Raw genomic sequence first — 56,613 nt, 5'->3', positions numbered from 1 at the left:
CGTTTTGTTTTTTTAACATAGACTGTATTTGATATTCGTCGTCGCAAGACGCCTTTGCGACGGAACGGGTAAGCTGATGGGAGAAACCAGAAATGGCAGATAACGGCGTAAACAAAGGTCGGCGCCGTTTCCTCGTGGGCGCCACCTCCGTTGTGGGGGCGGTGGGCGCTGTCGGGGTTGCGGTCCCCTTTGTGGCATCTTGGCAGCCTAGTGCCAAGGCAAGAGCGGCAGGCGCGCCGGTTCAAGCGGATATTTCCAAGCTTGAGCCAGGTCAGCGTATGACCGTCGAGTGGCGTGGTCGCCCGATTTGGATCATTAATCGTACGCCTGAGATGATCGAACGGACCGAAGCGCTAGGGGCTGACAGCTTGGCGGACCCAGAGTCCGAAGTGCCACAGCAGCCTGCCTATATCCAGGGTGGTCTGCGCTCGATCAAGCCTGAGATTGGTGTCTTGATCGGCATCTGTACCCATTTGGGCTGTTCTCCCTTGTATCGGCCCGAGCCGGATGCGGAAGGGGTGGGCGTCGATAACTGGCCGGGTGGTTTCTTCTGCCCATGCCACGGCTCTCGTTTTGACTTGGCCGGTCGCGTCTTTAGCAACGTTCCTGCGCCGACGAACCTTGAAGTGCCGCCCTACCGCTTTGAAAGCGATGACATCATCGTGGTCGGCGAAGATGAGGAGAGTGCCTAATGGCTAATCCAAATAAGGCGAAGGCCGAGAGTGGCATCATGCGCTGGGTGGACGACCGATTCCCCGCCACGCAAATGATGCAAGACCATCTGACGAAGTACTACGCGCCGAAGAACTTCAACTTCTTCTATATATTTGGTGTGCTGGCGCTGCTGGTGCTGGTCAACCAAATCCTGACTGGCGTTTGGTTGACCATGAGTTTCAATCCCTCTGCCGAAGGCGCGTTTGCCTCCGTCGAGTACATCATGCGTGATGTCGAATGGGGCTGGTTGATTCGCTACATGCATACGACGGGGGCATCCGCCTTCTTCGTGGTCATCTATCTGCATATGTTCCGCGGCTTGCTTTATGGTTCCTACAAAGCGCCACGTGAGCTGGTGTGGATTTTTGGTATGGCCATCTATCTTCTGCTGATGGCCGAAGCCTTTATGGGCTATCTGCTCCCATGGGGTCAAATGTCTTACTGGGGGGCGCAGGTCATTATCTCGCTGTTCTCGGCCATCCCGGGTATTGGCCCTGATCTAGCGCAGTGGGTGCGCGGTGACTTCCTGATTTCAGGCATCACGTTGAACCGTTTCTTTGCGCTTCACGTCGTTGCGTTGCCCATCGTGATTTTGGCATTGGTCGTGCTTCACATCATTGCTCTGCATGAAGTGGGTTCTAACAACCCTGATGGTATCGACATCAAGCAGAAGAAAGACGAGACCGGCAAGCCGCTCGACGGCATCGCTTTCCACCCGTACTACACCGTGAAGGACTTGGTGGGTATTGCGGTGTTCTTGTTTGTCTTCAGTGTCGTGGTGTTCTACTTCCCGGAAGGGGGGGGCTACTTCATCGAGCGGCCTAACTTCGAGCCGGCTAACCCGCTGAAAACGCCTGACCACATTGCACCGGTCTGGTACTTCACGCCGTTCTACGCCATTCTGCGTGCGATTACCTTCTCGCTGTTTGGTCTTGACGCTAAGTTCTTGGGTGTCGTCTGCATGGGTGCGGCCATCGCGGTGTTGTTCGTGCTGCCGTGGCTCGACCGTAGCCCGGTGCGCTCGATGCGCTACAAAGGCTGGATGTCCAAAGTCATGCTACTGCTGTTCTGCATTAGCTTTGTGATTTTGGGCGTTCTAGGTGTGTTGCCGTCAACGACAGGTCGCACCATCTTGGCGCAAGTGTGTACAGCCATTTACTTCGCCTTCTTCCTGCTGATGCCGTTCTACACCAAGCTGGAGAAGACCAAACCCGTTCCGGAAAGGGTGACTGGCTAATGAAAAAGCAACTATTAGCACTGCTCTTCGCAATCGTGCCAGTCACCGCGATGGCGGCTGGTGGCGCAAGCGTGCCCCACAGCATGGAGCCTGACCTGCACGACCAGGCGTCGTTGCAAAACGGTATGAAGCTCTACGTCAACTACTGCATGGGCTGTCACTCACTAGAGCATCAACGCTTTGCACGTGCTGCGGATGATTTGGGTATTCCGCAAGATCTAGTGGAAGAGAACCTGATCTTCTCCTCGGACCTGGCATTCAATGACCAAATGCACATTGCCATGGACCGTGGGGATGCAGAGTCTTGGTTTGGCGCTCCGCCGCCTGACTTGACGCTGGAGGCGCGTTTACGTGGCACCGACTGGATCTACTCCTATCTGTTAGGGTTTTACAAAGACCCTAGCCGCCCAACCGGTGTCAACAATACGGTCTTTGATTTGGTGGCGATGCCTAACGTGTTGGAGCCTCTCCAAGGCGTTCAGGAATTGGTGTGTGCCGAAACCGATCAGCCGGTGGCGGGACAGTCTCCCGACCCGCTATCAGGTAAGTATCAGTCTTGTGATGTGCTGCAAGTGACTCAACCAGGGGCGATGGAGCCAGCCGAGTTCGAGGAAGCGGTATATGACTTGACCAACTTCCTGGCCTACGTTGGTGAGCCCTCCAAGCTGCAGGCGCAAGCCCTGGCACCTAAAGTGCTCATCTTCATCTTTATTTTTGGTGTGATTGCTTACCTGCTCAAGCGTGAGTACTGGCGAGACGTCCACTGATCGATAAAGTCTGATAGGTCGTTCGGGCGCACGGCGAGAGCCGTGCGCCTTTTGCTTGTCTGTAGTATCGCTTTGTATCGCTGGCTACCTTCCCATAAGAGGGTGCTGGCATGTTATTATCGAAAATTGTTTTGATGCGAGGATGCTTTCATGGGTGTTGTGGCCAAGCGGTCGTCAATGATCTTTTACTCAGGTAGTGATGATCATTTCAGTCATCGAGTGCGCATTGTTTTGGCTGAAAAAGGAGTGGCGGTCGACATCGTTGATGTCACCGAAGAGCAGCCGCCTGAAGAGTTAGCAGACCTCAACCCGTACAACAGCGTCCCGACGCTGCTGGACCGTGATCTGGTGCTTTACGAGTCCAAGGTCATGATGGAGTACTTGGATGAGCGCTTTCCTCATCCGCCGCTGCTGCCGGTCTATCCGGTAGCGCGTGCACAAAGCCGACTATGGATGCATCGCATCGAGCGGGAGTGGTGTCCGATGCTCGAGCAGATTCGCACTGGCGGTAAAAAAGAGGCCGAGAAAGCGCGTAAAGAGCTGCGCGAGAGTCTGATCGGTATTTCACCGATCTTCGAAGACATGCCTTACTTCATGAGCGAAGAATTCACGCTGGTGGATTGCTGTTTGGCGCCGATTTTATGGCGTTTACCGGAGCTGAACATCGAACTGCCCGAAAAACAGGTCAAACCGCTGCTGGGTTACATGTCTCGGGTATTCGAGCGTGAAGCGTTTAAAGCATCTCTGAACGAGCGTGAAAAAGAGATGCGCGCTTGAATTCATTCGGCCTCTTCCTGTTAGAGGCCATTCACGTTAGGAGGAGGGAGCCTTATGAAGTCGAGTCGTCCCTATCTCGCCCGAGCCCTTTACGAGTGGCTGTTGGATAATGAGCTGACACCGTACCTCGTGGTGGACGCTACTCAGCCTGGTGTCGAAGTGCCGAGGCAGTTCGTACAAAACGGACAAATCGTACTCAACGTGGCGCCGACGGCTGTTCGCGATCTATTCATGGAAAATCAGGCGATTGGTTTCAATGCGCGTTTCGGCGGTCAGCCCATGCAGGTGATGATCCCAACGCCTGCGCTGATTGCTATTTATGCCCGTGAGAATGGTGCGGGTATGGTGTTTGGTCATGAGCCTGAGCTAGATGCAGAAGGCTTCGATGAGCATGATGATTCGTCTGACGAGTCGGAAAGCGCGGGTTCGGAGGCTTCGAAACCTGAGCTGACCCTAACGGAGACCACGCCGGACACGCCGTCCAGCGACTCTTCCGAGGCTGACACTAGCGCTGCAAAGCCCAAGAAGAAGCCCACGTTGCGTGTCGTTAAGTAACTTCTTGGGGGCGTCATACATAAAAAAACCTCGCCAGGCATCTGGCGAGGTTTTTCCGTTTATGGGGACTAGTCGAGGTAATCGAACACCTTCACGATGCGCTGAACGCCCCCTACCGATGAGGCAGCATTGACGATGCGGTCAGCCTCTTCACGCGTCACCATGCCCATCAAATAGACGCTGGCATTTTCCGTGGTGACCTTCAGCTTTGAAGAGTCAATGCGGTCATTGGTGGCGAGCTGGCTGATGACATTGGTGGTGAGCCAAGTGTCCGTCAGTCGCTGAGTCGCGGGTAGATTGGCCGCCACGGTCAGTTCGTTGTGGACTTTTTGCACGCCACGCAGGTTGGAGGCCACGCTACCGGCCATGTTTTTTAGTTCTTCGCTGGGTACTTGTCCGACGAGTAGTAGGGCACCATTGTAGCTGTGAGCGCGGATGCGGGCATCGCCAAGGCGGGCATCTGCGCGGGCTAGGGCGCGCTCTACTTCTCGCTCGATGGTGGCATCGACGGCTTCTACGTCATTGCTGCGTTGGCCGTAGTTGGACGGGTTGGAGGCGCTATTGTTGGCGCAACCACTGAGTGCGATCGCACCACAAAGCGTTGCAGCCAGTAAGGTTTTGGAGGAGAAGCGCAGGGCCATGAGAATGACTCCTTGATCAGTAGGGATTCGCAAAACGCGCGTGATTAGTCAGCGCCGCCAAACAGTTGTTCGTCAATTAAATCACAAAGACAGTGAATGACGAGCAAATGCACCTCTTGAATGCGCGCGGTGGAGGTGGCGGGTACGCGAATTTCGCAGTCATCTTGGCCTAGCAGCGAGGCCATGTTGCCACCGTCACGTCCGGTGAGCGCCACCACGGTCATGTCACGGTCGTGAGCAGCCTGGATGGCTTGAACGACGTTAGCCGAGTTGCCGCTAGTGGAGATTGCCAGCAAGACGTCGCCAGGCTGGCCCAGTGCGCGGATCTGTTTGGAAAAGACTTCGTTGTAGCTGTAGTCGTTGGCAATGGAGGTAAGTGTCGATGTATCGGTCGTTAGAGCCAAGGCAGGTAGGCTGGGGCGCTCGCGCTCGAAACGATTCAGTAACTCAGACGAAAAGTGCTGGCTATCGCCAGCGCTACCACCGTTGCCACAAGCGAGAATTTTCCCTTCGTTGACCAAGCACTGCACCATCATTTGACTGGCGACCTCGATGAACGGAGGCAAGACTTCGCTGGCGTAGGTTTTGGTATCGATGCTGGCATTGAAATGGCTGAGTATACGAGATTGAAAGTCCATCAGGGCTTCCTAGTTAAGAGTATTAATACGCGTCGAAAGCCGCTTGCTCCCATTGGAACTCGAGAGCGGGCGGTCTGCCTGTGATGGCTAGGATATCAAAGCGACAGGGGCATGCGAGATCATGTCGTGCAAGATAGAGCGTTGCCGCACGAATCAACCGGCGGCGCTTTTGCGCGTTGACCATTTCGAGTGGATGCCCATGACGTGTCGTGGAGCGATGTTTTACTTCGACAAAGACCAGCGTGTCGCGGTCGTACATCACCAAGTCCAATTCGCCGCCCTTTACATGGTGATTGCTGGTCACTAGCTTGAGGCCACGCTGCTGCAGCCATTGAGCCGCTATTTGCTCAATGGCTGCGCCGCGTGAACGAGCGGTCTGTGGGTTACTGCTCATTATCCCGCAAACCGGGGATCAAAATGGGGGAAGGCGTACCGTTCTGGAACTTAGCCCAGGGGAGTTCGCGGTGAATGCGCCCATCATTGGAGAGCGATAGCGTGCCGGTGCTGCCGTTCAAACCGTTCAGGTCAGACAGATCCGACATGCGTTTAGCCAGTTCGTAGGCATCCACGCCCATGGCCATCAAGCGGAACATGGAGGCGTCCGCCTCATCGCGTAGCGCTTGGTAAGTGGGGTAGAACGGCAGTACTTCTTCACCTCCTACCGCGGCATCTGGAATTTGCCACGGGATATCCATGAACATGACGTCATTGAGATCTTGGTCCAGGCGCGTTTGTAAGCGGCCTTCATGGAGATGTGACGTAGCGTAGATGGGCAGGTCCGGCGCGTAGTAGTAATCCAGCGTGGGCGGCACTTGGCGTGCATAGTCCGGGAGCGCCAGTAGGAAAAGGGCATCAATGTTGCCAAGGCGAGCGCGTTCTCCGCTGACATTGAGTGCCGTTTGCACCGCATTCGATACCGGGCTGCTGGGGTTATAGCGCACGGCATTCGTGACTTCGCCACCTAAGCGCTGATACTCGTTCCAGAAGGCTTCACCGACTCGGCGGCCCCAGTCGTTATCGGGCACCATGAGCGACATTTGGCGTTGTCCATCCTGGTAGGCGCGGCGTGCCGCTTGGCGCGCCTCGTCTTCCGCCGACAAGCCATATTGCAGCAGACGCTGGGCTTGGTTGTTTGCGCTGCTACCGTAGTTAAGTGCCAACGTAGGTAGTGGCACGCTGTCACGCTGTTCGAGCTGAGTGACTTGGTCTTTATCGAGCGGCCCGATCATGAGTTGCGCGTTGATCTGTTGCGCCCGGCTATAGAGCTCGTCGAGGGAGAATTGCGCAGCGTCGATGAAGCTTAGCTGAACGCCGTCAGCGCTAATCTCGTGATGGCGGCGCATGGCGCTGGCTATAGTGTTGGCAACGCTGCTCAGTGGGCCGGACTCTGGCAGTGCAACAATGATACGTCGAACCTCGGTGCCGTCCAGTTCAGGAAGCGCGACTTGAACAGAGCCCGGCTGCTGGTCTAGAGCCTGTTGTGCCCACTGACGACGCTCGGCCAGCGTCTGCTGCTGGTTCGCCTGCATGGGCAGCTCGTCATCCAATACCTGTGTGGCGCGAAGGACGGCACGCGGATCGTTCAGGCCGCGGGCAAGTTCCGAGAACAGCATGGCCCAGCGAACACGGTCGGTATCGTTGAGCTGCGCCTCGTCGATGCTATTGGCGGCATCGAAGGCGTTTTCACGCTGGCCTTGGCGGGCCAGAATGTTGGCCGCTTCCAAGCGGGTGCGGGCAGCTTGCTCCGGCGCTTGCTGCTCGGCCTGACTGAGCAAGCGTCCTGCATCCTGATCAGGCACTCGATCAACCACGCTGGGGGGCTGCATGGCGCACCCGGTGATGAGAAGTGCCATGAAGGCAGTGGCCAATAGGCCACGAAGTGACTGTTTCATGTATCCTTCCTTAGTTTCCATTTGCGCTGTCGCGGTCTATCAGCTGGTTAGCGTGGCTTTTTCACAAGCATAGCGCACCGTCAGGGCAAGCCATCAACAAATCGGGAGTCATGATGACACACCAACATCCGGGCACATTGTACGTGGTTGCCACGCCAATTGGGAATTTGGACGATTTGACCCCGCGCGCCGCTCGCGTCTTGGCCGACGTATCACGTATTGCGGCTGAGGATACTCGGCATAGTGCGCGCCTGCTCGGCCATCTTGGTGTGAATACGCCGATGATGTCGTTGCACGAACATAACGAAGCCCAGCGAGTAGATACCCTGGATGGCTATTTGTTGGCGGGCGAAAACATTGCGTTGATTAGTGATGCGGGCACGCCGCTGATTTGCGACCCAGGATTCGTGTTGGTGCGTGAGCTACGCGCTAGAGGCCGAAGCGTCGTGCCATTGCCCGGTCCCTGTGCGCTGATTACGGCGCTATCCGCTGCGGGCCTGCCTACTGATCGTTTTACGTTTGGCGGTTTTTTACCTGCCAAGCCAAGCGCTCGCCGCCAAACGCTCGAGCAGTGGCAGTGTCGTGAGGAAACGCTTGTGTTCTATGAATCGCCCCACCGCATTGTTCACACGCTGGAAGCGTTGTGCGACCAGATGCCCGATCGATCCGTGGTGTTGGCCCGTGAGCTGACCAAAACGTACGAGACGTTTCTGCAGGGCTCTCCGGCATCGCTGCGCGATCGGCTCGCGGATGATCCTAACCAGAGTCGTGGCGAATTCGTGATCATGATTTCGGGTGCACCCAAGATGGAGCCAAGCGATGAGCAGACGATGTCGGCCGACGAACTGCTCGCTGCTTTGCTGGCCGAAGGTATTGGCGTCAAGCAGGGGGCGTCGGTTGCGGCACGAATGCTAGGCGGGCGCAAGCAGGAGTGGTATGCCCGGTTGCAGGCAATGAAAGGTCAGCATTGAGGCGAACGCGGGGCACTGGTATGCTTGCCGCCGGAGTTGGCCAGACAGTCGCCGCTGGTGTGCCCGTTAGGGCCGCCGGGGGAGGAAAGTCCGGGCTCCATAGGGCAGAGTGCCAGGTAACGCCTGGGCGGCGTAAGCCGACGGAAAGTGCAGCAGAGAGCAGACCGCCTAAGTCTCTGACATCAACCTCAGGGGCCGGTAAGGGTGAAAGGGTGCGGTAAGAGCGCACCGCGCGCCTGGCAACAGTGCGTGGCATGGTAAACCCCACTCGGAGCAAGACCAAATAGGGACCCAACGGCGTGGCCCGCGCTGGGTCCGGGTAGGTTGCTTGAGCGCTGCGGTGACGCAGCGCCTAGAGGAATGACTGTCCACGACAGAACCCGGCTTATCGGCCGACTCCCCATTTCCATGAAAGGCGTGCCCAGCGCGCCTTCCCAAATTTTGTGTGAGAGTACCATGCCTTCTGCTGACGCTGATCAGGTCACCCGTTTTCGTCATACCAGCGTTTTATTGGAAGGAGCGGTAGATGCCCTGGTGCATGATCCAGAAGGCGTTTACCTAGATGGCACCTTTGGTCGTGGTGGTCACTCCCGGTTGATTCTTTCCCGTTTGAGTCATCAAGGTCGCTTGCTGGCCATGGATCGCGACCCACAGGCCATCGCAGCGGCCGCTGACATAGATGATTCTCGGTTTCTTATCACTCAGCGCGAGTTCGCCCAGCTGGCGGAGTTTGCCAAAGAGCAAGGGCTCTATGGCAAGCTTTCCGGCATTCTGCTGGATGTGGGCGTCTCATCCCCCCAGCTCGATGACCCCGAACGCGGGTTTAGCTTCATGCGTAACGGTCCGCTGGATATGCGCATGGACCCTACCCAAGGGGAGAGCGCCGCCGAGTTTTTGGCCCGCGCCAATGAAGCCGATATTGCCCATGTCTTCAAAGCCTACGGGGAAGAGCGCTACGCCAAACGTCTAGCGAATGCCGTGATAAAGCGTCGAGTAGAGAAGCCCTTTACGCATACGGTGGACTTGGCTGAGGTGCTGAAAGCCGCGCACCCTGCGTGGGAAAAAGGACGCCATCCGGCCACCAAGGCATTCCAAGGGCTGCGCATTTATCTCAATGGGGAACTCGACCAGCTCGATGCCGCCTTAGAAGCAGCGCTCGAAGCGCTTGCCCCCGGTGGTCATTTGGTGGTGATCAGCTTCCATTCGTTGGAAGACCGTCGTGTGAAGCGTTTTATTCGACATCACGTGCGTGGAGATACCCATCTACCCCGAGGGGTTCCCATCCGTGACGATCAGTTGAACCGCCGTCTGGAAGCGCTGGGTAAAGGCAGCCGTCCAAGTGACGAGGAAGTCGATGCCAACCCCCGCGCGCGAAGTGCCGTCATGCGGGCGGCGCGTAAGCGAGGCTAATCATGAGTATGGAGCGGTTAGGGCTCTGGGCTTCCACGCTAAGGGCAGAGTGGCCATTCAAACTACGTCTTCGTTGGTGGCCCATGACGATGATCGGGCTGTTTATGGCCTGTTTGCTGACCGGTTTGGCCGTGGTCACGACGACTCACATGACGCGCACGCAGTTTGCCGAGTTGCAGCGGTTGGAGCAGGAAAAGAATCAGTTGCAAACCGAGTGGGGGCAGTTATTGCTGGAGGAGGGGGCCTGGTCAACGCCGGCCCGCATTGAACAAATTGCCACGGAACGGCTAGAGATGCGCATTCCTGACGTAAACGATGTCGAGGTGATTCGGCCATGAGGCGTGAAGGTCGGGGAGGGACGTCCCGCCAATATCCCATCGCGCCGCCGCTTGCCGGTGGGCGCTTTTTCTTCATCTTATTGGCCATTGGCTTGGCATCGGCGATTCTGATTGGACGGATTACGCTGCTTCAGGTCATCGACCGCCCCTTCTTGCAGAGCCAGGGAGATGCCCGCACGCTGCGCCACGAAACCATTCCCGCCCACCGCGGGATGATCACTGATCGTAACGGGGAGCCGCTGGCGATTTCGACGCCGGTCGTGACGCTTTGGGCGAACCCTCAAGAGTTGCCTACAGACGCCATCCAGCGTGTCATGCTGGCGCAGGCGCTGGGGATATCACTGGATGACTTCGAGTCCCGAGTGGCGCGCTACAGTAGCCGCGAATTCATGTATTTGCGCCGACAGATGACCCCAGACGCTGCGCAGCGCATCCTCGATCTGCGCACGCCGGGTGTCTATCCCCAGCGTGAATACAAGCGCTACTACCCGGCTGGAGAGGTGGCGGCCCAAATACTCGGCGTCACCAACGTAGACGACGTCGGTCAGGAGGGCTTAGAGCTCGCTTATCAGCCCTACCTAGCGGGTCACCCGGGGCAGCGTCGCGTCATCAAAGACCGGCGCGGCCGCTTGGTGCGAGAGTTGGGCGTGATTCGTGAAGCGCAGCCGGGTGGAGAATTGACCCTGGCGATCGATCAACGTATTCAGTACATGGCCTATCGGGAGTTGCGTGCCGCCGTTGCCGAGCACCAGGCAGACGGCGGCGTGCTTGTGATGATGGATGCCCGTACCGGTGAAGTACTGGCGATGGCCAATTTTCCCTCTTATAACCCCAACAATCGCGCCGGATTAGACCCTCGCGGCTTACGCAATCAAGCGCTGGTCGATGTGTTTGAACCGGGATCGGTGATGAAGCCGCTTGCTATGGCCGCTGTGCTGGAAAGCGGCATCGTTGGGCGCGATGCGGCCGTAGATACTTCGCCGGGGTGGATGCGTCTCGACCAGTTCACGATTCGCGATTTCCGTAACTATGGCGAATTGGATCTGGCGGGTATTCTCGAAAAGTCCTCGAATATTGGTATGTCACGTTTGGCGCTTCAGCTCAGCGATACGGCCATCTGGGAAAAATACAACCAACTGGGCCTAGGTCAAAGCCCAGGTACAGGGTTTCCTGGAGAGTCTACGGGAACGTTACCGGCGCGGATTCAGTGGTCACGCAGCGAGCGAGCCGCGCTCTCTTATGGGTATGGGCTCTCGGTGACGGCGGTCCAATTGGCCAGTGCCTACACGGCGTTAGCCAATGACGGTCAGCGTCTACCTCCTTCGTTGTTGAGGTTGTCAGAGCCCCCGCCAGGTATTCCTGCCATTGAGCCTAGCGTTGCCAACGACCTACTCGATATCTTGGAGACGTCGGTGGGCGCTTACACCGGCGGTCGACGAGCTCGGGTAGAGGGGTATCGCGTGGGCGGTAAAACCGGCACCGTGCGTAAAACGGGACAGCAAGGATATGCCACCGATGCGTATCGCAGCGTGTTTGCTGGCATTGCTCCGATTTCGGACCCGCGTATCGTGACGGTGGTCATGATCGATCACCCTAAAGCGGGCGAGTTCTATGGTGGCGCCGTAGCCGCTCCGGTGTTTTCGAGTGTCACCGGCAACGCTCTGCGGCTGTTGGATGTGCCGCCGGATTACGAGGTCGATTAGTGTTTAAGGAGATGGCATGACTCTATGCCCAGACCAGTTACGGAAAGCGTTACGCTTAGTATGGCCGAGCGCCGAACTGCCAGCGCTGCCTGACCTACCTCAGCAGCTTCATCTGATCACCGATTCTCGCAAGCTCCAGGCAGGCGATGTGTTCGTTGCCGTGCCCGGCAGCCAGAGTGATGGCCGAGCGTATATCGAGCAAGCGTTGGCAAGTGGAGCCGCCCTCGTGCTGGCGCATACCAAAGAGAGTGACGTGAACCTGGACGAACGCGTGCTGTTTTTGCCGCATTTGTCGCTGCGTCTGGGTGAGCTGGGTCGGGCGTTGTTTGACGTGCCGAGCGGGCTTGAGATCATTGCAGTCACGGGAACCAACGGCAAGAGCTCGGTGACCCACTACGTTGCCGAGCTCAGCGAACGCTTGGGGACACCTGCCGGTGTGATTGGGACCTTGGGCGTAGGACGACCGGGTCAGCTGTTAGAAAGCGGGTTGACGACGCCTGGTCCCCTTGCCCTGCAATCGACGCTGGGTGAATTGGCGCGCCAGGGCGTCAAGCGGGTTGCGCTGGAGGCCTCTTCCCACGCGCTGGATCAGCAGCGCTTGGACGCGGTGGATGTGAACGTCGGGGTATTTACCAATCTGACCCGGGATCATTTGGATTATCACGGCAGTATGGCCGCTTACGCAGCGGCAAAGGCAAAACTCTTCCGTCGAGCCGAGTTGACATTGGCCGTTGTGAACGGTGACGACCCCTTGGCTCGCTTGATGCTGGCCGGGTGTGACCAGCGCGTGCGCGTGTTGGCGACTGGCAGCGATGACGCCGTCACGCTACGGGTGTTGGATTGGCAGCCGCATGCCCTTGGACAGCAGGCGCTGATTGCGACCCCGGAAGGTGAGAAAGCGCTGCAGCTAGGTCTCATGGGGCGGTTCAATCTGGACAACGTGCTGCTGGCCATCGCCGTGCTGTATGGATTGGGCGAGTCATTGGAGTCGCTGTTCGCGGCAGCGGCTAGCCTTTCCCCAGTGCCAGGTCGTATGGCGTGCTTCGGTGGTGATCGTGCACCCAGCGTGGTAGTAGATTACGCCCACACGCCAGATGCGCTACAGAGTGCGCTAGGCGCGCTGCGCGCCCATCTGGGTAGCCGGGGCAAGTTGTGGTGTGTGTTTGGCTGTGGGGGAGAGCGCGATACGGGAAAGCGCGCCGAAATGGCCAGCGTCGCTGAGCAGCTAGCCGACCACATCGTGGTGACCGATGATAACCCTCGCGGGGAGTCGGCGGCGCGTATTCGTGAGCAAATTCTCACTGGCTTTACCGAACGTGCGACGGTCGACGAGGTCGGTGATCGTGGCCAAGCTATTCTCCACGCGGTACATCAGGCCTCGCCGGAAGATGTGGTTCTCGTGGCAGGTAAAGGTCACGAAGCCTATCAAGAGATCGATGGCGTGCGTCATGCGTTTCAAGATGACGAGCAGGTTCGAGATGCATTAGCGACTCGAGGTGTCGTCTGATGTGGACGTTAACAGAAGTGGCCGCTGCACTGGGTGTCGGCGTGTCGCCCAACAATGGCGCTCAATGGGTGTCGTCTGTCGTGACCGACACGCGGAAAATCATTCCTGGATGCCTGTTTGTCGCGTTAAAAGGACCGCGTTTCGATGGCCACGCGTTCGTCGAGCAAGCAAGGGAGCAGGGGGCTGTCGCCGCGTTGGTGGAGCGTCAGGTGGAAAGCGCTCTGCCGCAGTTGGTGTGTTCGGATACGCGGCTTGGGCTGGGGCTGTTGGCCAAGGCTTGGCGTCGTCGGTTCGACCTCCCGCTCATCGCCGTCACCGGTAATAGCGGCAAGACCACGGTAAAAGAGATCACCGCTGCCTTGCTGTCACCGCTCGGTGACGTACTAGCGACCTCGGGCAATTTGAATAACGATATCGGTGCGCCGCTGACGCTGTTGCGTTTATCTCACGAGCATCAAGCGGGCGTGATCGAGCTGGGGGCTAATCATCTGGGCGAGATCGCTTGGACGAGCCAGCTCACCGCACCGCAAGTAGCAATCATTACCAACGTGACCGGGGCGCATGTTGGCGAATTTGGCGGCATGGGGCAGATTGCTCAGGCAAAAAGTGAGATCTTATCTGGGCTTGGGTCCGATGGCACGGCCGTCATCAACCGAGACGATCGCTACCACGATTTTTGGTCAGCTTGTGCCGCCCCTAGGCGTTGTGTCAGCTACGGCTTACATGAGGATGCCGACGTTCACGCCCAGGCACTTTCCTGCGACCCTCAGGGGCGGTATGCTTTCACGCTTGTTGCGCACGGCCAGCGCCTCGGTGACGTTAATCTGCCACTGATTGGGAAGCATAACGTCAGCAACGCACTCGCTGCATCGGCAGCGGCACTGGCGCTCGGCGTGTCATCGCAAGACGTGGTGGCCGGGTTGGGCGGATTGACGTCACTGTCAGGTCGCCTAAGCCTAGTGGCTGGTCTACGTCATTCTACGCTGCTCGATGACACCTACAATGCCAACCCCGGCGCAGTGAAAGCCGCGCTAGACGCGCTAGCCAGCTTTCCAGCGCCACGCTGGTGCGCGTTGGGGGCGATGGGGGAGTTAGGCGGCGAGTCGCAAGCCCTTCACGCCGAGGTGGGTCGCTACGCTGCGTCGCTGGGCATCGATATGCTGGTGACCTACGGCGAAGCAGCCCGTGCGGCCTCGGATGCCTTTGGTCGTGGGCAGCATTTTGACGATCACGAGACGCTTGTGCGTCATATTATTCATTCTCTTCCACCCCACGCCACATTGCTGGTGAAAGGGTCGCGTAGTGCTGGCATGGAAACGGTCATTACGGCATTGCGCGCGGATGAAACAAGGTAAGCGCCGTTCATGTTACTTCATTTGGCGAATTTCTTAGCCCAATATCAGTCTACGTTTCAAGTTTTTAACTATTTGACGTTACGCGTGATTTTGGCAGCGCTAACGGCATTGATGCTGTGTCTTTGGTTAGGACCGTGGGTCATTCGCCGACTGGTAGAAGGCCAAATTGGCCAAGCTGTGAGAGATGATGGCCCCCAGTCGCATCTCTCGAAAGCGGGCACCCCGACCATGGGGGGCGCGATGATTCTATTGGCAATTGCCATTAGTACGCTGGTCTGGGGCGATTTGACCAACCACTATGTGTGGGTCGTGCTACTGGTGACACTGGGGTTTGGGGCGATTGGTTGGGTCGATGATTACCGTAAAGTGGTCGAGAAGAATCCCCGAGGCCTGCCAGCGCGTTGGAAATACTTCTGGCAGTCGGTCGTGGGTATTGGAGCGGCCGTGGTGCTCTACGCAACGGCCACCACGCCTGCAGAAACCAGCCTGCTCATTCCCATGTTCAAGGACGTCGCGCTTCCGCTGGGCGTCTTTTACATCGTGCTGAGTTACTTTGTGATCGTGGGTAGCTCGAATGCCGTCAATCTCACTGATGGCTTGGATGGTTTGGCGATCATGCCGACTGTGCTTGTGGCCATGGGGCTCTCGGTCTTTGCCTACGCCAGCGGCAACGCGGTATTCGCGAACTATCTCCATATTCCTTTCATTCACGGTACCGGTGAGCTGGCGGTCTTCTGCGCCACCATCGCGGGCGCCGGTCTTGGCTTTCTGTGGTTCAACACGTACCCCGCCCAAGTGTTCATGGGGGATGTCGGTGCCCTGGCGCTGGGCGCGGCGCTCGGCGTGGTGGCGGTCATCGTTCGTCAAGAGATCGTGCTGTTCATCATGGGCGGTATTTTCGTGTTGGAAACCGTCTCCGTGATCTTACAGGTGGGCTCCTACAAACTCACCGGTCGCCGTATCTTCCGCATGGCCCCGTTACACCACCATTATGAGTTGAAAGGGTGGCCGGAACCGCGGGTCATCGTGCGCTTTTGGATTATTACGGTGGTGCTGGTGCTACTCGGCCTCGCCACGCTGAAACTGCGATAAGTTGAGACCCGTCAGGCGGCGTTAGGGCCGCCTTTAGCGCAAGGCAGAAGGAGCCACATGGTGCAGGTACCCAACGGATTTACGGTGGTCGTCGGGCTAGGGCTTTCTGGTCAGGCCATTTGCCGTCATCTTACCCAGTTGGGTAGGCCGTTCATGGTGGCAGATACCCGCGAGACACCGCCAGGGATCGACGCTTTTCGTCAGATGTATCCTGCTGTTCACGTACACTGCGGTGCCTTGACACTGTTGGAAATGCGCGATGCGTACGAGGTCGTCATCAGTCCCGGTGTCGATCCCCATACGGCAGGTTTGGAGGGGTTGTTAGAGCGTCATAACCCGACCACCGGAGAGCCTATGCTCGTGGGGGAAATTGCGCTGTTCAAGCGTGCCGTCAAGGCACCCATCGCCGCGATTACCGGGTCAAATGCCAAATCCACCGTTACCACACTGCTCGGCGAGATGGCCGCTGCCTCGGGAATCAAGGCCGCGGTGGGGGGCAATTTAGGGACACCCGCGCTCGATCTGTTGGCGGAGCAGCCGGACGCTGAGCTCTTCATTTTGGAGCTATCCAGCTTTCAGCTAGAAACGACCCCGTGGCTAGGCGCTGCGTCGGTAGCGTTCTTGAATCTTTGCGACGACCATCTGGATCGGCACGGCGACTTGGCGGGTTACCGTCAGGCCAAGCAGCGCATCTTCCTGGGGGCCGATCACGCCGTGGTGAACGCAGACGACGACCAGACGTGGCCAGAGTCGATGCTAAACCATGTCGAGTATTTCAGCAGTGAGCCACCCATCGGCCAGTCCTGGGGGCTCAACGAGCGCCAGGGGCGCTGGTGGTTGATGCATGGGCAGACGCCTTGGTTGGCGGCTGACGAGCTTCAGTTGGCGGGTCGGCATCATTATGCCAATGCGCTGGCTGCACTGGCGATGGGAAACGCGCTAGGCTTTGGCCGCGCGGACATGTGCCGTGCTCTGCGAGCATTCGCGGGTTTGCCCCATCGAAGCGAATGGATCGCCGATATTAACGGGGTCCGCTGGGTCAATGATTCCAAAGGAACCAACGTTGGGGCCACGCTGGCGGCCATCAACGGTATTGGTCCCACTCTCGATGGAAAGCTCATCCTGCTGGCGGGGGGCGTGGGCAAGGGCGCTGACTTTACGCCCCTAACGGCTCCACTTGCTGAGTGTGCCCGTGCGGCGATCGTGTTTGGCACCGATGCGCCTCGTTTGATGGAAACGCTGGCAGGGGCACTGCCCGTGGAGCGGGTCGAGCACTTGACGCAGGCCATGGAAGTCGCCTTTGCCATGGCCGAGCCCGGTGATTGTGTGCTGCTGTCTCCCGCCTGTGCCAGCTTGGATCAATTTGCTAACTATCAAGCCCGTGGTGATGCCTTTCGTCAGTGGGTGATACATAAACGCAATGAGTTGACGATATGAGCGACGAGTCACTTAGCCGGCTACAGCGCCTGCGCGCTGCTCTGACGACCCAGCATCTTCCCTGTGATATCTGGTTGATTCTTGCCGTCGTAGCGTTGGCTGGGCTGGGCTGGATCATGGTCAGCTCTGCATCCATAGGACTGCTAGAAAATAGCTACCACTATTCCCGGCAGCACGGCATTTTTCTCGTGCTGGCCATTACGGCTTGCCTATTCATGCTGTGCGTGCCGCTGGAGCTATGGCGTCAGAACGCGGCGCTCATCCTGCTCGTCAGTATTTTCATGCTCGTGGTGGTACTGATCGTCGGTCAAGAAGTGAACGGCAGTAAGCGCTGGATTTCTCTGCCGGGGCCGCTACCGAGCCTGCAGGTCTCGGAGCTGGCAAAAGTGGGGCTGATTTTCTACATGGCGGCGTTCATGTCCCGCTTCACTTACGAATTGCGTCAACGGGCATTTACCATGTGGCGGCCGTTGGCCGTACTGGCCGTGCCCGCTAGCCTATTGTTTCTCGCCCCAGATTTCGGCGGTATGGTGGTCTATACCGTGTGTGTCATCGGCATGCTGATGATGAGTGGTGCCTCGTTGACGCTACTACTGGGCAGCGGCGGGGTGTTGGGGTTTGGCGCGGTCATGATGGTCGTCATGGAGCCTTATCGCTTGGCGCGCTGGACCAGCTTTCTCGATCCTTGGGCCGATCAGTTCGCCACCGGTTATCAGTTGACCCAGGCATTGATTGCCTTTGGTCGTGGCCATGTCACCGGCACTGGCCTTGGCAATAGCGTGCAAAAACTTCACTACCTGCCGGAAGCGCATACGGACTTCATTTTTGCCGTGGTGGCCGAAGAGTTGGGCATGTTAGGCGCTATTGCCGTGGTCCTGCTGTTTACCCTATTCATTGTACGCGCGATGTGGGTAGGCCGCCGGGCAGAGCTGGCAGGTCATCTATTCGGTGCCTACGTCAGCTATGGCATTGGATTCATCGTGGCCGCTCAGGCGTTCATCAATATGGCGGTGAGCTCAGGATTGCTCCCTACCAAAGGGCTAACGTTGCCGCTGATTAGTTATGGCGGTTCGAGCCTACTGGTGACCGGTATGATGATTGGGCTGCTGCTTCGGGTCGATGCCGAGACCCGTCATCGCCCGCGTCGTACGCCGACGCCCTACCGCGCTCGCCGAGAGCCGCGTTTATCGTAATTATTCAAGGAGCCGTTTGTAGTGACCAACTCACGTCGACGGATATTGATCATGGCCGGGGGAACCGGCGGGCACGTCATTCCTGCGCTCTCGTTGGCGCATGCGTTACAGGCCAAGGGTGTCGACGTGGAATGGCTAGGAAGCCCGCGCGGCATCGAAAATCAGTTGGTGCCCAAGGCAGGTATTCTACTGCACACCATTGCCATTGGAGGGCTGCGCGGTAAAGGGCTCGCTGGCTGGTGCAAAGCCCCTCTCAATCTTTCCAAGGCGGTGTTGCAGGCCCGACGTGTTATTCAGCGTTTCAAGCCCGATGTCGTCGTGGGTCTGGGGGGCTTTGCCAGTGGTCCTGGCGGGTTAGCGGCGTGGTTGTCACGGGTGCCGCTGGTCATTCATGAACAGAATGCTGTCGCGGGTCTCACCAATAAGGTGCTGTCTCGGCTGGCGACTCGAACCTATGCGGCTTTCGACGATGCGTTCGGCCGCCGCGCCGAGGTCATCGGTAACCCGGTGCGCGAAGAAATCGCGGCATTGGGAGAGTGCCCCAGACAGACGACCGAGCTGAAGGGCCGTCCGCTGAGGCTATTGGTAGTCGGTGGCTCTCTGGGTGCCGTTGCGCTCAATGAGCGGCTTCCCGCAGCGCTGGCTGCGCTACCGCCAGAGCGGCGTCCCGATGTTCGTCATCAAGCCGGTAAAGAGCGTGATGTCGCCACGGCTCAAGCCTATGCGGAACGGGGCATTGTCGCGGACGTTAGCCCTTTTATTGATGATATGGCAGCAGCCTACGCATGGGCTGATCTAGTGGTCTGCCGTGCGGGGGCGTTGACGGTGGCCGAGCTGGCGGCTGCCGCCAAGCCTGCCCTGTTGGTGCCTTTTCCCTTTGCTGTCGATGACCATCAGCGTGTCAATGCCGATGTGTTGGTCAAGGCGGGAGCGGCGCAGTGCGTGGTGCAATCGGCCCTCACGCCGGAGCGTTTGACTCGATTACTCGATGAATTATTAGACCCTGACAGGCTGGCAGACATGGCGTCGAAGGCGCGACAGGCCGCGCACCTCGACGCTACAGAGCGTCTTGCAGCAGGCTGTTTGGGCTTGGCGAAGCAAGGAGAAACTGCGTGACCGATTCAGTGACTAACATGCCGCCGCAAGGGGGCCGTCCGTCGGGCCCCGGTATGCGTCGTATTCAGCGGCTGCATTTCGTGGGTATCGGTGGGGCAGGCATGTGCGGAATCGCCGAGGTATTGGCGAACCAAGGCTACCAAGTCAGCGGTAGCGATATGAAAGCATCCCCCGTAGTAGAGCGGCTGCGCCAGTGTGGTGTCACGGTGGCGATCGGCCATGCAGAAGCAAATGTTCGAGGGGCTGACGTGGTCGTCGTCTCCAGCGCCATCGATGAAACCAACCCTGAGATACGCTGGGCCCATGAGCACCGGGTGCCGGTGGTGCGTCGTGCCGAGATGCTGGCAGAGTTGATGCGTTTTCGCCACGGCATTGCCGTGGCGGGTACCCATGGTAAAACCACCACGACTAGCTTGACGGCCACGCTACTCGCAGAAGGAGGGTTGGACCCAACGTTCGTCATCGGTGGCAAGCTGACGAGTGCAGGCGCCAATGCCCGTTTGGGCGAGGGCGATTATCTGGTGGCCGAGGCCGACGAGTCCGACGCGTCGTTTTTGCACCTGCAGCCCATGGTATCGATCGTGACCAACATCGATGCCGACCATATGGCGACGTATGGCGGTGACTTCGAGCGGCTCAAAAGCACCTTCATCGAATTTCTACATAATCTGCCTTTTTATGGATTGGCCGTGCTGTGCATAGATGACCCGCATGTGCGCGGTTTATGTGAGCAAGTAAAACGGCAGTTCGTGACGTATGGCTTCGATGACGATGCCGACTACCGTATCGTCGATTTTGCACAGCAAGGTGGCGAAGTGTCGTTCACTGCGCTGCGTCCAGGCGGCGCTGCACCGTTGGCCATTCGGCTAGCCATGCCGGGTCGGCATAACGCGCTCAATGCTATGGCGGCGATCGTAGTGGCGACGGACGCAGGCGTTAGCGATGAGGCGATTCAACGGGGCCTTACCGGGTTTGCAGGCGTTGGACGTCGTTTTCAAGTGCATGGACACTTCCCTGCCCCCACGGGGGGAGGTGAGGTCATGCTGGTGGACGACTACGGGCACCACCCCCGCGAGGTCGACATGGTGATTCAAGCCGTGCGAGCGGGTTGGCCCGACCGCCGGTTGGTGATGCTCTACCAGCCCCATCGCTACAGCCGAACGCGGGATCTCTACGAAGACTTCGTGCGTGTTCTTTCCCAAGTAGATACGCTGGTGCTCTTGGACGTGTACAGTGCGGGCGAAGCCGTGCTGCCGGGAGCCGAAGGGCGCACACTAGCCGGTTCTATTCGCCAGCGAGGCGAGGTCGATCCGCTATTTGTCGAGCACAAGCATGAACTGCCCGCTTTGCTGAACAACGTGTTACGTCCCGGTGATATCCTAATTACTCAGGGGGCAGGGGACGTGGGCGGTATTTCGCTACGTTTGGCGCAGGCCAGATTGGAGTTGGATGAGGTGGCGTTATGAACGGCAGTCAAGTCGGCTCCTTGGAGCGCGTCGTCGTGGTATATGGCGGCATTTCCGCCGAGCGAGAGGTGTCTCTCAAAAGTGGCGCGGCGATTTTAGCTGCCCTGAGGCGACAGGGTGTCGACGCGATCGGTTATGACCCTAAAGAGGGCGGCCTCGCTGGGCTCGAGCGCTTGGATCCCAGCGCGGTGTTCGTTGCGCTGCATGGTCGCGGTGGAGAGGATGGTACCTTTCAAGGGGCGCTAGAGCTGCTGGGCGTACCCTACACTGGAAGCGGCGTCTTGGCCTCTGCGCTGGGAATGGATAAACAGCGCACCAAACAGGTATGGCAGGCCGTAGGCCTGCCCACGCCTGAGTGCATCATGCTCGACGAGCACGCCGACTGGGTCGCTGTGGTCGAGCGGCTCGGGCTCCCGATGATGGTCAAACCGGTGCATGAGGGCTCCACCCTGGGCATCAGTATCGTCAAGAGCCAAGAAGAGCTTCGAGCGGCGTATACGGCGGCGGCCAAATTCGATGCGCGTGTAATGGCCGAACGATTTGTCGTCGGCGATGAGTACACCGTAGCGCTGCTGGGAGATGATGTCTTGCCTGCCATTCGCGTCGAGGTGCCAGGCGGTTTCTACGACTACGAAGCCAAGTACATCGCCAACACTACGCAGTATCACTTACCCTGTGGTCTATCCTGGGAGGATGAGCAGTCCCTGGCAGCGTTGTGCAAAGAGGCGTTTGCCGCTGTAGGAGGCGAGGGGTGGGGACGTATTGACGTCATGCGTGACACGTCAGGTCAGTTCTGGCTCATCGAGGTCAATACGGTGCCGGGAATGACCGATCATAGTCTCGTTCCGCAGGCGGCTGCCCACGCAGGTATTGGCTTCGACGAGTTGGTCTTGCGGATCCTACAGACTGCCCTCTCAGCGGCCAGCGCATCATGATGGGCTCGGTAAAAGGGACGTTATGAAAAAACGCAACGCATGGTTGGGCGTTGTGCTATTGGCGCTGCTGCTGGGTGCCGGTGGTCGAGCGCTATGGCTATGGTTGGATCGCCCCATCGAGCGCGTGTCGATACGAGGCGAATGGGAGTACGTCAGCGCCGACTATCTGCGCACTCAGTTAGCACCCTTGGTACAAGAGGCAACGTGGCTATCGGCTGACTTGGGGGAGCTTCGGCGCCGTGCGCTCACCATCGGCTGGCTCAATGAAGTGCGAATCTCGCGTGAGTGGCCGAATGCGTTGGTGTTCGAACTGGTAGAGCAGACGCCAGTGGCGCGCTGGAACGATGACTTTCTTTTGAATCCCGAAGGCGAGCCGTTTGCTTTTGCGCCGCTAACCGTACCGGCAGGGCTTCCCGACTTGGCAGGACCAAGTGGCAGCAGTGAAGAGGTGTTGGCTTACTATCAGCGCTTGTTACCCCATTTTGCCGGGTTATCGCTATCCCTCTCTCAGCTGCGGTTAGAACCGCGCGGAGCTTGGCGTTTGCAGCTATCCAGTGGTGCCTGGGTCATGCTGGGTCGCCGCCAGCACGGCGAGCGTTTAGCGAGATTGTCAGCCTCATGGCAGCGCGAGCTGGCGAATGTCAGTGATCATATTCGTTACATCGATTTGCGTTACCCTAACGGAGTAGCGGTCGCTTGGCATGGAGAAACAGAGTTTCAGGAAAATGAGTCCACTCCCAGTGCAGAGTAACGTTCGATGGCAATGTGCAAAAAGCGGGTAAAGGTGAGTGATCGCCAACGCTGAAAAAGCCGCAAATGGGGTTTAAATTGCGGCTAAAGCCAATTATCGTGGGTACGGACTAGTCGTATAGCGTCTATTGTTTCTATACTATGTGTCGAGCGGAGCTGTGGGTCTGTTTTTATTATCCAGTCAGCGGTTAACCCGCATCAGCGAGTTTCAAGTTTAACGTTACTAATTTTAATTTGTCGGAAGCTCTTTTTTGCTCAGGCAAATAATGTACCCGCCGTATTCATTAAAACAATGGCAAGGAGATTTACCGACTCATGGCAGGCTCACCCAACGCATCCAATATGGTTGTCGGGCTGGACATTGGAACGTCCAAGGTCGTCGCGATAGTCGGTCAACCCACCGATGACGGTGGAATTGAAATTGCCGGTATCGGTTCTCATCCGTCGCGCGGCATGAAGCGTGGTGTCGTCATCAACATCGAATCAACGGTTCAGTCGATTCAACGTGCTGTCGAAGAGGCGGAGTTGATGGCAGGTTGCGATATCCACTCGGTGTATGTGGGTGTGGCGGGCAGTCATATTAGCTCGATGAACTCCGATGGCGTAGTGGCCATTAAAGAGCGTGAAGTGACGCCGTCCGATATCGACCGGGTGATCGATTCTGCTCGCGCGCGGGCGATCTCCGAAGGCCAACGCGTACTGCACGTATTGCCTCAGGAGTTCTCGATCGACGCCCAAGGGGGCATCCGAGAGCCGCTGGGCATGTCGGGCGTTCGTCTGGAAGCGCAAGTGCATTTGGTCACGGCAGCCCTCAACGCCGTCCAGAATATCGAGAAGTGCGTACGACGCTGTGGTTTGGATGTCGACGCGATCATTCTCGAACAGCTGGCGTCGAGTATGGCCGTGCTGACCGAAGACGAGCGAGAGCTCGGGGTGTGCATGGTCGATATTGGTGGCGGCACGACCGATATGGCGATTTTCAGCGAAGGTGCCATTCGTCATACGGCGGTGATTCCCATTGCCGGTGATCAAGTCACTAACGATATTGCTATGGCGTTACGTACCCCGACGCAGCACGCTGAAGAGATCAAAGTGAAGTATGCTTGCGCGCTAACCCAGTTGGCGGCAAGTGATGAGATGATCAAGGTTCCCAGTGTCGGTGATCGTCCGGCCAGAGATCTGTCACGCCAAGCGCTGGCAGAGGTGGTCGAGCCGCGTTACGAAGAGCTGTTTACCTTGGTAAGAGACGAATTACGCCGCAGCGGCTATGAAGATATGGTGGCTGCGGGTGTGGTGCTCACCGGCGGCACTTCGCGCATGGAGGGTGTAAGCGAGCTGGCAGAAGAGATATTTCACATGCCGGTTCGTATTGCCTGCCCGCAAAATGTCAGAGGCTTGGCAGATGTGGTTCGCAATCCTATCTATGCGACGGGCGTTGGTTTGCTGCATTATGCACTGCAGGAAACGCGTCATGGGCAAGGCCTAGAAAGCCACGGGGGAGGCGTTGCGGCCCATAAAGGGCGTAACGAATTAGCCCGGCGTGATATCAAGGATGGCCATTCGGCGCTGGCAAGAATCAAAGGCTGGTTCAAAGGAAATTTCTGATAGGGCCGCAAGCGCGGTTCAGGAGACGGGGCTTATGTTCGAATTGGTAGATAACGCACCCTCGAGCAGTGCGGTCATCAAAGTAGTGGGCGTTGGCGGCGGTGGCGGTAACGCTGTCAACCATATGGTCGAAAGCAACATCGAAGGCGTCGAGTTCATTTGCGCCAACACCGATGCTCAGGCCCTCAAGCGCGTATCGGCAAAGACGGTGCTGCAGTTGGGTGGTGAAATCACCAAAGGGCTCGGGGCAGGTGCTAACCCTGAAGTAGGGCGGCAGGCGGCCATGGAAGACCGTGAGCGCATTGCCGAACTGCTGAGCGGCGCCGACATGGTCTTCATTACGGCAGGTATGGGCGGCGGCACCGGCACTGGCGGGGCGCCCGTCGTAGCGCAAGTCGCCAAAGAGCTTGGCATTTTGACGGTGGCCGTGGTGACACGCCCCTTCCCCTTCGAAGGGCCCAAGCGAATGCGTGCGGCAGAAGAGGGAATGAAAGAGCTCTCCGAGCATGTCGACTCGTTGATCACTATACCCAACGAAAAGCTGCTGTCGGTCCTAGGCAAGAACGCCACGCTGCTGACGGCGTTCAGCGCAGCCAACGATGTGCTGCTGGGCGCGGTGCAGGGTATTGCAGAGCTGATCACCAGCCCAGGGATCATCAACGTGGACTTTGCCGATGTGCGCACCGTCATGTCAGAAATGGGCATGGCCATGATGGGGACCGGCGGCGCTACGGGGGAAAACCGCGCCCGTGAAGCCGCTGAAAAAGCCATTCGCAGCCCGCTACTCGAGGATATCGATCTTCATGGCGCGCGCGGTATTCTGGTCAACATTACCGCAGGCCCGGATCTTTCCATCGGCGAATTCAACGATGTGGGTGCAACGGTCCAAGAATTTGCATCTCAAGAGGCGACCATCGTGGTGGGTACCTCCATCGATATGGAAATGTCCGATGAGCTGCGCGTTACGGTGGTGGCGGCCGGACTGGATGGTAGCAAAGCCAAGGCGACGGCGGCGCGAGAACCGGCTCGTCGCTCTGCGGCGGAAGCCGGTGGTTCCGATTATCGTAAATTGCAGCAACCCACTGTCATGCGCCAGCAAGCCACGGCACGCGCCGAAGCTCCCGATGCAGCGCCAAAGCCGCGTGCTGAAAAGCGTCGTGCAGCGGATGCCGACGACTACTTGGATATCCCCGCGTTCCTGCGTCGTCAAGCGGATTAACCCCCGCCATCGGGTTCATTGCAGCAGCAAACGAGAGTTTTATTGGTTAAAACGCTCGTTTGCTGTTAAAGTGAACACTGTTTGATAACTTTCTTCCTTTGCGGATCCTGTAGCAGCTTGCTGCAAGCCGCCGTCATTAGAGCTTGACCACTACCCATGATCAGACAACGCACACTACAAAACGTCATTCGCGCCACTGGAGTGGGTCTGCACTCCGGCAAAAAAGTCCATATGGCTTTGCGTCCGGCACCGGCCAACACCGGCATTGTGTTTGTCAGAACCGATCTGGATCCCGTGGTACATGTGCCTGCCCGTGCCGAACTGGTTGAAGACACCACGCTGTGCACGGCGCTCTCTTATGAAGGTGTCAAAGTCGCGACCGTCGAGCACCTTATGTCCGCCTTTGCGGGCTTGGGCATCGATAATGCCTACGTCGATATCAGTGCCCCGGAAGTGCCCATCATGGATGGTAGCGCCAGCCCATTTGTCTTTTTGATTCAGTCTGCGGGCATTTTGGAGCAAGAGGCGGCCAAGAAATTCATTCGCATCAAGCGCCGCATTGGTGTGACCGATGGTGATAAAGAAGCCACTTTTTTGCCTCACCAAGGTTTTAAAGTGTCGTTTGCCATCGATTTCGACCATCCGGTTTTCGAGCAGCAGAAGCAAACTGCGCTGATCGACTTTTCGACCACGTCGTTCGTCAAAGAAGTCTCCCGTGCGCGAACTTTTGGCTTCATGCGCGATCTCGAGTACCTTCGCTCCAACAATTTGGCTCTTGGGGGCAGCCTCGAGAATGCGATCGTTGTTGATGATTACCGTATCGTCAATGAAGGTGGCCTGCGCTATGAAGATGAGTTCGTCAAACACAAGGTGCTAGATGCCATCGGTGACCTGTATCAGTTGGGCTATAGTTTGATTGGCGAATTCCGCGGCGTGAAATCAGGCCATGCGCTCAATAACCAGCTGTGCCGTGAGCTAATGGCTCAGCCTGATGCCTATGAAATTGTCACGTTCGAAGAAGAGAAAGCCGTGGCACCCATCTCTTATGCGGCTCCAGCGATGGCGTAATTCGTCAAAATAAAAATGTCTGGGGCGTTGAGTTGAAAACGTGACATGGCTCCCCATCTACAAAGCACTGCTTCGGCGGTGCTTTTTGCGTGTAAGGGGAGGCGCTTTTAAATTACGTTTTGGTGTCTTTCGGGCGAGCGTGAGAGGCCAGGCGCTCTAGGGCATGTTTGAGGCTGAGGCTGTCAGTGTCTTTGGCGCATTCGGCCAGGGTTTTGCCCGCACTGTCGGAAAGCGTTCGCGTGAAGCGTCTGGGTGACTCGATGGGGCGTACGGGGCGCACTTTAAGGGTGAACCCTGTTACTCCCTCAAAGCCAGGGAGCTGGTGAAGCAGCGATAACAGGCGAGATTGTTCGTAGCGTAGCCACGTCAGCCAGCTCGCTTGCCGGCTGATGAGGGTCAAGCGCCCATTGCTAAAACCGCCTACGAAAATATGTTCACGCATCTCTTCGGGTAAATGAGCACGGAGATGCCGCTGTGCTTGATCGATCAAGCGTGATTGTCGCATGAGCTGGCCGACGCCGCCTGACTTGGTTAGCAGTTGGGCAATGGGCTGTGCGCGAGAACGCTTAACCTTTATACTCATCAACTTGATTCCTAGGGTGTTGCGAGTGGCGTCGTACTGGTTACTACGTGCATCACCTGTGATTGACCGCCAATAGACAGAGCCTAACACGCTCAGGAGCCAGTCCACAGCATGTCATCAACGTCAGAGATCGAATCCGCTTCGCTAAAGCGTCCTCGACGCTATGGCCTGGCGCGTTGGTGGTTGGCTGGTTTGCTGGTGAGTTGTTTACTACCCGCTAGTTTACACCCATCCGACGCGTTGAGAAGCAGCGACCGAGGTGTTTGCATCTGCTTTTGGATGCCTGCCATGCTTCGCGCGAAGTCTCATTGGATCGCGAAGAAACGGCGCGCGCTTCGCCGCTGGTTTCATCGCCAAACGCGACGAGAGCCCCAATCCTTCCGTCGCCCGTTACCTTTTCTTCGGTTTGCGCTCCCGCTCGTCGCCGCAAGCGATGTCGTGACGCCCCGTGGCCCGCCTACTCGATAATGCCTCGCTTGATTACCACCCTTTTTGCCTGATACCTGAGCGTACCTGGATGGGGCGCTCACGATGATTTGGAAATTTCATGATTAATAATTTGTTACGTAAAGTGGTCGGCTCCAAGAACGACCGTGAAGTCAAGCGCATGCAAAAAAGTGTGCAGAGCATCAATGCATTGGAAGAGACCCTGGCGGGCCTAAGCGATGCAGAGCTTCAAGCAAAAACTCCAGAACTACGTCAGCGCCTAGACGAAGGGGCAACGCTGGACAGCCTCTTGCCCGATGCGTTTGCTGTGGTGCGCGAGGCCAGTAAGCGGGTGATGGGGATGCGTCATTTCGACGTGCAGATGGTGGGGGGTATGACCCTACACCGCGGCCGTATCGCCGAAATGAAGACTGGTGAAGGTAAAACCCTGGTCGCCACGCTCGCGGTCTATTTGAACGCGCTGACTCGCAAAGGCGTTCATGTCGTGACCGTGAACGACTACCTCGCTCGTCGCGATGCCGAATGGATGCGCCCCCTGTATGAATTTCTAGGGCTCACGGTGGGTGTTATTTTCGCCGGACAGACGGGGGAAGAGAAGCGTCACGCGTATCAATGCGATATTACCTACGGCACCAACAACGAGTTTGGCTTCGACTACCTACGCGACAACATGGCGTTCTCGCTGGAAGACAAAGTCCAGCGCGGTTTGCACTACGCCATTGTGGACGAAGTCGACTCCATCTTGATCGATGAAGCGCGCACACCGCTGATCATCTCCGGTGCGGTGGACGAAAATACGGACCTCTACGGCATCGTGAATCGTTTGGCTCAGCAGCTCGAGCAGGGGGAAGTCTCCGAAGATGACGAAGCGCCAGTGAGCGGCGATTTCGTGCTTGACGAAAAGCAGAAACAGGTAGAGCTGACCGAGCAAGGACACAATAAGGTCGAAGAACTCATGCGGGCCGAGGGGCTGCTGGGGGAGGGCGAATCGCTTTATGCTGCGCAAAACCTCAACTTGCTGCAGCACATGCACTCGGCGCTACGTGCGCGTCACCTCTACCACCTCGACGTGGACTACATCGTCGCGGAAGGTCAGGTCGTGATCGTTGACGAACATACCGGTCGTACCATGCCTGGGCGTCGTTGGTCCGAGGGGTTGCACCAGGCCGTCGAAGCCAAAGAAGGGGTGACGGTTCAGCGTGAAAGTCAGACGCTGGCATCCACTACCTTCCAGAACTACTTTCGTCTGTATGAAAAGCTGTCGGGCATGACGGGCACGGCGGACACCGAAGCGTTCGAATTCCGTCAAATTTACGGTCTGGACGTCATCGTCATCCCTACCAACCGTCCGTTGGCGCGCAAGGATCTCAATGATCTTGTCTACCTGAGCGCCGAAGAGAAGTACGAAGCCATCATCAAAGACGTCAAGGCAGAAACAGAGGCGGGTCGTCCTGTGCTGGTCGGTACGGCGTCGATCGAAACGTCCGAGTACCTCGCACGTCTGATGCGCAATGCAGGCTTGAAATTTAACGTGCTCAACGCAAAACAGCACCAAAGCGAAGCGGAAATCATCGCCCAGGCGGGCCGACCAGGTGCCATTACCATCGCCACCAACATGGCGGGGCGTGGAACGGACATCATGTTGGGTGGCAACTGGGAGGCCGAGGCAGCCAAGCTGCAAAACCCCAGTCAAGCCCAAATCGATACGCTCAAGGCCGAATGGCAAAAGCGCCATGATGCGGTTTTGGAAGCGGGTGGCCTGCACGTCGTGGGTTCCGAGCGGCACGAATCACGGCGTATCGATAACCAGCTTCGCGGTCGCGCCGGGCGTCAGGGGGATCCTGGCTCAACACGCTTCTTCCTCTCCTTGGAAGATAGCCTGATGCGTCTGTTTGGCTCGGATCGCGTGAAGCGTTTGATGCAGGCGTTGGGGCTCGAGCGTGGCGAAGCCATCGAGCACAAAATGGTCTCTAACGCGGTCGAGCGCGCGCAGAAGAAAGTCGAAGGCCGTAACTTCGATATCCGTAAGCAGCTGCTGGAGTACGATGACGTCGCCAACGACCAGCGCCGCGTCATCTATGAACAGCGTAACGAAATTCTCGCCTCCGACGATGTCTCCGCCGCTGTGTTAGGTATTCGTGAGGAGGTCATGGAGGAGGCGATTAGCGACTACGTGCCCCCACAAAGTCTGGCTGAGCAGTGGGATCTGCCTGGGCTGGAAGCGCATCTGAAAACGGAGTTCAATCTCGATGCTCCGGTCGTGCAGTGGGCGGACGAGGATGAGCGCTTCAGTGAAGAGAAGCTGCGCGAGCGCCTGCAAACCATGCACCGCGACGCGTACCAGGCGAAGATCGAGTCCGCTGGTGAAGCGCTGATTCGTCGCTTCGAGAAACAAGTGATGCTGCAAGTGCTGGATACCCGCTGGAAAGAGCATCTGCAGTCCATGGATCATTTGCGTCGCGGTATCCACTTGCGTGGCTATGCACAGAAAAACCCCAAGCAGGAGTACAAGCGCGAGTCCTTCGAGCTGTTCCAGCATCTGTTGACCAACATCAAAGCCGATGTCACGCGTATTCTCAGCCACGTTCAGGTGCGTCAGCCAGAAGAGGTCGATGCGCTGGAGCAGAAGCGCCGTGAAGAGCTGGCCCGTGAAAAAGCCACGGCTGCCAGCCGCCACGATGCGCCCGATGCCGAGCCTGGCGAGGCCGCGCCCGGTGCCGACGGTCGCCCGCTTCGTCGTGAAAATCCCAAAGTAGGCCGCAACGATCCTTGCGTGTGTGGTTCGGGTAAGAAATACAAGCAGTGCTGCGGAAAATTGAGCTAATCACGCGCTTTCGTCAGCGAGCGTAAAGGAGAAAAACATGGCGGTGGGACATCTTCCCTTTCCGGAATTGCCACCTCTTGACGGGGTGCGTCTAGGGACTGCAAAGGCGGGCATCAAGAAGCCGGACCGCCGTGACATGGTCGTGATCGAGCTGCCTGAGGCGGCCACCGTCGCCGGTGTGTTCACGCGCAATGCGTTTTGTGCCGCTCCCGTGGTGGTGGCTAAGACACACCTTGAGGCGTGTGCAAAGAACGGTCTGTCTGCCCGGTACTGGCTGATCAATACCGGCAATGCCAATGCGGGTACGGGTGAGTCAGGACTGCAGGATGCCTATGCCAGCTGCGCCGCGGTGGCCGAGCAAGCCGGGGTGGACGCCACCCAGGTACTGCCGTTCTCGACTGGCGTGATTGGCGAGCCATTGCCCATGGCCCGCCTTTTGGCGGGTTTGCCAAATGCGCTGGGGTCGTTGGCTGATTCAAGTCAAGCCTGGCAGCAGGCAGGGGAAGGCATTCTTACTACCGACACTCGCGCAAAAGGCGCGACGGTTAGCGTGGCGATTGGCGACCAGCAGGTGACCATCAACGGTATTACCAAAGGGTCGGGCATGATCAAACCCAACATGGCGACCATGCTGGGATTCGTCGTTACCGACGCGGCGATTGAGCAGCCCTTACTCGCCTCGCTACTCCGGGAAACGGTGGATCGCTCTTTCAACTGTATCACCGTGGATAGCGATACCTCTACCAACGATGCCTGCATGCTGGCAGCGACGGGCACGGGGGCGCGTATCGAAAGCGACGAGCATATTGTCGTGTTCCGCAATGCACTGCAGCGGGTGATGACCGAGCTAGCTCAGTCGATCATCCGCGATGGCGAGGGGGCGACTAAGTTCATCACCCTGCAGGTGAACGATGCCTGCACGCGCCAAGAGGCGCTGGACGTAGCATTTACCGTGGCCCATTCGCCGCTGGTCAAAACCGCCCTTTATGCTTCCGATGCCAACTGGGGGCGTATTTTAGCGGCAGTGGGGCGGGCACCGGTGGAGTCGTTCGATGTCAGCCGTGTCGTCATCGATTTGGGCGATGTGCGACTGGTGGAGAACGGTGGCCGTGCTAATAGCTACACCGAGGCAGCTGGCAGTGCTGTCATGGCCGAGGAAGAGATTACAATTCGCATTAATTTGGGGCGTGGTGACGAGGCGGCCACTGTGTGGACCTCGGATCTGTCCCATGACTATGTGTCCATCAACGCGGATTACCGCAGCTAAGTCTGTGGCAACGTGCTAACGCAGCGAGATAGCGCCGTGCAAGCATGGCGGTGCGCACAAAGTGGATTAGACGTAATGAGTGTAATGGTAAAACGACGGGTTCATGTTGCGGCGGCTGCAATGATCAGCGCCGATCAAAAGCACGTGCTGATCGCGCGTCGGCCTTCCAACGTCGATCACGGCGGTTTATGGGAGTTTCCTGGCGGTAAATTGGCCCCCTATGAAACTGGGTTAGAAGGCCTGAAACGTGAGCTGCATGAAGAGTTGGGCGTGGAGATCGTCCGTGCTCAGCCGCTCATTCGCGTTCACCACGAGTACCCTGATAAGCATATCTTGCTCGACGTATGGCAGGTGCATGAGTTCGCCGGCGAGCCGTTTGGCCGTGAGGGTCAAGCGGTGCGGTGGGTGCCGATGAACGAGCTGGTGAACTACCCGTTCCCGGCAGCGAACCTGCCGATCCTCCGCGCTGTGATGCTACCTACCGAGTATTTGATTACCGGTGAAGAGCCTGACGACGAGCGCTTCGCAGCGCTGCTCGAGCGCGCTCTGCGCGAAGACAATATTCGTCTTGTTCAGCTGCGTGCCAAAAGTTTGGATGAGGCAGCCTACGTGGCTCGTGCCGAGCGTGCGCTCACGCTTTGCCGTGAATATGGGGCAAAACTGCTGCTCAACGGTGAGCCTACGCTCTTGGGGCAGGTCGATGCCGATGGCATCCATCTGACCAGTGCGCGGTTGATGGAGCTGGATCGTCGCCCGATTGCCGAAAACAAGTGGCTGTCGGCATCAACGCATGACCAGAAGCAGCTCTCCCAAGCGGCCGTGTTGGGGTGTGATTTCGTCACCCTGTCGCCGCTACGCACTACGCCTTCGCACCCGGAAGTGGCCCCCATGGGCTGGCACGACTTCCAACAACTGGTGGAGCGGGCCGGTATGCCGGTGTTCGCGCTGGGCGGCATGACCCGCTTCGACGCCAACCACGCGCGCGCGGTGGGCGCGCAAGGCATCGCCTCTATTCGCGATTTTTGGAAGTAAGTACTTTTGCCGTGGGTACTCTTGCTGTAGGTACGCTTGTCTGATCGCCAATAGTAAAACGCCTGCTCTGGTCACAGGGCAGGCGTTATTAGTTGTTAGGGAGAAGTAAATACCTAGTCGCGGTAGCGGCGGGTCAGGTCGCCATAGGCGTCGACCCGGCGGTCGCGCAGGTAGGGCCAAATACGTCGGGTGTTTTCGCTACGCGCCATATCCAGGCTTACGACCAACTGCTCGGTCTCTTCACCCGCATGTGCTAACAGCTCGCCTTGTGGGCCGCAAATAAAGCTACCGCCCCAAAACGCGATACCGTCGCCCACGCCGGAGTGGTCCGCTTCAAAGCCGACGCGGTTAGCCACCAGAACAGGCAGTCCGTTGGCAACGCCATGGGCACGCTGAATCAGCGTCCAGGCGTCTTTTTGACGCGTCTTTTCGGCGTCGTCGTCGTTAGGATCCCAGCCAATGGCGGTGGGGTAGAGCAGCAGCTCGGCACCCGCCAGCGCCATCAGGCGCGCAGCTTCTGGATACCATTGGTCCCAGCACACCAAAATCCCTAACCGCCCCACGGACGTGTCGATGGGCGTAAAGCCCTCTTTGCGGGTGTCGTCGGCGTCGCCAGGGGTGAAGTAAAACTTTTCGTAGAACCCTGGGTCGTCGGGAATGTGCATCTTACGATACTGACCCACTCGCCCCTGAGCACGGTCGTAGACCACGGCAGTATTGTGGTAAAGCCCCGCTGCGCGTTTCTCGAACAGCGAGCCTACTAGCACGATATCCAGCTCTTTGGCCAGTGCCGCTAGCCGCTGGCCGGTGGGGCCGTCCAGTGGTTCGGCAAGATCGAACAGTGCCGGGTCTTCGTATTGGCAGAAGTAGTGGGTGGCGTGCAGCTCTTGTAATAGTACGAGCTGTGCTCCTTGGCTCGCTGCTTTGCGAATGCCCGCTTCGCTTTCGGCTAGACTGCGCGCTTTGTCCGGCCATGCGGCTTGTTGAATCACCGCCACGTTGAGTGTCTGAGACATGCTGCTCTCCTTAAGAGTGAGTGGTCGCAGGCACAAGCGTACCTTTGGGTAGCTGCATGGTTAAGCAGTGCAGGCTGCCGTGCTGTCGAATCACGCTGACGCACTCGATGGGAATCAGAGTATGTTCCGGGAACGCCACGGCCAGCGCCTGGAGGGCCGTGACATCCGCAGGATCTCCGTAAGTGGGTACGAGCACGGCGTCGTTAATGATCAGAAAGTTAGCATAGGTGGCTGGCAGGCGATGACCGTCTTCAGGATCGAAACAGGCCTGGGGCCAGGGAAGCGGAACGAGCCGGTAGGGCTCGCCGTTACGCTGACGAAACGCTTTTAGCTCCTGTTCCATGGCCTGGAGGGCCGTATAGTGGCGATCGGTGGGATCATCGCAGCGCACGTAGGCAATAGTGGTGGGGCTACAAAAACGAGCCAGTGTATCCACATGACTGTCGGTATCGTCACCTTCTAAGTGCCCGTGCGTTAGCCATAGTATTCGGTCGACACCAAAGTCGTCTGCCAATCTCGCTTCGATATCGGCACGGGAGAGTGACGGGTTGCGGTTGGTATTCAGCAAGCACGCTTCGGTGGTGAGCAGTGTGCCCTCGCCGTCGGTTTCGATGGCGCCGCCTTCCAGTACCATGTCACGCGAGGCCACCGGACAAGCCCATACGCCTGCGTCTGCCAGCCACTGCGTCAGCTGATTGTCCCGCTCGGCGGGAAATTTACCGCCCCAGCCGGTAAAGGTGTAATCCAGCAGCAACGGTTGGTCATCGTCATCCAACACCGTCATCGGCCCGTGATCCCGCGCCCAGGTATCGTCGGTGGGTGCGACAATGAGCAGCAATTGCTGTTGGGGAATTCCATACGCCTCGAAAGTGGCGGTCAGACGCTGGTAAGTCGCCTCGTCGGGCACGCAAATGATCACCTTCTGGTAGCGCGCGGTGGCCAGTACGATTCGCTCTAGCGTGGCTTCGATACGCGCCAGCATATAGGCCCAGTCGCCGTCAGGGCGGGGCCAAGTGAGCTGCAGACCATCTTGAGGATGCCACTCGGGCAATAGGCGGTGAGTATGGGTAGCCAACGTCAACGGTGCTCTCTCTAGTCAGAATAAGCTTACCCAGCGGGCAAGAGGAACGGGCGCAATTTAGGGGGTTGACTCACAACTTGCAAGCGTTACTGACCATCGAGGGAACGCTGTGGGTAGCCGCCACTCTAAGGCTGCGTTTGCACATGCAGCCATGCTAAAAAAACCGTACCATGGACGCCCATTATTAAGGAATGTCGTCATGCTTGATCGTTTGCCTTTTCTGGTGGGGCTGCGCTATGTGCGCGCTAAACGCCGGAACCATTTCATTTCATTTATCTCTCTGACGTCGATGCTGGGACTGATGCTGGGCGTGGCGGTGTTGATTCTCGTCTTGTCGGTGATGAACGGCTTCGATCACGAGCTGCGTACGCGCATTCTGGGTATGGTGCCCCACACTAAGATCGAATCCCAAGAAGGGCTGGTGGAGTGGGAAGCGTTAGCTGAGCGGCTAATGCAGCGTGAGCGGGTGATCGGTGCGGCGCCCTACGTCGAGCAACAGGGCATGTTCTCTGCCGGAGGCCGTAATCAAGGGGCGATGGTCAATGGCATTCACCCTGACTGGGAAGATCGCGTCTCCATCATTGGCGAGCATATGCGTCAGGGGGAGTTGGCCGATCTCGTGCCCGGCGAGTGGAATGTCGTGTTGGGCTCTATGCTTGCACGTCGGTTGGGCGTGGGAGTAGGGGACCGTGTGACGTTGCTGGTGCCTGAAGCCTCGATTACACCGGCAGGCGTATTTCCACGACTCAAGCGGTTTACCGTGAGCGGTATCTTTAGCGTCGGGGCCGATCTCGATGCGAGCCTTGCCTATGCCAACATTGAAGACATGCAAACGCTGGCTCGCATGGGTGATGCAGTGGGTGGGTTACGCCTGGAGCTGGATGACCTGTTCATTGCCGGTAGTGAAACCCAAGCCATCGTCAATGAGCTGGGCCCTGGCTATCGTGGCACCGACTGGACGTTTTCCCAAGGAAACCTCTTTCAAGCGATTCAGATGGAAAAGCGCATGATCGCGCTGCTATTGACGGTGATCATCGCCGTTGCCGCTTTCAATATCGTCTCGACGCTGGTGATGGTGGTCACCGACAAGCGCGCCGATATTGCCATTTTACGCACCATTGGTGCCACCCCGCGGTCGATCATGGGGATTTTCATCGTGCAGGGACTGGCGATTGGATTGATCGGCATTGCCGTTGGCGTTGCGGTGGGTATCGTGCTGGCGCTGACCATTGCCGACCTGATCGCCTGGTTCGAGAGTGCCTTTGGCATTCAGTTCCTGGATGCGGGGGTTTATTTTATCAGCGATCTTCCATCTCGGTTGGTGTGGAGCGACGTGCGTGACATCGTGCTGGCCGCGTTTGGTCTAACCTTCCTCTCGACGCTTTACCCTGCATGGCGAGCCGCCCGAGTTCAGCCTGCCGATGTACTTCGCTATGAATAAGGAGGCTCAGATGACGCCAACCAACGCCAACGCCATCATGTTGGAATGCCGCGAGCTTACCCGCGTTTACAGCGAAGGCCCACAGGATCTGACCGTGCTGGATCAGCTCGAACTCACCGTGCACGCGGGCGAGCGCGTCGCGATCGTGGGTAGTTCCGGGTCGGGCAAGACGACCCTGTTGAACCTGCTAGGAGGGCTGGATCGACCCAGCTCAGGCAGCGTGGTGATTGGCGGCGAACCGCTGTCGGGATTGAACGAAGCCGCACTGGGCCGCTTTCGCAACCAGTACATCGGTTTCGTATATCAATTCCACCACCTGCTGGCGGAATTCACGGCCGTCGAGAACGCGGCACTGCCGCTGATCATTCGTGGTCAGTCGAAAAAAGCTGCCGAGCAGCGTGCCATGGGGTTACTAGAGCGGGTAGGTATGAAGGCTCGCGCCGATCATAAGCCAGGTGAGCTGTCTGGAGGCGAGCGCCAGCGGGTAGCGATTGCCCGAGCACTCGTCACAGACCCAAGTCTGGTTTTGATGGACGAGCCAACGGGTAACCTCGACCAAGCTACCGCTGCCACCATTCTGAGCTTGATGGACGAGCTGGCCAAGGAGAGCGCCTGTGCCTTTGTGATCGTTACTCACGATGTGAGCCTTGCCGCCCACCAAGATCGGGTGATGAAGTTGGATGGAGGCCGCCTGGTGGCTCAGGCGAGGTGAGTCAATCGTCAAACTCCGATTCGATGCGGGCTCGGCGCCGCCGTCTTTTAAGGCGGCGGCGTTTCCAGTTATGGGAGACGTGCCAGCGCCAGATTAAGCGAATCCCGATGTTCGCAACAATGGCCAGTACGAGGGCTGTGATCAATGATCCCAGCAACAGTGGCGGCAGAATGTCGTGCATCTGCTCGGCAATCCAGCGCGTCGAAATACGTGAAGGAGCCTCCCGCGCAGGGGCGCCTAGCAAAAACGTACCGATGCGATAATTGACGTAAAAAATCAGCGGCATGGTGAGCGGGTTGGTGACCCATACCAGGCCGACCGAGAGGGCCAAGTTACAACGGCTCAGCCGCGCGCCCAATGCTGCCACTACCATCTGAAAGGGGATGGGCAGCATTGCACAGAACAACCCGACGCTGAACGCGTTGGCCACGCTGCGTCGGGTCAGTAGCCATAGGCCCGGATCCGCAATTAGCGGTGCAATGAAGCGCAGCGAGCGCTGACGCTTTAATGTGTCGGGCTTTGGCATGTAGCGCTGCAGGAAACGGCGCGGCATGTCAGGTACTCTTGAAATAAGTTGTTGCTATTATCCATATCGCGCAGGGCTTCGGCTATGGCGCATGCAGGAATGGTGAGCCACCAGGGAGGGGTGCATGGGCCAAGGCATCGCGATGCCCGCGGCAGTCGCGGCGCTGATAGGCGGTTTTTTCGCGTGGTGGACCGGGGCGCAGAGCGGCCCATGGTGGCTTCCATCCGTCATGGGCATGGGCGTGCTGCTGTGTCTGGCTTCTCGTCCTAACGCGTTACCGTGGCTGTTCATTGCTGCAGTCGTTGCGGTGAGCATTCAGCAAGAGTGGTCACGCCAACTGCCCGTCGGACTGAGCGGGCAGGATATCGTCATCGACGCCTACATCACTGAGGTGCAAGAGCAGCCGGGCGCAAGGCGGCTGCGCTTGAAGGTCGAACGCTGTACGGCCCCTCGACACTTACCTAGTTGCGAGCGATTGGGAAGTGTCAGGGTTAGCGCATACGACCATGCTTTCACCCCAGGCGAGCGCTGGCGGATGACCGTGCGGCTGCGCCCGCCCTCTGGATTTCTCAATCCGCATACGTTCAATTACGAGCAGTGGCTGTGGCGCGAAGGGATACATGCCACGGGTTACGTACGCGCGAATCCTGCGCCCCAGAAGCTGGCTGCGGCGACGCCCCGATTGCGGTCTTGGGCGCAGGATTATTTGGCACAGAGTCCTTTGGCGCCTCGCACCCAGCGGTGGTTGGCGGCATTGACGCTGGGCGATAGCGAACAGCTCACGCAAGACGACTGGACGCTGTTGAACGCTACGGGGACCACGCATCTGGTGGTGATTTCTGGCCTTCACGTGGGGTTGGTGGCCTCTTTCGTGCTGCTATTGGGTCGCTATGGCGCCCGTCTGATAACACCCACTGATTGGCGCCTGCGAACATGGCCCTGGTGGTTGGCGGGGGCAGCGGCCATTGCCTATGCGGCACTGGCGGGACTGGCACCCCCGGCGATGCGGGCGATGATCATGACCCTGCTGGGTCTATGGGTGCTTAGTGGACGCCATGCCCCCGGCTCCTGGCAGGCGTGGTGGTTAGCCTTAGCGCTGGTACTATTCTTCGATCCTCTCGCGCTTTGGCGGCCAGGGCTATGGCTATCGTTTCTGGCGGTTGGCTGGCTCATTCTCTTATGGCAAGGGCGTCCCCGACCCGTGGGAATAAGGGGGTGGTGCTGGGCGCTGCTGCGTTCGCAACTGTTGCTCGCGCCGTTGATGGCCGCTGCAGTGCTGCTGGCATTCGGGCGAGTAGCCCCCGTGGCGCCGCTGGTCAATCTGATCGCCGTGCCGTGGGTTAGCTCGATAATGGTGCCTAGCGCGCTGCTTGGTTGGCTACTCTCACCGCTACCTGGCCTGGGCGCGCTGACGTGGTGGGCGTTCGAGCAGGCGTTGGGAGGGTTCCACTGGCTGTTGCGCCTCGCGGTCGATGCAGCACCTCTTTGGCAGCCGCCCTCATCGATGGTCTATCCCCTGGCGGGTAGCCTAGTGCTGGTATCGCTGTGCTGGGGGCTGCCCGCCATTCCGCGTTGGCTGGGTATCGCATCACTGGCGCTCGTCGCGATACTCCCCTTATGGCCTAGAGAGCCGACGCTAGCCCCTGGACGGCTGGACGTAACCGTCTATGACGTGGGGCAAGGTCAGTTGGTCGAGCTGCGCAGCGTCCATTATCGGATGTTATATGATACGGGGCCGCGTTTTCGTAGCGGCTTCATGCCTCTGCAAAGCCTGTGGCCCCCTGGCCAGCTCATTGATCGAGTCATCGTCAGTCACGCGGACACCGACCATGCCGGTGGCATCGAAGCACTGCTATCCGAACACCGCGTCCGCCAGTGGTGGGCTCCTGAGGGGGAAGTGTTGCCGGTGGACAGTCACCCTTGCCAGCAGGGGCAGCAGTGGCAACAGGACGGTGTTCGCTATCGTATCCTTTGGCCACCGAAAGGGGAGAATGCGCTCTCCTCGAACGACCGCTCCTGCGTGTTGGTGGTAGAGGTCGGCGAACATCGTTTGCTATTGACAGGAGATGTCGGGCGACAGGTCGAGCGACAGCTGCTCAACCAGTTCGATGGCCCGGTAAGCGTCCTAGTGGCAGGGCATCACGGCAGCTCGACAAGCTCTAGCGTTCAGTTCGTGCGCGATACCTCTCCCCGCCACGTCGTGTTTAGCGCAGGAAGGGGTAATCCGTTCGGGCATCCCGCCGATGAGGTGGTGCGTCGCTTTCGCCAGCAGAAGAGCTGCCTGTGGAGCACTGCCCACGATGGCGCACTGCGTTTTTCGCTTATCCCGCAACAGCCTATTGAGCTGCGGCCTCTGCGCGTTCTTGTAGGTGGTCATCAGCGGTGTTGAAGCGGGCCACCATCAGGTAGAATCGCCGACACTGCACACTACTGCCGGGAGCGCGTGTGACTGATTCAGGTTGGATGTTATATAGAAGGTTATTGGGGTACGTAAAGCCACACTGGCGTGCGTTTGCGCTAGCGGTGGTAGGGTTCGTGATTTATGCCGCATCGAGCACGGCGCTGGCGGAGATGATGAAGCGACTGATTGACGGCATCCAGAATCCGGATGCCGCTTTTCGTTTGTTTTTGCCGCTGTTCGTCGTGCTCATGTTCGCCTCTCGCGGACTAGGAACGTTCTTGAGCACCTATTTCATGGCTTACGTTGGACGCTATGTCATTCACACCCTTCGCTGCGACGTATTTGCCCATTTGTTGCACCTGCCGGGGCGCTTCTTCGATCACCACTCTAGCGGCCATCTGGTCTCACGCGTCACTTATCATGTCGAGCAGGTAGCGGGCGCCGCCACCAATGCGGTCACGATCATTTTACGAGAAGGGCTGTTCGTCATTGGGCTGATCGGTTATCTATTCTGGACCAACTGGATGCTGACACTGCTGTTTCTGGGCGTCACGCCAATCATTGCGGGTGTCGTGAGCTATGTAAGCAAGCGCTTTCGACGTATCTCCAAGCGCATTCAGCACTCCATGGGTGATGTGACGCACGTTGCTTCAGAGGCGCTCTCCGGTTACAGAGTGGTGCGTACCCACGGTGCAGAAGCGTATGAGAAGCAGCGTTTCGAACGGGTCAGTGAAGAGAACCGTCGCCAAAGCATGAAGGAGGCCATGACGCGCGCGGTCAGCTCGCCTGTGGTGCTAATGCTGGTGGCGATTTCCATGGCGCTATTGGTTTGGCTGGCCATGGCACCTTCACTCATGGAAGACATGACGCCAGGTGAGTTCGTTGCCTTCATTACGGCAGCGGCGCTGATGATCAAACCGGTTCGTCAGCTCACCGAAATCAACGGTGAGATTCAGAAAGGCATTGCCGCGGCGTCCGAGCTGTTTGGCTTGTTGGATCTGACGCCTGAACAAGACGAGGGCAAACGCTTACCCAACAAACTGAGTGGCCACGTGGTGATCGAGGATGTCAGCTTTCGCTATGACGACGACCACCCAAATGTGCTGCACCACATTGATCTCGACGTTGCCCCCGGCGAGTTGGTGGCGATCGTGGGGCGCTCGGGGAGCGGAAAATCCACTTTAGTGAGCCTGCTACCGCGCTTCTATCGACCGAGTGAAGGGCGTATCTTGATCGATGGCGTCAATGCTGACGAGTATGCCTTAGGCCCGTTGCGCCAGAACATTGCTTTGGTCTCCCAGCAGGTAACGCTGTTTAACGCATCGATTGCCGCCAACATTGCCTATGGGGAGGCAGATCCTGATCCTGTCGCTATCAAAGCCGCCGCCGAAGCCGCCTATGCCAGCGAGTTCATCGAAAAGCTGCCCGAAGGCTTCGCGACGATAGTAGGGGAGAATGGTGTCATGCTTTCAGGCGGTCAGCGTCAGCGGCTTGCCATCGCTCGGGCGATCTTCAAAGATGCGCCTATTTTGATCTTGGATGAAGCGACTTCCGCCCTCGATACCGAATCCGAGCGCTATATTCAAAAAGCGCTGGAACACGTCTGTCAGGGGCGAACCACGCTAGTGATCGCCCATCGCCTCTCTACCATCGAGCGTGCCGACCGTATCCTGGTGATGGATCAGGGACGCATCGTGGAGCAGGGGACGCATTTTGAGCTGTTGGAAAAAGCCGGTGCCTACGCAGCCCTCCATCAGCTTCAGTTTCAGGAGAGTGAATGAGCTTGTCGCAGCGCTGGCTGAAAGCCGCCTATGAAGGCAGCGCGTGGCTGACGCCGCTCTATCCGCTCGGCTTTTTATACCGTTATCTCATGAGGCGGAGAGCGGCGCTTTACCGTCGTGGTGATAAGCCAACATGGCGAGCGCCAGTGCCGGTGATCGTGGTCGGTAATATTACCTTGGGGGGAACCGGTAAGTCGCCACTGGTCGCATGGCTAAGCCGTTGGCTCAAAATGCAAGGGTTTTCACCGGGTATCGTCACACGTGGCTATGGCGGAAAGGCGCCGGTTTATCCCTTGCTGGTAACGCCGTCAACCGACCCGCATCATAGCGGTGACGAGCCGCTCATGCTAGCTCAGCAGACCGGGGTACCGGTCGTTGCCGATCCGCAGAGGTCACGCGGGGCCGATATGCTGATGCGGCAGGGGTGCGACGTGTTAATTAGCGATGATGGCTTGCAGCACTTGGCGATGGGACGCGATATTGAGTTAGTGGTGGTTGATGGTGCTAGAGGGCTCGGCAATCGCCGTTGTCTTCCGGCGGGTCCACTGAGGGAGGCGCCGGCGCGGTTGGCGAGCGTAGATGCAGTGATCATCAACGGAACTCCTCAGCGTCCGCTGGGTATTGAGGGGGTGTCCATGACACTTGTACCCACGCGTTGGCGCTACTTGAAGACTGGGCAGGAGTGGCCACTTCAGCCGCTGCCATTTTCTCTTCCTGTCGATGCGATGGCGGGAATTGGCAATCCTCAGCGCTTTTTCGATACGCTTCGATCATTGGGTGTTAGCGGAGCGATGCACCCTTTGAATGACCATCAGCCTTTCGATACCAGCACCTTTCAGTTCGTATCGAAACGCCCCGTTATCATGACGGCCAAAGACGCCGTGAAGTGTCAGGCGTTTGCACCGCCTGATAGCTGGGTATTAGACGTGGAAGCGCAACTTCCACACGCATTCGAGGACTGGCTGCTCAATAAGCTGTCCGACTTGACTCAAAGGGGAAGCACCGATGGATAAGGAATTATTGGCGATGCTGGTTTGCCCACTATGTAACGGCAAACTGAAGTATGACCGAGATGCGCAGGAGCTTTGCTGCCATTACGACGGGTTGGCGTACCCTATCAAGGACGGCATTCCTGTCATGCTGCCTGAAGAGGCGCGACGCATGGATGCCGATGAAAAACTCGCTACTTCGCCTGGCCGCACTGGGGAGGCGTGATGGGAGACACGTCGACGCCGTTCATCGCCGTAGTACCCGCTCGTTTTGGCTCCTCGCGGCTGCCGGGGAAGCCGCTCCTAGACATTGCGGGAGAGCCGATGGTGGCGCATGTGTGGCGACGTGCCAGCAAAAGTCAGGCAAGCCGCGTCGTGGTCGCCACCGATGATGATCGCATTCGCGACGCCATGCTGCCTTACGGTGCAGACGTCGTCATGACGCGCGACGATCACCCGTCAGGTACTGATCGACTGGCCGAGGTCGTCGAGCAGCTCGGTCTCGACGACGAGACGCTGGTAGTCAATGTCCAGGGTGATGAGCCGCTTATTCCTCCCGTACTCATCGACCAAGTGGCGCATCGCTTGGCCGATGATCCCGATGCTGCGATGGCCACGTTGGCGGAACCGATCACGGATGTAGATACGCTCTTCAATCCTAACGTGGTGAAAGTCGTGCGCTCATTGCAAGGGCGTGCGCTTTATTTCTCTCGAGCACCGATTCCGTGGGATCGGGAGCACTTCACACGCCAGCCCAACCTATTGGAAACCGATGCATGGCTACGCCATATCGGTATCTATGCCTATCGGGCTAGCTTTTTGGCAGCTTATCAGGATTTGCCGACCTCCACGCTTGAGCAATTGGAGCAGTTAGAGCAGCTTCGCGCTCTCCAGCATGGCTACGCGATTCAAGTGGCGTTGGCCAGCGCGGTGAATCCTGCCGGTGTGGATACGCAAGAGGATCTAGCGCGTGTCAGAGCGCTGCTGGCGGTAGAGGAGGGGCGGTCATGACACGCGTACTGTTCGTTTGTCTGGGCAACATCTGCCGCTCGCCCACGGCGGAAGGCGTATTTCAGCAGGCGTTAGCGCGTGCAGGGCTCACTCATCTTGTCGACATCGACTCCTGCGGCGTAGGCGATTGGCACGTGGGTAAAGCCCCTGACCTGCGTGCCCAGGCGGCCGCACGTCGGCGTGGCGTGGACATCAGCCACCTGCGTGCCCGACAGCTAACCGCGAACGACTTCCATGCGTTTGATTACGTGCTAGGTATGGATCATGACAACTTGGCGGCCATCCATGCGTTACAGCCCGCCGATAGTCAAGCCAAAACAGGGTTGCTATTGGCGTATGCCGGGTTGCCCAATACGGATGTGCCTGATCCCTACTACGGCGGAGAGGAGGGATTCGAGCAGGTATTGGACATGATCGAGCAGGCCAGTGCCGGATTGATCGACGAGTTGACCCGTGGTCGCTGACGCTGTGAATCAACCAGCAGCCTGGGTGGATTTGTCTGCCGCCAATACGCTGCGTCTGCCTTGTCAGGTGGAGCACTATGCCGCGCCCACTTCGCTAACGAGCCTACAGGCGGCGCTTCACCATGCTCATGCTCGGCAGTGGCCCATAACGCTGCTCGGCGGTGGCAGCAACGTACTTTTGCCACCTACTCTCATGGGCATGGCGCTGCGCCCAGCGCTTTGCCACTGGTGGTTGGAGCGCCAGAACGAGAGCGTCGTGGCGTTCGTCGGCGCTGGCGTCAACTGGCACTCGCTGGTCATGGCCTTGGCGGCCAGAGGGCTTTGGGGGACGGAGAATCTAGCGCTCATTCCAGGTGATTGCGGTGCGGCGCCGGTACAGAACATTGGGGCCTACGGCGTCGAACTGAGCGATGTGCTGGAAGGTGTCCAGGTGGTCGAATTGGCCACGGGCGAGGTGCGCTGGTTGAGCGCTCAGGCCTGTCAGTTCGGCTATCGAGATAGTATCTTCAAACGGGCACTGGCTGGTCGAGTGGTGATTACTCAACTGGCACTTCGGCTCTCCGAGTGCCCACGTCCCGTGCTGGGCTATGGCGATTTGGCCTCTCGTGTGACGGCTTCACCCACGCCACTGGCGGTCGCTCAGGCGGTTTGCGCCATTCGTCGAGAGAAGCTGCCAGACCCGGCCGTGCTCGCCAATGCGGGTAGCTTCTTCAAGAACCCGGTGGTGGACGAGTCTCAAGCGCAACGCCTTCTACAGACATATCCGCAGATGCCGCACTTTCCTCAAGCTCACCACCAAACCAAGCTGGCGGCAGGATGGCTGATAGATCAGTGTGGCTTGAAGGGCTATCGTGACGGCGCTTTCGGCGTGCATGAGCGTCAAGCCCTGGTACTCGTGCACTTCGGGGGAGGCGACCGTCCTGGGCTGCTGCGTTTTGCTGAAAGCGTGGCAAACGCTGTATACGATCGGTTTGCCGTCACGCTGGAGCCCGAGCCTCGCGTGGTTTAAGCAAAGCATCGAGTAGCTATAAAAAACCCCGCCGAGGCGGGGTTTTTTGTGCTTGGCCGTTACTCTTGCGAGTTCTGACCTTGAGCGTTCTGCTGCTTGCGCAGCTCACGCGGATCGTTATGGGCACGACGGCGACGACGGCGGGGTTTAGGCGCTTCTTCGTCGGTGGCAATGCTAGCTGGCGCTGGCGCAGACACCTCGTCGGTCGAGGCAGTGGCCGCGGGTTTCTGCTCGGACGCATGGGCAGTCGCTGATGTCGCTTCGTCGGCGACGGCATCGCCGGGCGTCTTCTCGGCAGTTCGTTCGCTTGCCGGCGTGGCCGCCTCGGAGGTCGGTGCGTCGTCTTCAGGCTTCGCAGAGGGCGCTGTGTCAACGTTGTCCTGCTCCGCTTCTGCCGTGGGCTGGGCATCGACGTCTGCTACTGGCGCTACCGATACGTCGGTCTTCGCCGCTTGGGCGTGTGCTTTGTCAGGCGCAGCGCTGCTTGCCTCGGTCTCTGCCGGAGTGGCCGCGGGCGCTTGAGGCGCGTTCGTGGCCTGCGGCGCCTTTGCGTGATCAGTTGGCTGAGCCTGAGCATCGCTCGCATCGTCAACGCTTGCATCCGGCACTTCGGCTTTGGGCACCTCAACTGCTGACGACTCTACGTGGGGTTCTTGCTGCACGTCCGCGGTGCGTGCGCGTTCTGTAGTAGCGTCGTCAGGCTCCGCGTGGCTAGCTGCTTCCGTGGAGGCGGGCTCGGGCTGCGGTCTGCTCGGTGCCGCTGCTTCTTGAGCGGTGGCTTCCGGCTTGGATTGACGACGCTGGCGCGTCGGTTTGCGAACTTTGTCGGCACTGTTGACTGCGCGCTCTGTGGGAGTGCTCTCTTTGGTGCTCTCTCCAGTGCTTCCGCCAGTACCTTCGCCAGCGCTCACTGCAGACGTCTGGTCGGCCTGATCGCTTCGTAGGGTCGCGGCATCAGTCGGTGCCTCGGTGGCCGTTGCCTGAGAGGCTTCGGCTGTCTGTGTGGAGGCCTCAACCGTGGGTGTCACGTCAGCAGGCGCTGTGTCGGCCATGCCATCAGTGGCTTGGGGAGCCTTTGCGGCTTCGGCTTGCAGCTTCAACTGCTCGGCTTCCGCCTGCGGATTGAGCGCTTGTTTACGCGAGCGGTTACGCGGGTTGTTGCGGGTGCGCTTTGGCTTGCCGTCATCCTGCTGGCTGTCGTCGGCCTGCGCCGCAGGTGCGCGCTCTTCCTGCTTGGGCTTGTTCTCCCGTGGCTTGTCGCGACGAGGCTCCTGAGGTTTACCAGACTCCTCCTTGGAGGTCTCTTTCGGGTTCTCTTTTACGCTCTCTTTCGGGCTCTGCTGACGCGGGTTTTTCGCGTTCTCTTGGCCTTTGCTATCGTCCTGTTGGGGGTGGCGGCGGCGATTACGCGTACGGCTTGGGCCGCTGCGCTTATCGCTGGCATCTTCATTACGTGATCCGGTGTTTCCCGCCGCGTTGCCGCGCTGATCGTTCTTGGCGTTATCGCTGCGCTGTTCCTGCTTAGGCGTGCTGTCGCTGCGCTCCTGGGCCGGTTTGCTGCGGCGCTCGTTGCGTGGCGGGCGGCTTGGCTGCTCGGACTGCCTGCGTGGCGCTTCTGCCTCTTTAGCCGTCTGCTGAGCGCTGTCATCGCCGCCCAATAGCTTGGCGAAGCCGCGAATGAAGCGGCCGAGTACGCTGGGCTGTTCGGCGGTCGGCGCTGGAGCGGCGGCTACCTTGGCAGACGCTTCTTCGGTTTGTAGCGATGCAGGCGCCGGGGCGTTATGTACGACGCTCTTCACGGCAGCTTCGGCACGCTGAGCAGGGGGCGCAAAGCTTGGGTCTGGCTCTTTGCCGACGTCGGTGTCGGTCGACAGCTCGAAGCTGGAGAGCGAGTGGCTATCATCTTCGTCTAAATGATCATCCCGCAGGCGCTGGACATCATAATGCGGCGTGTCCATGTCAGGGCTGGGAAGCAGGACCACGCGAACCCCTTGGCGTGACTCTATGTCTGCCAGCACGCTGCGCTTTTCGTTCAGCAAGTAGGTGGCCACGGACACTGGCAAGATGGCGCGTATTTGGGCGCTGCGCTCTTTCATGGCTTCTTCTTCGATTAGACGCATGATCGAGAGTGATAGTGAGCGTACGTCCCGAATGGTGCCCTGGCCGTTGCAGCGCGGACACACCACGCCGCTGGTTTCGCCGAGAGAAGGGCGCAGGCGCTGGCGCGACATTTCCATCAGACCAAAGCGAGAAATGCGACCGATTTGAACCCGCGCGCGATCCAGCTTCAAGGCATCGCGCATGCGGTTTTCGACTTCACGCTGGTTGCGCGCGGGCCCCATGTCGATAAAGTCGATGACGACCAAGCCACCAATATCCCGCAGGCGCAGCTGTCGGGCGATCTCGTCGGCGGCTTCCGAGTTGGTTTGCAGTGCCGTTTCCTCGATATCGCTACCCCGCGTGGCACGGGCGGAGTTGATGTCGATCGAGACCAGCGCTTCGGTGTGGTCGATCACGATCGAGCCGCCTGATGGCAGCTTCACTTCCCGCTGATAGGCGGTTTCGATTTGCGACTCGATCTGGAAACGGGAGAAGAGCGGAACTTCGTCCGCGTAGAGCTTGATCTTCTGTTGGTACGAGGGCATGACCTGGCGAATGAACGCCAGCGCCTCGGCGTGAATCTCGGGGCTATCGATCAATACCTCGCCGATATCCTGGCGCAGGTAGTCGCGCATGGCGCGAATGATTACGTTGGATTCACGGTAAATCAGAAACGGTGCCGAGCGTTTGCCTGCTTCCGTCGTGATGGACTCCCACACCTGAACGAGGTAATCCAAGTCCCACTGTAGCTCCTCGGAGCTACGTCCGATGCCGGCCGTACGAACGATCAGTCCCATTTTATCAGGAACGGTGAGCTGACCCATTGCATCTTTGAGCTGGCTGCGGTCATCGCCCTCGATACGGCGTGAAATCCCTCCTGCGCGTGGGTTGTTGGGCATCAACACCAAAAAGCGACCCGCGAGACTGATAAAAGTGGTCAGCGCTGCGCCTTTGTTGCCGCGTTCCTCTTTATCGACCTGAACGATGACTTCCTGGCCCTCTTTTAGCACCTCTTTGATGCTAGGGCGACCAGAGACGTCTTTGATGAAGTATTCGCGCGAGATCTCTTTCAGAGGAAGGAAACCGTGGCGCTCGGCACCAAAGTCCACGAACGCGGCTTCGAGAGAGGGTTCTACTCGGGTGATCTTACCCCGATAAATATTGGCTTTTTTCTGTTCCCGAGCGCCGGATTCGATATCCAAATCGTAAAGGCGCTGTCCATCTACCAGTGCGACCCGCAGCTCTTCAGGCTGGGTCGCGTTAATTAGCATCCGTTTCATGTTGTCTCACGTAGCATGGCGTGCCGACATACTTTTGAAAGCGTGCGTCGGCGAATCGCTGGGTGCTGCGTGCTTGTGCTCGGCGCATGGTTATGCTGACGCATTAAGCCGGGAAGGCAGTCGTGCCGACCCGGCCGAAAGGGCGTTGAGTACGTGGCGGCGGCAGAACATGTTTCGGTGGCTGTCACGTCCATCCGGCTCTGCTGACACCGCCTACACCTGGCATTCATCGATTCGCCAACGCCGGTATCGGCACAGCGTTGATCTTAGCGCCCTAGCGTTGCAACGACTTGTGACGAAAAGAGGCTGCAAGGCTGAGGCGTAACGTTTAATTAGTGACGGGCCCGCCGTTTCTGGCCGAGCCTGACGTTCTCTCTCGTCCGACGGGTGTCAAACGACAGAGTTACTACATTTCAATACGTTGTCAGTAGGTAGTGCGTACACTTATCACTACTGAGTGCGCTCTGACCTGCGTGTTGGTCGTGCAGGTGCGAAGCCAAAACGTGGAACATCCTTCTTTATACCAATGTTATAAAAGCGGGCCACGTTCGGCCCGGCCACGTTGGCCGATGAGCGCTTTGGAATATAACAGTAAAGACAACCACCAGCAATTGACGCAATGCCGGGAGCTCTACGTTAGAATGCCGTTTTTAATCTGACGTCAAAGAATGTCACCAGGAGTAAGCGGCAATGTCCGAAGGGCGTGAAGTACAGTGGGTGGAAATCGCCCCGGAACAAGCAGGTCAGCGAATCGATAATTTTTTGATGACCCGATTAAAAGGGGCTCCCCGCGCACTGATTTACCGTATCGTTCGTAAAGGGGAAGTTCGGGTCAATAAAAAACGGGTCAAAGTCGATTATCGCCTGCAGTCGGGTGATTTGGTGCGAGTGCCGCCGCTGCGTCTTGCCCCTAAAGAGGCGGTGAAAGAAGTCAGCGATAATCTGCGCGACCTGCTGGTGGGCAGCGTGATCATGGAAGGGCCCGACTGGATGGTGATGAACAAGCCGTCGGGCTTGGCCGTCCATGGGGGAAGTGGTGTCAAGATTGGCTTGATCGAGGCTCTTCGCCAAGTGCGTGACGACCTGACGTTCTTGGAGTTGGTGCATCGTCTCGATCGCGATACTTCCGGCTGTTTACTGCTCGCCAAGTCCCGTGATGCGTTGGTTACTCTCAACGAGTCTTTGAAAAAACACGGCATGGACAAACGCTATTTGGCGCTGGTGGCCGGACGCTGGCCTGCCCGCAAAACCTACGAAAGCGCGCGGCTGGATCGTTTCGATGCAGGCAACGGCGAGCGGCGCGTGCGGGTAGACCCCAATGGTAAGGTGTCACGCACTCACTTCTCCGTGGTCGAGACGTTCGAAAAAGTCACGCTGATCGAAGCGGAGCCAGTGACCGGTCGCACTCACCAAATTCGCGTGCACGCTGCCCATGCAGGGCATGCGCTATTGGGTGATGATAAATACGCGACCCGTGAAAGCGCAGTGCTGACCAAGCAATTGGGCTTGGGCCGCCTCTTTCTACATGCTCGCTCGCTGACCTTTCCAGAGCCTGGTAACGGCAGACCTGTGACGGTTAAAGCGCCGCTTCCAGAGGCACTTGAAGAGACGCTCAAGCGCGCACGTCAATGAGAGAAATGCTATGCGTTACGAGCTGATTATTTTCGACTGGGACGGCACGCTAATGAATTCCGTGCCCAAAATCGTCGCTTGCATGCAGGCGGCGGCGATGGATGCCGAGTGGGGCGAACTGGACGTCAGTGCCATCGAAGACATCATCGGTTTAGGGTTGCCTGAGGCAATCGCCAAGCTATGCCCGGGCATTGCGTCCGAGCAGGCCGAGCGGCTGCGCCAGCGTTACTCCCATCACTTTGTAGAGGGCAATACGACGCCAATGCCTTTTTTCGACGGGGTAGAGGCGCAGCTGGCGAGATTGCGGGAGCGACCCCAGCAACGTCTTGCGGTCGCGACGGGTAAAAGTCGTCGCGGTCTCGATCGAATCTTTCGTGAGACGGGGAGCGGCGAGTTTTTTCACGCGAGCCGCACGGCCGATGAGACGCGTTCAAAGCCACATCCCCAGATGCTAGAGGAGATTTTGGCCGAGCTGCAGGTGCCAGTAGAGCGCGCTGTTATGGTGGGAGACACCGAATACGATTTGGAGATGGCCCGCGCCCTGGGGATGGATCGGGTGGGGGTGACCTACGGTGTGCACACGCCCGCTCGTCTGGCGGCTAGCCAGCCCGTGTGGGTGGCTGACGACATACCGTCACTGTTCGATTGGCTCTACAGCGAGCCGCTATGCAGACAGGCCTAGACGTGAATACACGCAACGTAGGAGTCGACGATGAGTGATGATCAGCGGCGTGACGAGCGCCATGGAGAGGCACCCAGCAGCCGTGATCCATCGAGTGAGCATGATCGCTGGACGCAAGGGCCTGAAGTGCCTGCGCAGCAAAAGCGGGCAGCGCAGACAGGTAACCAAGAGGACGATGCAGAGACCCTAAGAGAGCGTCAGCGGCTAGCTCAGCTTGAGATGATGGATCGTTGGATCGGTGGTGTGCTGACCGAGCAGCGTAGAAGCCGCCGCTGGAAGCTATTCTTTAGGTTGATGTTACTCGCGGTGGTGCTCATCTCGCTGACGACGACGCTCTATCGGGTATTTTTGGCAGAACCTACCGCTGCAGTGCCCGCGCAGCAACACATGGCGTTGATAGAAGTGCACGGAGTGATTGCCAGCGATGCGCCTGCCAATGCGGAGCGCATCATCCAAGGTTTGAATCGAGCCTGGGACAATGCCGGTGTTGCCGCCGTGGTGCTGCACATCGACAGCCCCGGAGGAAGTCCTGTCCAGTCTCAACGTATTTATACCGAAATCATGCGCCTGCGCGAGCAGGGCGATAAGCCGATCATTGCAGTGATCGAAGATATCGGTGCCAGCGGTGCTTACTACGTTGCGTCGGCGGCAGACGAGATCGTTGCGTCTCCGGCCAGCTTGGTGGGATCAATTGGCGTGATTTATGCGGGATTTGGCTTTCAAGAAGCCATTGCCGAGCTGGGAGTCGAGCGCCGAGTCATGACGGCGGGTGAGAACAAGGCGTTTCTAGACCCCTTTCAGCCGTTGGACGAGGACGTTGCGCGCTTTTGGCAAAGCGTGCTCACCCAAACGCATGAGCAATTCATTGGTGATGTGCGAGCGGGGCGCGGAGAGCGTTTGAGCGATAACCCGGATATTTTTTCCGGGCTAGTCTGGAGCGGTGAGCAGGCGTTGGAGCTAGGGTTGGTCGACGAGTTGGCGAGCTTGGAGCAGGTGGCTCGTGCCCAGGTAGGCGAGGCGTCCTGGGAGAACTACACGCCGCGTTTAGATCCCTTCGAGCGGCTAACGCGCCGATTTACTCAAGCGTCTGCCGAGGTGCTGGGTGTGCACACTAGTCATGCGCCGATAAAGTTTCAGGCCCAGTAGCGTCAGGCATCGCCAAGGGGTTCATGCCCACGTGGCGAAGCATGTCGCAAAGGGCGATGAGGGGCAGTCCGATCAATGCGTTGGGGTCGCGGCCCTCCAAACGCTCGAATAGTGTGATTCCCAACCCCTCCATGCGAAAGCTTCCGGCGCTATCGAGGGGTTGCTCAAGGGCAACGTAACGTTCTATTTCCTGTTCGCTCAAGGTGCGGAATACCACCTCGAACGGCTCGATATGCACGTGGTGGCGCTGATGTCGCGTGTCGACTAGAGCGAGTCCCGTCAAGAACGTGACCTTACGGCCCGAAAAACGCGCTAGATTGGCACGTGCGCGCTCCGCTGTGTGTGGTTTGCCGAGAATGTCACCTTCGAACAGGGCAATTTGATCAGAGCCAATGATACAGTGGTGAGGGAAACGCTCGGCCACCGCGTTGGCTTTGCTAAGCGCAAGGCGGTGAACGAGTGCCTGCGGGGATTCGTTATCGAGGGGCGTCTCGTCGATGTCAGGGGAGTGGCATTGGTAAGGTAGCTGCAGACGGTCTAGCAGCGCTTGGCGAAAGCGAGAGCTAGACGCAAGGACGAGGGGGGCGTTTTGCATTTGCGGCACTGTCGTCTCCTTTTGACTGGGATGGCGCCATCAGCACGGGCATTGAGTGTAGCGAAAGCGCGGCGACATGCCTAATAGCTCCGTTTTCACCGAGCTATCGATAAGAATTATGCTATGAGCTTTGACACCAGGGGGGCGAGTGCCTATCATTGCGCGCCTATGTTGACCTCACAACTCCCCAGCCGGGTTGAGCCTTATAAGCTTGCAGCCCGCCGCGAACGACTCGAAGGCTTAGTGGCGCTGAATAAGCTGCCCCGCCTTGCTGAAGAAGCAGGTGACCAAACGGGCGACTGTCATGTCGTACTCGAGTTTGGTGTCGATGCCCAAGGTCGCCGCGAAATTCGTGGCCATTTGCAAGCGACGCTGGCACTGCCTTGTCGTCGCTGTATGGTGCCGCTTAGCCAAGACGTTTCCAGTGACTTCCTGCTAGGAATGATTACCGACGAAGCCTTGGCCGCCGAGCTGCCTGCCAGTCATGAGCCGGTGCTGGTGGAAAACGAACAGCTGGACCTGCTGACGGTGGTCGAGGATGAGCTCATTCTCAGCCTTCCCCAGGTGGTCTACCACGATGAGACCGAATGCCATGTCTCGGCGGAGCAGCTGGTCAGCAAGACCGAAGGCGCGGCGGACGAGTCCGCTTCAGCCAAGAATCCTTTCGCGGTGCTCAATGCTTTGAAAAGCAGTGGCGCTTTGAAAGGCAAAAAGTAAGCATCACTTACCCTACATACCTTGGAGTAAACACTCATGGCAGTTCAACAGAACCGTAAAACTCGTTCCAAGCGCGGCATGCGTCGTAGTCACGATGCGCTGAGCGCACCGACTCTGTCTCAAGACAAAGAAACGGGCACCACTCATCTGCGTCACCATGTTTCTCCCGATGGTTTCTATCGCGGCCGTAAGGTGGTTGAGGTTTAAACCTTACCACTTTACGAGTGGCATAACAGCGTGGGTGCAATGCGCCTAGCGATCGATGTCATGGGGGGTGACCAAGGCCCTCGTGCCATTATCGAAGGCTCTGCAAAGGCGGTCATCGAGCGACCTGACATTGAACTCACCCTGTTCGGCCCGCGTCAGCGTATCATCGCTGAACTTTTGCGCTTGCCGCAGCCTTTGGCTGCGGCAGCGTCACGTTTAGTCGCCTGCGATGTTTCTGATGCAGTGCCGTCCAGCGCATCGGCTGCCTGGGCGCTGCGGCGTGGGCACGAGACGAGCATGGCGCGCATGCTGCGCTATGTAGCAGAAGGTAGCGCCCACGCCGGGCTCAGTGCTGGCAATACCGCGGCGTTAGTCGCGCTGTCGCGGCGTGAGCTTGGTATGATCTCTGGGTTTTCCCGGCCCGCTATCAGTACTGCCATACCCTCACGGGGCGGTCGACGTTGCTACCTGCTGGATTTGGGGGCAAATGTAGATTCCCCCGCCTCACGGCTCGTTGATTTTGCCGTATTAGGGGCTGCCATGGCGCACTGCATAGATGGGATCGACCGTCCTCGCGTTGCGTTATTGAACGTTGGGGCAGAGGCCACCAAAGGCAGTGTGATCGTGCGGGAGACGGATCACTTGCTTCGGGAGTGTGCATCCTCACTGCCATTTGTATATCTAGGCTATGCGGAAGGTGGCGACATCTTTCAAGGCGAGATCGATGTCATGGTGTGCGATGGCTTTGTCGGTAACGTGACGTTGAAGGCGAGCGAAGGTTTGACTCGTATGTTGGTTGAGCGTGTGCAGTTGGCGTTTGAATCACGCCTATGTGGACGTTTGGCAAGTGTACTGGCCAAACCTGTGCTGAAACGGCTCAAGCAGGAGCTTGACCCCGTACGTTATAACGGCGCAAGCCTACTTGGGCTAAAACGGATTGTGGTGAAGAGCCATGGGAGTGCCGGTGCAGATGGGTTCTACTACGCTATTCAGCGAGCCTTGCAAGAAGTAGAACGCGATCTGCCAACCCAGCTTGCCAGTCGCTGGTCTTGAACCGAAGGCAAGCAAGACGCCACAAAACGTCGTACGATTTTTGCGGGTTATCGGTGGCCATTGGAGATGCCGTTCGCTGCGCGTCAGCGTTACCGATGACTACGCCTATCGCTCAACTGAGCAAATGCCTACAAGAGCAAAGGTGAACGACATGTCTCAACCCCTTGCCCTCATTTTTCCCGGGCAAGGCTCTCAGCAGCTTGGAATGCTGCGGGAGCTGGCCGAGCGCTATAGTGTGGTGGGAACGACATTTGAGGAAGCGTCCGATGCGCTGGGCTATGACCTATGGAAGGTCGTCCAGGAAGGCCCCGAAGATGCACTGAATGCAACGGCTTGCACCCAGCCAGCGCTGCTCACATCCAGCGTGGCTATCTGGCGAGTTTGGCAGGAGCTGGAAGGCCCTCGCCCTAGCGTAATGGCAGGTCATAGCCTTGGCGAGTACAGTGCGATGGTCTGCGCGGGCGTGATGGGCTTTGCCGAAGGTGTGCAGCTCGTTCGTCTACGTGGTGAAGCCATGCAGGAGGCCGTTCCCGCTGGCGAAGGCGGCATGGCTGCGATACTTGGTCTTGACGATGCCGTTGTTGAAGCCGCCTGCGCTAGCGCCGCCCAGGGTGACGTCGTATCGGCCGTGAATTATAACTCTCCTGGGCAGGTGGTCATCGCTGGCAGTAAAGCGGCGGTTGAGCGTGCCATTACGGCCTGCCAAGAGGCCGGTGCCAAGCGTGCACTGGCTTTGCCCGTTTCTGTACCGTCCCACTGTGCGTTGATGCGCCCCGCTGCCGAGCGTTTGGCCAATGCGATGCAATCGATCGAGCTACGCACGCCTCGCTACACCGTCATCCAAAACGTCGACGCCCAAGCCCATGCGGATGTCGACACGCTTCGTACGCGCTTGTTCGAGCAGCTCTATCAACCTGTGCGATGGTCCTCTTGCGTTGAAGCCATGGCAGAGCAAGGTGCTAATGTCTTCATCGAATGTGGCCCGGGCAAGGTGCTGACCGGCCTCAACAAGCGTATCGTGCGTGGTGCCAAGGGATTGGCGGTCAACGACCCCGACAGTTTGGACGCAGCGCTCGAGCTTGCGCGCGAAACATTGGCGGGTAATGCGTGATAAACGGCGAATATCAGCTACCCTTGCTTAGTTCAGTGGAAGGAAACGTGTTATGACGCAAGAGAAACGTGTCGCCCTAGTAACGGGAGCAAGTCGCGGCATTGGTCGTGCCATTGCTCACGAGCTTGGTCGTCAGGGCCGTATCGTCATCGGTACGGCCACTAGCGACGCTGGTGCTGAGAAAATCGATGCCGATTTGAAAGCCAATGGCATTGAAGGCGCAGGCATGTGCCTGAACGTCACCGATCAGGCGAGCATCGATGAGGTGTTAAAGACGATCGGTGAGCGTTTTGGGGCTCCCACGATTTTGGTTAACAATGCAGGGATTACCCGTGATAACCTCCTCATGCGGATGAAAGAGGAGGAGTGGGATTCCGTGATGGATACCAACCTCAAATCCGTCTACCGTGTGAGCAAGGCTTGCCTGCGTGGCATGACCAAGGCGCGCTTTGGTCGAATCGTATCGATCAGTTCGGTCGTCGCGACCATGGGTAACTTGGGTCAAGCGAACTATGCAGCGGCCAAGGCTGGCATGGAGGGCTTTAGTCGTGCACTTGCGCGCGAGGTGGCGTCACGTGCCATCACGGTCAATGCCGTTGCGCCGGGTTTTATCGCCACTGATATGACTGAATCGCTGCCCGAAGCACAGCACGACATGTTGCTGAAACAGATTCCTTTGGCACGTCTGGGCGGGCCAGAAGAGATTGCTGCTGCCGTTGGCTTTTTGACGAGTGACGCTGCAGGGTATATCACTGGTGAAACGCTGCACGTGAATGGCGGTATGAATATGCGTTGATGGCCTTGGGTTTGGCGGTTGCGTCAACCTAAGGGCGTCTATAAACTACCCCGCAGCTTTTGGCTTGCGGTTTCCAAATAGCTGGTTATCTATAACGGCTAATGTGAACGACTGGAGTACGTTGATGAGTACTATTGAAGAGCGCGTAAAAAAAGTAGTGGCAGAGCGCCTGAACGTTAAAGAAGAAGACATCCAGAACAGCTCTTCTTTCACTGAAGACCTGGGTGCCGACTCTCTGGACACCGTTGAACTGGTGATGGCATTGGAAGAGGAATTCGATACTGAAATTCCTGACGAAGAAGCCGAAAAAATCACCACGGTTCA

At 58.2% G+C, this 56,613-nt stretch carries 52 protein-coding genes and 1 other RNA gene (1 of these 53 cut by a window edge); 43 read left to right on the top strand and 10 right to left on the bottom strand.

Annotation, left to right across the window (positions count from 1 at the left end):
- Positions 1 to 92 precede the first annotated feature (92 nt).
- The 5 genes from petA to MHM37_RS01865 all read left to right on the top strand — a co-directional run bounded on the left by petA (position 93) and on the right by MHM37_RS01865 (position 4,050).
- The gene (gene petA, locus MHM37_RS01885; RefSeq protein ID WP_044629967.1) at positions 93 to 692 is read left to right on the top strand and encodes a ubiquinol-cytochrome c reductase iron-sulfur subunit; all 600 of its coding nucleotides are present in this window, start codon (positions 93 to 95) and stop codon (positions 690 to 692) included.
- Complete coding sequence (locus MHM37_RS01880; protein ID WP_139527180.1) at positions 692 to 1,951, top strand: cytochrome bc complex cytochrome b subunit; 1,260 nt, start codon at positions 692 to 694, stop codon at positions 1,949 to 1,951. Before petA ends, MHM37_RS01880 begins: the two co-directional genes overlap by 1 nt.
- Complete coding sequence (locus MHM37_RS01875; RefSeq protein ID WP_139527181.1) at positions 1,951 to 2,718, top strand: cytochrome c1; 768 nt, start codon at positions 1,951 to 1,953, stop codon at positions 2,716 to 2,718. The genes MHM37_RS01880 and MHM37_RS01875 overlap by 1 nt, the downstream gene beginning before the upstream one ends.
- A 150-nt stretch (positions 2,719 to 2,868) precedes the next feature.
- On the top strand, positions 2,869 to 3,495 hold the full coding sequence (gene sspA / locus MHM37_RS01870) for a stringent starvation protein SspA (RefSeq protein WP_139527182.1): 627 nt from the start codon (positions 2,869 to 2,871) through the stop codon (positions 3,493 to 3,495).
- Between the two features lie 54 nt (positions 3,496 to 3,549).
- On the top strand, positions 3,550 to 4,050 hold the full coding sequence (locus MHM37_RS01865; protein ID WP_239295619.1) for a ClpXP protease specificity-enhancing factor: 501 nt from the start codon (positions 3,550 to 3,552) through the stop codon (positions 4,048 to 4,050).
- Positions 4,051 to 4,118: 68 nt separating this feature from the next.
- Here MHM37_RS01865 and MHM37_RS01860 read toward each other — a convergent pair whose 3' ends face one another.
- From MHM37_RS01860 to MHM37_RS01845, 4 genes are read right to left on the bottom strand one after another with little or no spacing between them, the layout of a single operon-like run.
- Entirely contained in the window at positions 4,119 to 4,691 is a 573-nt protein-coding gene (locus MHM37_RS01860) for a BON domain-containing protein (RefSeq protein WP_139527184.1), read from the bottom strand.
- Between the two features lie 44 nt (positions 4,692 to 4,735).
- Positions 4,736 to 5,329, bottom strand: a complete 594-nt coding sequence (locus tag MHM37_RS01855) for a phosphoheptose isomerase (protein ID WP_139527185.1) — start codon at positions 5,327 to 5,329, stop codon at positions 4,736 to 4,738.
- Between the two features lie 22 nt (positions 5,330 to 5,351).
- Positions 5,352 to 5,723 (bottom strand): YraN family protein, encoded by a 372-nt coding sequence (locus MHM37_RS01850; protein WP_239295620.1) that lies wholly within the window; start codon positions 5,721 to 5,723, stop codon positions 5,352 to 5,354.
- The gene (locus tag MHM37_RS01845; protein ID WP_139527187.1) at positions 5,713 to 7,221 is read right to left on the bottom strand and encodes a penicillin-binding protein activator; all 1,509 of its coding nucleotides are present in this window, start codon (positions 7,219 to 7,221) and stop codon (positions 5,713 to 5,715) included. The genes MHM37_RS01850 and MHM37_RS01845 overlap by 11 nt, the downstream gene beginning before the upstream one ends.
- Positions 7,222 to 7,334: 113 nt before the next feature.
- On the opposite strand from MHM37_RS01845, the gene rsmI reads away from it, so the two are divergent.
- The 17 genes from rsmI (at position 7,335) to lpxC (ending at position 26,386) form a co-directional block, all read left to right on the top strand.
- Positions 7,335 to 8,192 carry a 16S rRNA (cytidine(1402)-2'-O)-methyltransferase gene (rsmI, locus tag MHM37_RS01840; protein WP_139527188.1) on the top strand — a complete coding sequence of 286 codons (858 nt, stop codon included), beginning with the start codon at positions 7,335 to 7,337 and terminating at the stop codon, positions 8,190 to 8,192.
- Between the two features lie 32 nt (positions 8,193 to 8,224).
- An RNA gene (gene rnpB / locus MHM37_RS01835) (RNase P RNA component class A) lies at positions 8,225 to 8,596 on the top strand.
- A gap of 52 nt (positions 8,597 to 8,648) precedes the next feature.
- Complete coding sequence (rsmH, locus tag MHM37_RS01830; RefSeq protein ID WP_168444454.1) at positions 8,649 to 9,602, top strand: 16S rRNA (cytosine(1402)-N(4))-methyltransferase RsmH; 954 nt, start codon at positions 8,649 to 8,651, stop codon at positions 9,600 to 9,602.
- Positions 9,603 to 9,604: 2 nt separating this feature from the next.
- The gene (gene ftsL, locus MHM37_RS01825; protein ID WP_139527190.1) at positions 9,605 to 9,940 is read left to right on the top strand and encodes a cell division protein FtsL; all 336 of its coding nucleotides are present in this window, start codon (positions 9,605 to 9,607) and stop codon (positions 9,938 to 9,940) included.
- On the top strand, positions 9,937 to 11,643 hold the full coding sequence (locus tag MHM37_RS01820) for a penicillin-binding transpeptidase domain-containing protein (RefSeq protein ID WP_239295621.1): 1,707 nt from the start codon (positions 9,937 to 9,939) through the stop codon (positions 11,641 to 11,643). Before ftsL ends, MHM37_RS01820 begins: the two co-directional genes overlap by 4 nt.
- Before the next feature lie 16 nt (positions 11,644 to 11,659).
- A complete protein-coding gene (locus MHM37_RS01815; protein ID WP_239295622.1) occupies positions 11,660 to 13,150 on the top strand; it encodes a UDP-N-acetylmuramoyl-L-alanyl-D-glutamate--2,6-diaminopimelate ligase in 1,491 nt (496 codons plus the stop codon).
- Positions 13,147 to 14,505, top strand: a complete 1,359-nt coding sequence (gene murF, locus MHM37_RS01810; protein WP_239295766.1) for a UDP-N-acetylmuramoyl-tripeptide--D-alanyl-D-alanine ligase — start codon at positions 13,147 to 13,149, stop codon at positions 14,503 to 14,505. The genes MHM37_RS01815 and murF overlap by 4 nt, the downstream gene beginning before the upstream one ends.
- 9 nt (positions 14,506 to 14,514) lie before the next feature.
- A complete protein-coding gene (gene mraY / locus MHM37_RS01805; protein ID WP_139527194.1) occupies positions 14,515 to 15,597 on the top strand; it encodes a phospho-N-acetylmuramoyl-pentapeptide-transferase in 1,083 nt (360 codons plus the stop codon).
- Positions 15,598 to 15,654: 57 nt separating this feature from the next.
- Complete coding sequence (murD, locus tag MHM37_RS01800) at positions 15,655 to 17,034, top strand: UDP-N-acetylmuramoyl-L-alanine--D-glutamate ligase (protein WP_239295623.1); 1,380 nt, start codon at positions 15,655 to 15,657, stop codon at positions 17,032 to 17,034.
- Complete coding sequence (gene ftsW, locus MHM37_RS01795) at positions 17,031 to 18,227, top strand: putative lipid II flippase FtsW (protein ID WP_139527196.1); 1,197 nt, start codon at positions 17,031 to 17,033, stop codon at positions 18,225 to 18,227. The genes murD and ftsW overlap by 4 nt, the downstream gene beginning before the upstream one ends.
- 21 nt (positions 18,228 to 18,248) lie before the next feature.
- Complete coding sequence (gene murG / locus MHM37_RS01790) at positions 18,249 to 19,343, top strand: undecaprenyldiphospho-muramoylpentapeptide beta-N-acetylglucosaminyltransferase (protein WP_343218238.1); 1,095 nt, start codon at positions 18,249 to 18,251, stop codon at positions 19,341 to 19,343.
- Between the two features lie 17 nt (positions 19,344 to 19,360).
- Positions 19,361 to 20,809: a UDP-N-acetylmuramate--L-alanine ligase gene (gene murC, locus MHM37_RS01785; RefSeq protein ID WP_239295768.1), complete on the top strand. Its 1,449-nt coding sequence runs from the start codon at positions 19,361 to 19,363 to the stop codon at positions 20,807 to 20,809.
- On the top strand, positions 20,806 to 21,744 hold the full coding sequence (locus MHM37_RS01780) for a D-alanine--D-alanine ligase (RefSeq protein WP_239295624.1): 939 nt from the start codon (positions 20,806 to 20,808) through the stop codon (positions 21,742 to 21,744). Before murC ends, MHM37_RS01780 begins: the two co-directional genes overlap by 4 nt.
- Before the next feature lie 22 nt (positions 21,745 to 21,766).
- On the top strand, positions 21,767 to 22,495 hold the full coding sequence (locus MHM37_RS01775; RefSeq protein WP_139527199.1) for a cell division protein FtsQ/DivIB: 729 nt from the start codon (positions 21,767 to 21,769) through the stop codon (positions 22,493 to 22,495).
- Between the two features lie 314 nt (positions 22,496 to 22,809).
- The gene (gene ftsA / locus MHM37_RS01770; protein WP_139527200.1) at positions 22,810 to 24,099 is read left to right on the top strand and encodes a cell division protein FtsA; all 1,290 of its coding nucleotides are present in this window, start codon (positions 22,810 to 22,812) and stop codon (positions 24,097 to 24,099) included.
- 34 nt (positions 24,100 to 24,133) lie between these two features.
- A complete protein-coding gene (gene ftsZ, locus MHM37_RS01765) occupies positions 24,134 to 25,318 on the top strand; it encodes a cell division protein FtsZ (RefSeq protein ID WP_139527201.1) in 1,185 nt (394 codons plus the stop codon).
- A gap of 156 nt (positions 25,319 to 25,474) precedes the next feature.
- Positions 25,475 to 26,386 (top strand): UDP-3-O-acyl-N-acetylglucosamine deacetylase, encoded by a 912-nt coding sequence (gene lpxC, locus MHM37_RS01760; RefSeq protein WP_139527202.1) that lies wholly within the window; start codon positions 25,475 to 25,477, stop codon positions 26,384 to 26,386.
- Positions 26,387 to 26,498: 112 nt separating this feature from the next.
- Here the strand turns inward: lpxC and MHM37_RS01755 are convergent, their stop codons facing one another.
- On the bottom strand, positions 26,499 to 26,969 hold the full coding sequence (locus tag MHM37_RS01755; RefSeq protein ID WP_239295625.1) for a DciA family protein: 471 nt from the start codon (positions 26,967 to 26,969) through the stop codon (positions 26,499 to 26,501).
- 547 nt (positions 26,970 to 27,516) lie between these two features.
- On the opposite strand from MHM37_RS01755, the gene secA reads away from it, so the two are divergent.
- The 3 genes from secA (at position 27,517) to MHM37_RS01740 (ending at position 32,539) form a co-directional block, all read left to right on the top strand.
- Positions 27,517 to 30,240, top strand: coding sequence for a preprotein translocase subunit SecA (secA, locus tag MHM37_RS01750; RefSeq protein ID WP_239295626.1), 2,724 nt, complete (start codon positions 27,517 to 27,519; stop codon positions 30,238 to 30,240).
- A 37-nt stretch (positions 30,241 to 30,277) separates the two neighbouring features.
- A complete protein-coding gene (argJ, locus tag MHM37_RS01745) occupies positions 30,278 to 31,507 on the top strand; it encodes a bifunctional glutamate N-acetyltransferase/amino-acid acetyltransferase ArgJ (RefSeq protein ID WP_139527206.1) in 1,230 nt (409 codons plus the stop codon).
- Between the two features lie 75 nt (positions 31,508 to 31,582).
- Positions 31,583 to 32,539, top strand: a complete 957-nt coding sequence (locus MHM37_RS01740) for a Nudix family hydrolase (protein WP_239295627.1) — start codon at positions 31,583 to 31,585, stop codon at positions 32,537 to 32,539.
- Positions 32,540 to 32,652: 113 nt separating this feature from the next.
- Here MHM37_RS01740 and MHM37_RS01735 read toward each other — a convergent pair whose 3' ends face one another.
- Both MHM37_RS01735 and MHM37_RS01730 read right to left on the bottom strand, forming a co-directional pair.
- Entirely contained in the window at positions 32,653 to 33,555 is a 903-nt protein-coding gene (locus MHM37_RS01735; RefSeq protein ID WP_239295628.1) for a carbon-nitrogen hydrolase, read from the bottom strand.
- A gap of 10 nt (positions 33,556 to 33,565) precedes the next feature.
- On the bottom strand, positions 33,566 to 34,636 hold the full coding sequence (locus MHM37_RS01730; RefSeq protein ID WP_139527208.1) for an agmatine deiminase family protein: 1,071 nt from the start codon (positions 34,634 to 34,636) through the stop codon (positions 33,566 to 33,568).
- Positions 34,637 to 34,835: 199 nt separating this feature from the next.
- Between MHM37_RS01730 and MHM37_RS01725 the strand changes: the two genes are divergently transcribed.
- The gene (locus MHM37_RS01725; protein WP_139527209.1) at positions 34,836 to 36,077 is read left to right on the top strand and encodes a lipoprotein-releasing ABC transporter permease subunit; all 1,242 of its coding nucleotides are present in this window, start codon (positions 34,836 to 34,838) and stop codon (positions 36,075 to 36,077) included.
- A gap of 10 nt (positions 36,078 to 36,087) precedes the next feature.
- Positions 36,088 to 36,789, top strand: coding sequence for an ATP-binding cassette domain-containing protein (locus MHM37_RS01720; RefSeq protein ID WP_153842886.1), 702 nt, complete (start codon positions 36,088 to 36,090; stop codon positions 36,787 to 36,789).
- Position 36,790: 1 nt separating this feature from the next.
- On the opposite strand, the gene MHM37_RS01715 is transcribed toward MHM37_RS01720, so the two are convergent.
- Positions 36,791 to 37,342 carry a DUF2062 domain-containing protein gene (locus MHM37_RS01715; RefSeq protein WP_139527211.1) on the bottom strand — a complete coding sequence of 184 codons (552 nt, stop codon included), beginning with the start codon at positions 37,340 to 37,342 and terminating at the stop codon, positions 36,791 to 36,793.
- Between the two features lie 97 nt (positions 37,343 to 37,439).
- Here MHM37_RS01715 and MHM37_RS01710 point away from each other — a divergent pair, with 97 nt between their 5' ends.
- Genes MHM37_RS01710 through murB form a run of 7 tightly spaced genes read left to right on the top strand, consistent with a single transcriptional unit; the run spans position 37,440 to position 44,970 of the window.
- Entirely contained in the window at positions 37,440 to 39,704 is a 2,265-nt protein-coding gene (locus MHM37_RS01710) for a DNA internalization-related competence protein ComEC/Rec2 (RefSeq protein WP_239295629.1), read from the top strand.
- 56 nt (positions 39,705 to 39,760) lie between these two features.
- Positions 39,761 to 41,497: a lipid A export permease/ATP-binding protein MsbA gene (gene msbA / locus MHM37_RS01705; RefSeq protein WP_139527213.1), complete on the top strand. Its 1,737-nt coding sequence runs from the start codon at positions 39,761 to 39,763 to the stop codon at positions 41,495 to 41,497.
- Positions 41,494 to 42,510, top strand: a complete 1,017-nt coding sequence (gene lpxK, locus MHM37_RS01700) for a tetraacyldisaccharide 4'-kinase (RefSeq protein ID WP_219861085.1) — start codon at positions 41,494 to 41,496, stop codon at positions 42,508 to 42,510. The genes msbA and lpxK overlap by 4 nt, the downstream gene beginning before the upstream one ends.
- The gene (locus MHM37_RS01695; protein ID WP_219861082.1) at positions 42,503 to 42,712 is read left to right on the top strand and encodes a Trm112 family protein; all 210 of its coding nucleotides are present in this window, start codon (positions 42,503 to 42,505) and stop codon (positions 42,710 to 42,712) included. The genes lpxK and MHM37_RS01695 overlap by 8 nt, the downstream gene beginning before the upstream one ends.
- The gene (kdsB, locus tag MHM37_RS01690) at positions 42,712 to 43,497 is read left to right on the top strand and encodes a 3-deoxy-manno-octulosonate cytidylyltransferase (protein ID WP_239295630.1); all 786 of its coding nucleotides are present in this window, start codon (positions 42,712 to 42,714) and stop codon (positions 43,495 to 43,497) included. The genes MHM37_RS01695 and kdsB overlap by 1 nt, the downstream gene beginning before the upstream one ends.
- A complete protein-coding gene (locus tag MHM37_RS01685) occupies positions 43,494 to 43,961 on the top strand; it encodes a low molecular weight protein-tyrosine-phosphatase (RefSeq protein WP_139527217.1) in 468 nt (155 codons plus the stop codon). Before kdsB ends, MHM37_RS01685 begins: the two co-directional genes overlap by 4 nt.
- A complete protein-coding gene (gene murB / locus MHM37_RS01680) occupies positions 43,951 to 44,970 on the top strand; it encodes a UDP-N-acetylmuramate dehydrogenase (protein ID WP_239283988.1) in 1,020 nt (339 codons plus the stop codon). The genes MHM37_RS01685 and murB overlap by 11 nt, the downstream gene beginning before the upstream one ends.
- Before the next feature lie 59 nt (positions 44,971 to 45,029).
- Here the strand turns inward: murB and rne are convergent, their stop codons facing one another.
- Entirely contained in the window at positions 45,030 to 48,350 is a 3,321-nt protein-coding gene (rne, locus tag MHM37_RS01675; protein ID WP_239295631.1) for a ribonuclease E, read from the bottom strand.
- A 690-nt stretch (positions 48,351 to 49,040) separates the two neighbouring features.
- On the opposite strand from rne, the gene MHM37_RS01670 reads away from it, so the two are divergent.
- From MHM37_RS01670 to sppA, 3 genes are read left to right on the top strand one after another with little or no spacing between them, the layout of a single operon-like run.
- Complete coding sequence (locus MHM37_RS01670; protein ID WP_153842893.1) at positions 49,041 to 49,982, top strand: RluA family pseudouridine synthase; 942 nt, start codon at positions 49,041 to 49,043, stop codon at positions 49,980 to 49,982.
- 10 nt (positions 49,983 to 49,992) lie between these two features.
- Entirely contained in the window at positions 49,993 to 50,664 is a 672-nt protein-coding gene (locus MHM37_RS01665) for an HAD-IA family hydrolase (RefSeq protein ID WP_239295632.1), read from the top strand.
- Between the two features lie 30 nt (positions 50,665 to 50,694).
- On the top strand, positions 50,695 to 51,810 hold the full coding sequence (gene sppA / locus MHM37_RS01660) for a signal peptide peptidase SppA (RefSeq protein ID WP_239295633.1): 1,116 nt from the start codon (positions 50,695 to 50,697) through the stop codon (positions 51,808 to 51,810).
- Here the strand turns inward: sppA and MHM37_RS01655 are convergent.
- Positions 51,776 to 52,405 carry a nucleoside triphosphate pyrophosphatase gene (locus MHM37_RS01655; RefSeq protein ID WP_239295769.1) on the bottom strand — a complete coding sequence of 210 codons (630 nt, stop codon included), beginning with the start codon at positions 52,403 to 52,405 and terminating at the stop codon, positions 51,776 to 51,778. The two genes, sppA and MHM37_RS01655, sit on opposite strands and share 35 nt — an antisense overlap.
- 168 nt (positions 52,406 to 52,573) lie before the next feature.
- On the opposite strand from MHM37_RS01655, the gene MHM37_RS01650 reads away from it, so the two are divergent.
- The 6 genes from MHM37_RS01650 to acpP all read left to right on the top strand — a co-directional run.
- On the top strand, positions 52,574 to 53,122 hold the full coding sequence (locus MHM37_RS01650; RefSeq protein WP_139527222.1) for a YceD family protein: 549 nt from the start codon (positions 52,574 to 52,576) through the stop codon (positions 53,120 to 53,122).
- Between the two features lie 36 nt (positions 53,123 to 53,158).
- On the top strand, positions 53,159 to 53,329 hold the full coding sequence (gene rpmF / locus MHM37_RS01645; RefSeq protein WP_009099300.1) for a 50S ribosomal protein L32: 171 nt from the start codon (positions 53,159 to 53,161) through the stop codon (positions 53,327 to 53,329).
- A 39-nt stretch (positions 53,330 to 53,368) separates the two neighbouring features.
- Entirely contained in the window at positions 53,369 to 54,382 is a 1,014-nt protein-coding gene (plsX, locus tag MHM37_RS01640) for a phosphate acyltransferase PlsX (RefSeq protein WP_239295634.1), read from the top strand.
- Between the two features lie 151 nt (positions 54,383 to 54,533).
- Positions 54,534 to 55,493 (top strand): ACP S-malonyltransferase, encoded by a 960-nt coding sequence (gene fabD, locus MHM37_RS01635; protein WP_239295635.1) that lies wholly within the window; start codon positions 54,534 to 54,536, stop codon positions 55,491 to 55,493.
- A gap of 52 nt (positions 55,494 to 55,545) precedes the next feature.
- A complete protein-coding gene (gene fabG, locus MHM37_RS01630; RefSeq protein WP_139527225.1) occupies positions 55,546 to 56,289 on the top strand; it encodes a 3-oxoacyl-ACP reductase FabG in 744 nt (247 codons plus the stop codon).
- Positions 56,290 to 56,413: 124 nt separating this feature from the next.
- A protein-coding gene (acpP, locus tag MHM37_RS01625) for an acyl carrier protein (protein WP_008956801.1) crosses the window boundary here: on the top strand, positions 56,414 to 56,613 show its 5' portion. It continues 34 nt past the right edge of the window; only the first 200 of its 234 coding nucleotides appear in the window; it begins with the start codon at positions 56,414 to 56,416; its stop codon lies beyond the right edge, outside the window.

It is taken from the genome of Halomonas sp. MMH1-48, from assembly GCF_022348105.1.
Lineage (GTDB): Bacteria > Pseudomonadota > Gammaproteobacteria > Pseudomonadales > Halomonadaceae > Vreelandella > Vreelandella piezotolerans.
Note: the sequence above shows the minus strand (reverse complement) of the source record. Positions and strands in the feature narration are given on the sequence as shown.

Excerpts from the sequence above, each read along its gene's own strand:
- petA (WP_044629967.1), top strand. The coding sequence starts at position 93 with ATGGCAGATAACGGCGTAAACAAAGGTCGGCGCCGTTTCCTCGTGGGC.
- MHM37_RS01880 (WP_139527180.1), top strand. The coding sequence starts at position 692 with ATGGCTAATCCAAATAAGGCGAAGGCCGAGAGTGGCATCATGCGCTGG.
- MHM37_RS01875 (WP_139527181.1), top strand. The coding sequence starts at position 1,951 with ATGAAAAAGCAACTATTAGCACTGCTCTTCGCAATCGTGCCAGTCACC.
- sspA (WP_139527182.1), top strand. The coding sequence starts at position 2,869 with ATGGGTGTTGTGGCCAAGCGGTCGTCAATGATCTTTTACTCAGGTAGT.
- MHM37_RS01865 (WP_239295619.1), top strand. The coding sequence starts at position 3,550 with ATGAAGTCGAGTCGTCCCTATCTCGCCCGAGCCCTTTACGAGTGGCTG.
- MHM37_RS01860 (WP_139527184.1), bottom strand. The coding sequence starts at position 4,691 with ATGGCCCTGCGCTTCTCCTCCAAAACCTTACTGGCTGCAACGCTTTGT.
- MHM37_RS01855 (WP_139527185.1), bottom strand. The coding sequence starts at position 5,329 with ATGGACTTTCAATCTCGTATACTCAGCCATTTCAATGCCAGCATCGAT.
- MHM37_RS01850 (WP_239295620.1), bottom strand. The coding sequence starts at position 5,723 with ATGAGCAGTAACCCACAGACCGCTCGTTCACGCGGCGCAGCCATTGAG.
- MHM37_RS01845 (WP_139527187.1), bottom strand. The coding sequence starts at position 7,221 with ATGAAACAGTCACTTCGTGGCCTATTGGCCACTGCCTTCATGGCACTT.
- rsmI (WP_139527188.1), top strand. The coding sequence starts at position 7,335 with ATGACACACCAACATCCGGGCACATTGTACGTGGTTGCCACGCCAATT.
- rsmH (WP_168444454.1), top strand. The coding sequence starts at position 8,649 with ATGCCTTCTGCTGACGCTGATCAGGTCACCCGTTTTCGTCATACCAGC.
- ftsL (WP_139527190.1), top strand. The coding sequence starts at position 9,605 with ATGAGTATGGAGCGGTTAGGGCTCTGGGCTTCCACGCTAAGGGCAGAG.
- MHM37_RS01820 (WP_239295621.1), top strand. The coding sequence starts at position 9,937 with ATGAGGCGTGAAGGTCGGGGAGGGACGTCCCGCCAATATCCCATCGCG.
- MHM37_RS01815 (WP_239295622.1), top strand. The coding sequence starts at position 11,660 with ATGACTCTATGCCCAGACCAGTTACGGAAAGCGTTACGCTTAGTATGG.
- mraY (WP_139527194.1), top strand. The coding sequence starts at position 14,515 with ATGTTACTTCATTTGGCGAATTTCTTAGCCCAATATCAGTCTACGTTT.
- murD (WP_239295623.1), top strand. The coding sequence starts at position 15,655 with ATGGTGCAGGTACCCAACGGATTTACGGTGGTCGTCGGGCTAGGGCTT.
- ftsW (WP_139527196.1), top strand. The coding sequence starts at position 17,031 with ATGAGCGACGAGTCACTTAGCCGGCTACAGCGCCTGCGCGCTGCTCTG.
- murC (WP_239295768.1), top strand. The coding sequence starts at position 19,361 with ATGCCGCCGCAAGGGGGCCGTCCGTCGGGCCCCGGTATGCGTCGTATT.
- MHM37_RS01780 (WP_239295624.1), top strand. The coding sequence starts at position 20,806 with ATGAACGGCAGTCAAGTCGGCTCCTTGGAGCGCGTCGTCGTGGTATAT.
- MHM37_RS01775 (WP_139527199.1), top strand. The coding sequence starts at position 21,767 with ATGAAAAAACGCAACGCATGGTTGGGCGTTGTGCTATTGGCGCTGCTG.
- ftsA (WP_139527200.1), top strand. The coding sequence starts at position 22,810 with ATGGCAGGCTCACCCAACGCATCCAATATGGTTGTCGGGCTGGACATT.
- ftsZ (WP_139527201.1), top strand. The coding sequence starts at position 24,134 with ATGTTCGAATTGGTAGATAACGCACCCTCGAGCAGTGCGGTCATCAAA.
- lpxC (WP_139527202.1), top strand. The coding sequence starts at position 25,475 with ATGATCAGACAACGCACACTACAAAACGTCATTCGCGCCACTGGAGTG.
- MHM37_RS01755 (WP_239295625.1), bottom strand. The coding sequence starts at position 26,969 with ATGAGTATAAAGGTTAAGCGTTCTCGCGCACAGCCCATTGCCCAACTG.
- secA (WP_239295626.1), top strand. The coding sequence starts at position 27,517 with ATGATTAATAATTTGTTACGTAAAGTGGTCGGCTCCAAGAACGACCGT.
- argJ (WP_139527206.1), top strand. The coding sequence starts at position 30,278 with ATGGCGGTGGGACATCTTCCCTTTCCGGAATTGCCACCTCTTGACGGG.
- MHM37_RS01740 (WP_239295627.1), top strand. The coding sequence starts at position 31,583 with ATGAGTGTAATGGTAAAACGACGGGTTCATGTTGCGGCGGCTGCAATG.
- MHM37_RS01735 (WP_239295628.1), bottom strand. The coding sequence starts at position 33,555 with ATGTCTCAGACACTCAACGTGGCGGTGATTCAACAAGCCGCATGGCCG.
- MHM37_RS01725 (WP_139527209.1), top strand. The coding sequence starts at position 34,836 with ATGCTTGATCGTTTGCCTTTTCTGGTGGGGCTGCGCTATGTGCGCGCT.
- MHM37_RS01720 (WP_153842886.1), top strand. The coding sequence starts at position 36,088 with ATGACGCCAACCAACGCCAACGCCATCATGTTGGAATGCCGCGAGCTT.
- MHM37_RS01715 (WP_139527211.1), bottom strand. The coding sequence starts at position 37,342 with ATGCCGCGCCGTTTCCTGCAGCGCTACATGCCAAAGCCCGACACATTA.
- MHM37_RS01710 (WP_239295629.1), top strand. The coding sequence starts at position 37,440 with ATGGGCCAAGGCATCGCGATGCCCGCGGCAGTCGCGGCGCTGATAGGC.
- lpxK (WP_219861085.1), top strand. The coding sequence starts at position 41,494 with ATGAGCTTGTCGCAGCGCTGGCTGAAAGCCGCCTATGAAGGCAGCGCG.
- MHM37_RS01695 (WP_219861082.1), top strand. The coding sequence starts at position 42,503 with ATGGATAAGGAATTATTGGCGATGCTGGTTTGCCCACTATGTAACGGC.
- kdsB (WP_239295630.1), top strand. The coding sequence starts at position 42,712 with ATGGGAGACACGTCGACGCCGTTCATCGCCGTAGTACCCGCTCGTTTT.
- MHM37_RS01685 (WP_139527217.1), top strand. The coding sequence starts at position 43,494 with ATGACACGCGTACTGTTCGTTTGTCTGGGCAACATCTGCCGCTCGCCC.
- rne (WP_239295631.1), bottom strand. The coding sequence starts at position 48,350 with ATGAAACGGATGCTAATTAACGCGACCCAGCCTGAAGAGCTGCGGGTC.
- MHM37_RS01670 (WP_153842893.1), top strand. The coding sequence starts at position 49,041 with ATGTCCGAAGGGCGTGAAGTACAGTGGGTGGAAATCGCCCCGGAACAA.
- MHM37_RS01665 (WP_239295632.1), top strand. The coding sequence starts at position 49,993 with ATGCGTTACGAGCTGATTATTTTCGACTGGGACGGCACGCTAATGAAT.
- sppA (WP_239295633.1), top strand. The coding sequence starts at position 50,695 with ATGAGTGATGATCAGCGGCGTGACGAGCGCCATGGAGAGGCACCCAGC.
- MHM37_RS01655 (WP_239295769.1), bottom strand. The coding sequence starts at position 52,405 with ATGCAAAACGCCCCCCTCGTCCTTGCGTCTAGCTCTCGCTTTCGCCAA.
- MHM37_RS01650 (WP_139527222.1), top strand. The coding sequence starts at position 52,574 with ATGTTGACCTCACAACTCCCCAGCCGGGTTGAGCCTTATAAGCTTGCA.
- rpmF (WP_009099300.1), top strand. The coding sequence starts at position 53,159 with ATGGCAGTTCAACAGAACCGTAAAACTCGTTCCAAGCGCGGCATGCGT.
- plsX (WP_239295634.1), top strand. The coding sequence starts at position 53,369 with ATGCGCCTAGCGATCGATGTCATGGGGGGTGACCAAGGCCCTCGTGCC.
- fabD (WP_239295635.1), top strand. The coding sequence starts at position 54,534 with ATGTCTCAACCCCTTGCCCTCATTTTTCCCGGGCAAGGCTCTCAGCAG.
- fabG (WP_139527225.1), top strand. The coding sequence starts at position 55,546 with ATGACGCAAGAGAAACGTGTCGCCCTAGTAACGGGAGCAAGTCGCGGC.